47 protein-coding genes, 1 tRNA gene and 1 other RNA gene (1 of these 49 running past the window's edge) are annotated in these 57,671 nt (G+C 41.8%); 27 read left to right on the forward strand and 22 right to left on the reverse strand.

Annotation, left to right across the window (positions count from 1 at the left end; translation table 11 throughout):
• Nucleotides 1-22 precede the first annotated feature (22 nt).
• The 3 genes from B3S92_RS00605 to B3S92_RS00615 all read right to left on the reverse strand — a co-directional run bounded on the left by B3S92_RS00605 (nucleotide 23) and on the right by B3S92_RS00615 (nucleotide 3,106).
• Complete coding sequence (locus B3S92_RS00605; protein WP_296201841.1) at nucleotides 23-598, reverse strand: VOC family protein; 576 nt, start codon at nucleotides 596-598, stop codon at nucleotides 23-25.
• Between the two features lie 57 nt (nucleotides 599-655).
• Nucleotides 656-1,945: a fumarylacetoacetase gene (fahA, locus tag B3S92_RS00610; protein WP_414706965.1), complete on the reverse strand. Its 1,290-nt coding sequence runs from the start codon at nucleotides 1,943-1,945 to the stop codon at nucleotides 656-658.
• A gap of 216 nt (nucleotides 1,946-2,161) precedes the next feature.
• Entirely contained in the window at nucleotides 2,162-3,106 is a 945-nt protein-coding gene (locus B3S92_RS00615) for a LysR family transcriptional regulator (protein ID WP_296201843.1), read from the reverse strand.
• 234 nt (nucleotides 3,107-3,340) lie between these two features.
• On the opposite strand from B3S92_RS00615, the gene hppD reads away from it, so the two are divergent.
• From hppD to nhaC, 4 genes are all read left to right on the forward strand, one after another.
• Nucleotides 3,341-4,459 carry a 4-hydroxyphenylpyruvate dioxygenase gene (hppD, locus tag B3S92_RS00620; RefSeq protein WP_296201845.1) on the forward strand — a complete coding sequence of 373 codons (1,119 nt, stop codon included), beginning with the start codon at nucleotides 3,341-3,343 and terminating at the stop codon, nucleotides 4,457-4,459.
• Between the two features lie 209 nt (nucleotides 4,460-4,668).
• Nucleotides 4,669-5,508 (forward strand): phenylalanine 4-monooxygenase, encoded by an 840-nt coding sequence (gene phhA, locus B3S92_RS00625; RefSeq protein WP_296201848.1) that lies wholly within the window; start codon nucleotides 4,669-4,671, stop codon nucleotides 5,506-5,508.
• Nucleotides 5,509-5,678: 170 nt separating this feature from the next.
• Nucleotides 5,679-6,020, forward strand: coding sequence for a 4a-hydroxytetrahydrobiopterin dehydratase (locus B3S92_RS00630; protein WP_296201850.1), 342 nt, complete (start codon nucleotides 5,679-5,681; stop codon nucleotides 6,018-6,020).
• Between the two features lie 63 nt (nucleotides 6,021-6,083).
• Nucleotides 6,084-7,469 (forward strand): Na+/H+ antiporter NhaC, encoded by a 1,386-nt coding sequence (gene nhaC / locus B3S92_RS00635; protein ID WP_296201852.1) that lies wholly within the window; start codon nucleotides 6,084-6,086, stop codon nucleotides 7,467-7,469.
• 112 nt (nucleotides 7,470-7,581) lie between these two features.
• Here the strand turns inward: nhaC and B3S92_RS00640 are convergent, their stop codons facing one another.
• From B3S92_RS00640 to B3S92_RS00665, 6 genes are all read right to left on the reverse strand, one after another.
• Nucleotides 7,582-8,361 carry a hypothetical protein gene (locus tag B3S92_RS00640; RefSeq protein WP_296201854.1) on the reverse strand — a complete coding sequence of 260 codons (780 nt, stop codon included), beginning with the start codon at nucleotides 8,359-8,361 and terminating at the stop codon, nucleotides 7,582-7,584.
• A gap of 129 nt (nucleotides 8,362-8,490) precedes the next feature.
• Entirely contained in the window at nucleotides 8,491-9,294 is an 804-nt protein-coding gene (locus B3S92_RS00645) for a MipA/OmpV family protein (protein ID WP_296201855.1), read from the reverse strand.
• Nucleotides 9,295-9,353: 59 nt separating this feature from the next.
• The gene (locus tag B3S92_RS00650) at nucleotides 9,354-10,100 is read right to left on the reverse strand and encodes a rhomboid family intramembrane serine protease (RefSeq protein ID WP_296201856.1); all 747 of its coding nucleotides are present in this window, start codon (nucleotides 10,098-10,100) and stop codon (nucleotides 9,354-9,356) included.
• Between the two features lie 200 nt (nucleotides 10,101-10,300).
• Nucleotides 10,301-11,512: an alpha-hydroxy acid oxidase gene (locus B3S92_RS00655; RefSeq protein ID WP_296202122.1), complete on the reverse strand. Its 1,212-nt coding sequence runs from the start codon at nucleotides 11,510-11,512 to the stop codon at nucleotides 10,301-10,303.
• 63 nt (nucleotides 11,513-11,575) lie between these two features.
• Nucleotides 11,576-13,348 (reverse strand): L-lactate permease, encoded by a 1,773-nt coding sequence (locus B3S92_RS00660; RefSeq protein ID WP_296201857.1) that lies wholly within the window; start codon nucleotides 13,346-13,348, stop codon nucleotides 11,576-11,578.
• A 295-nt stretch (nucleotides 13,349-13,643) separates the two neighbouring features.
• Entirely contained in the window at nucleotides 13,644-13,946 is a 303-nt protein-coding gene (locus B3S92_RS00665; RefSeq protein ID WP_296201859.1) for a glutaredoxin family protein, read from the reverse strand.
• Between the two features lie 173 nt (nucleotides 13,947-14,119).
• Here B3S92_RS00665 and mtgA point away from each other — a divergent pair, with 173 nt between their 5' ends.
• From mtgA to B3S92_RS00685, 4 genes are all read left to right on the forward strand, one after another.
• Complete coding sequence (gene mtgA / locus B3S92_RS00670; protein WP_296201861.1) at nucleotides 14,120-14,797, forward strand: monofunctional biosynthetic peptidoglycan transglycosylase; 678 nt, start codon at nucleotides 14,120-14,122, stop codon at nucleotides 14,795-14,797.
• Nucleotides 14,798-14,924: 127 nt separating this feature from the next.
• Nucleotides 14,925-17,147 (forward strand): polyphosphate kinase 1, encoded by a 2,223-nt coding sequence (gene ppk1, locus B3S92_RS00675; RefSeq protein ID WP_296201862.1) that lies wholly within the window; start codon nucleotides 14,925-14,927, stop codon nucleotides 17,145-17,147.
• Nucleotides 17,148-17,439: 292 nt separating this feature from the next.
• Nucleotides 17,440-17,616, forward strand: coding sequence for a hypothetical protein (locus B3S92_RS00680; protein WP_296201863.1), 177 nt, complete (start codon nucleotides 17,440-17,442; stop codon nucleotides 17,614-17,616).
• 114 nt (nucleotides 17,617-17,730) lie between these two features.
• The gene (locus tag B3S92_RS00685; RefSeq protein WP_296201865.1) at nucleotides 17,731-18,069 is read left to right on the forward strand and encodes a hypothetical protein; all 339 of its coding nucleotides are present in this window, start codon (nucleotides 17,731-17,733) and stop codon (nucleotides 18,067-18,069) included.
• A gap of 161 nt (nucleotides 18,070-18,230) precedes the next feature.
• On the opposite strand, the gene B3S92_RS00690 is transcribed toward B3S92_RS00685, so the two are convergent.
• Nucleotides 18,231-18,962: a tRNA-(ms[2]io[6]A)-hydroxylase gene (locus B3S92_RS00690; RefSeq protein ID WP_296201866.1), complete on the reverse strand. Its 732-nt coding sequence runs from the start codon at nucleotides 18,960-18,962 to the stop codon at nucleotides 18,231-18,233.
• 625 nt (nucleotides 18,963-19,587) lie between these two features.
• On the opposite strand from B3S92_RS00690, the gene B3S92_RS00695 reads away from it, so the two are divergent.
• The 10 genes from B3S92_RS00695 (at nucleotide 19,588) to ispD (ending at nucleotide 32,632) form a co-directional block, all read left to right on the forward strand.
• Complete coding sequence (locus B3S92_RS00695; RefSeq protein WP_296201867.1) at nucleotides 19,588-21,789, forward strand: malate synthase G; 2,202 nt, start codon at nucleotides 19,588-19,590, stop codon at nucleotides 21,787-21,789.
• A gap of 643 nt (nucleotides 21,790-22,432) precedes the next feature.
• Nucleotides 22,433-23,527 carry a porin gene (locus B3S92_RS00700; protein WP_296201868.1) on the forward strand — a complete coding sequence of 365 codons (1,095 nt, stop codon included), beginning with the start codon at nucleotides 22,433-22,435 and terminating at the stop codon, nucleotides 23,525-23,527.
• Between the two features lie 328 nt (nucleotides 23,528-23,855).
• On the forward strand, nucleotides 23,856-25,484 hold the full coding sequence (locus tag B3S92_RS00705) for a CTP synthase (protein WP_077450925.1): 1,629 nt from the start codon (nucleotides 23,856-23,858) through the stop codon (nucleotides 25,482-25,484).
• A 240-nt stretch (nucleotides 25,485-25,724) separates the two neighbouring features.
• Complete coding sequence (gene kdsA / locus B3S92_RS00710) at nucleotides 25,725-26,585, forward strand: 3-deoxy-8-phosphooctulonate synthase (protein ID WP_296201869.1); 861 nt, start codon at nucleotides 25,725-25,727, stop codon at nucleotides 26,583-26,585.
• Between the two features lie 75 nt (nucleotides 26,586-26,660).
• Nucleotides 26,661-26,909, forward strand: a complete 249-nt coding sequence (locus B3S92_RS00715; protein ID WP_296201870.1) for a heavy-metal-associated domain-containing protein — start codon at nucleotides 26,661-26,663, stop codon at nucleotides 26,907-26,909.
• Between the two features lie 65 nt (nucleotides 26,910-26,974).
• Nucleotides 26,975-27,199 (forward strand): copper ion binding protein, encoded by a 225-nt coding sequence (locus B3S92_RS00720; protein ID WP_296201871.1) that lies wholly within the window; start codon nucleotides 26,975-26,977, stop codon nucleotides 27,197-27,199.
• A gap of 219 nt (nucleotides 27,200-27,418) precedes the next feature.
• On the forward strand, nucleotides 27,419-29,752 hold the full coding sequence (locus B3S92_RS00725) for a heavy metal translocating P-type ATPase (protein WP_296201872.1): 2,334 nt from the start codon (nucleotides 27,419-27,421) through the stop codon (nucleotides 29,750-29,752).
• A gap of 244 nt (nucleotides 29,753-29,996) precedes the next feature.
• Complete coding sequence (eno, locus tag B3S92_RS00730; RefSeq protein ID WP_296201873.1) at nucleotides 29,997-31,313, forward strand: phosphopyruvate hydratase; 1,317 nt, start codon at nucleotides 29,997-29,999, stop codon at nucleotides 31,311-31,313.
• Between the two features lie 189 nt (nucleotides 31,314-31,502).
• Nucleotides 31,503-31,856 carry an FtsB family cell division protein gene (locus B3S92_RS00735; protein WP_296201875.1) on the forward strand — a complete coding sequence of 118 codons (354 nt, stop codon included), beginning with the start codon at nucleotides 31,503-31,505 and terminating at the stop codon, nucleotides 31,854-31,856.
• 47 nt (nucleotides 31,857-31,903) lie between these two features.
• Nucleotides 31,904-32,632 (forward strand): 2-C-methyl-D-erythritol 4-phosphate cytidylyltransferase, encoded by a 729-nt coding sequence (gene ispD, locus B3S92_RS00740; RefSeq protein ID WP_296201877.1) that lies wholly within the window; start codon nucleotides 31,904-31,906, stop codon nucleotides 32,630-32,632.
• Nucleotides 32,633-32,831: 199 nt separating this feature from the next.
• Here the strand turns inward: ispD and B3S92_RS00745 are convergent.
• From B3S92_RS00745 to pyrC, 3 genes are all read right to left on the reverse strand, one after another.
• A tRNA-Glu gene (locus B3S92_RS00745) sits at nucleotides 32,832-32,907 on the reverse strand.
• Between the two features lie 175 nt (nucleotides 32,908-33,082).
• Nucleotides 33,083-33,736, reverse strand: coding sequence for a ribonuclease T (gene rnt / locus B3S92_RS00750; protein ID WP_296202123.1), 654 nt, complete (start codon nucleotides 33,734-33,736; stop codon nucleotides 33,083-33,085).
• Between the two features lie 262 nt (nucleotides 33,737-33,998).
• On the reverse strand, nucleotides 33,999-35,105 hold the full coding sequence (gene pyrC, locus B3S92_RS00755; RefSeq protein WP_296201880.1) for a dihydroorotase: 1,107 nt from the start codon (nucleotides 35,103-35,105) through the stop codon (nucleotides 33,999-34,001).
• 501 nt (nucleotides 35,106-35,606) lie between these two features.
• Here pyrC and B3S92_RS00760 point away from each other — a divergent pair.
• A complete protein-coding gene (locus tag B3S92_RS00760) occupies nucleotides 35,607-36,839 on the forward strand; it encodes an argininosuccinate synthase (protein ID WP_296201882.1) in 1,233 nt (410 codons plus the stop codon).
• A gap of 136 nt (nucleotides 36,840-36,975) precedes the next feature.
• Here the strand turns inward: B3S92_RS00760 and accC are convergent, their stop codons facing one another.
• The 3 genes from accC to B3S92_RS00775 all read right to left on the reverse strand — a co-directional run bounded on the left by accC (nucleotide 36,976) and on the right by B3S92_RS00775 (nucleotide 40,344).
• Entirely contained in the window at nucleotides 36,976-38,325 is a 1,350-nt protein-coding gene (accC, locus tag B3S92_RS00765; protein WP_296201884.1) for an acetyl-CoA carboxylase biotin carboxylase subunit, read from the reverse strand.
• 15 nt (nucleotides 38,326-38,340) lie between these two features.
• Complete coding sequence (accB, locus tag B3S92_RS00770; protein ID WP_296201886.1) at nucleotides 38,341-38,760, reverse strand: acetyl-CoA carboxylase biotin carboxyl carrier protein; 420 nt, start codon at nucleotides 38,758-38,760, stop codon at nucleotides 38,341-38,343.
• Between the two features lie 204 nt (nucleotides 38,761-38,964).
• On the reverse strand, nucleotides 38,965-40,344 hold the full coding sequence (locus tag B3S92_RS00775; protein ID WP_296201887.1) for an MATE family efflux transporter: 1,380 nt from the start codon (nucleotides 40,342-40,344) through the stop codon (nucleotides 38,965-38,967).
• A 408-nt stretch (nucleotides 40,345-40,752) separates the two neighbouring features.
• Between B3S92_RS00775 and hemW the strand changes: the two genes are divergently transcribed.
• The 4 genes from hemW to B3S92_RS00795 all read left to right on the forward strand — a co-directional run bounded on the left by hemW (nucleotide 40,753) and on the right by B3S92_RS00795 (nucleotide 45,639).
• The gene (gene hemW, locus B3S92_RS00780; protein ID WP_296201889.1) at nucleotides 40,753-42,003 is read left to right on the forward strand and encodes a radical SAM family heme chaperone HemW; all 1,251 of its coding nucleotides are present in this window, start codon (nucleotides 40,753-40,755) and stop codon (nucleotides 42,001-42,003) included.
• An 82-nt stretch (nucleotides 42,004-42,085) separates the two neighbouring features.
• Complete coding sequence (glpK, locus tag B3S92_RS00785; protein WP_296201891.1) at nucleotides 42,086-43,675, forward strand: glycerol kinase GlpK; 1,590 nt, start codon at nucleotides 42,086-42,088, stop codon at nucleotides 43,673-43,675.
• Between the two features lie 120 nt (nucleotides 43,676-43,795).
• On the forward strand, nucleotides 43,796-44,839 hold the full coding sequence (locus B3S92_RS00790; RefSeq protein ID WP_296201893.1) for an endonuclease/exonuclease/phosphatase family protein: 1,044 nt from the start codon (nucleotides 43,796-43,798) through the stop codon (nucleotides 44,837-44,839).
• 113 nt (nucleotides 44,840-44,952) lie between these two features.
• On the forward strand, nucleotides 44,953-45,639 hold the full coding sequence (locus B3S92_RS00795) for a TetR/AcrR family transcriptional regulator (protein WP_296201894.1): 687 nt from the start codon (nucleotides 44,953-44,955) through the stop codon (nucleotides 45,637-45,639).
• A 77-nt stretch (nucleotides 45,640-45,716) separates the two neighbouring features.
• Here B3S92_RS00795 and B3S92_RS00800 read toward each other — a convergent pair whose 3' ends face one another.
• Nucleotides 45,717-47,684, reverse strand: a complete 1,968-nt coding sequence (locus B3S92_RS00800) for a TonB-dependent receptor plug domain-containing protein (protein ID WP_296201896.1) — start codon at nucleotides 47,682-47,684, stop codon at nucleotides 45,717-45,719.
• 336 nt (nucleotides 47,685-48,020) lie between these two features.
• On the opposite strand from B3S92_RS00800, the gene B3S92_RS00805 reads away from it, so the two are divergent.
• On the forward strand, nucleotides 48,021-49,715 hold the full coding sequence (locus B3S92_RS00805; protein ID WP_296201898.1) for a mechanosensitive ion channel family protein: 1,695 nt from the start codon (nucleotides 48,021-48,023) through the stop codon (nucleotides 49,713-49,715).
• A 143-nt stretch (nucleotides 49,716-49,858) separates the two neighbouring features.
• Here the strand turns inward: B3S92_RS00805 and B3S92_RS00810 are convergent, their stop codons facing one another.
• The 4 genes from B3S92_RS00810 to B3S92_RS00825 form a co-directional block, all read right to left on the reverse strand.
• The gene (locus B3S92_RS00810) at nucleotides 49,859-50,587 is read right to left on the reverse strand and encodes a Smr/MutS family protein (protein ID WP_296201899.1); all 729 of its coding nucleotides are present in this window, start codon (nucleotides 50,585-50,587) and stop codon (nucleotides 49,859-49,861) included.
• A 51-nt stretch (nucleotides 50,588-50,638) separates the two neighbouring features.
• The gene (trpC, locus tag B3S92_RS00815; protein WP_296201901.1) at nucleotides 50,639-51,484 is read right to left on the reverse strand and encodes an indole-3-glycerol phosphate synthase TrpC; all 846 of its coding nucleotides are present in this window, start codon (nucleotides 51,482-51,484) and stop codon (nucleotides 50,639-50,641) included.
• A gap of 45 nt (nucleotides 51,485-51,529) precedes the next feature.
• Nucleotides 51,530-52,633 (reverse strand): anthranilate phosphoribosyltransferase, encoded by a 1,104-nt coding sequence (trpD, locus tag B3S92_RS00820; protein ID WP_296201903.1) that lies wholly within the window; start codon nucleotides 52,631-52,633, stop codon nucleotides 51,530-51,532.
• An 85-nt stretch (nucleotides 52,634-52,718) separates the two neighbouring features.
• Nucleotides 52,719-53,348, reverse strand: a complete 630-nt coding sequence (locus B3S92_RS00825; RefSeq protein WP_296201904.1) for an anthranilate synthase component II — start codon at nucleotides 53,346-53,348, stop codon at nucleotides 52,719-52,721.
• Between the two features lie 640 nt (nucleotides 53,349-53,988).
• On the opposite strand from B3S92_RS00825, the gene glnA reads away from it, so the two are divergent.
• Nucleotides 53,989-55,398 (forward strand): type I glutamate--ammonia ligase, encoded by a 1,410-nt coding sequence (glnA, locus tag B3S92_RS00830; protein WP_296201905.1) that lies wholly within the window; start codon nucleotides 53,989-53,991, stop codon nucleotides 55,396-55,398.
• Between the two features lie 131 nt (nucleotides 55,399-55,529).
• On the opposite strand, the gene B3S92_RS00835 is transcribed toward glnA, so the two are convergent.
• Nucleotides 55,530-56,255 carry an SIMPL domain-containing protein gene (locus B3S92_RS00835; RefSeq protein WP_296201906.1) on the reverse strand — a complete coding sequence of 242 codons (726 nt, stop codon included), beginning with the start codon at nucleotides 56,253-56,255 and terminating at the stop codon, nucleotides 55,530-55,532.
• A 297-nt stretch (nucleotides 56,256-56,552) separates the two neighbouring features.
• Here B3S92_RS00835 and ffs point away from each other — a divergent pair.
• Together ffs and B3S92_RS00845 are read left to right on the forward strand one after the other, a co-directional pair.
• An RNA gene (ffs, locus tag B3S92_RS00840) (signal recognition particle sRNA small type) lies at nucleotides 56,553-56,649 on the forward strand.
• 262 nt (nucleotides 56,650-56,911) lie between these two features.
• Nucleotides 56,912-57,671, forward strand: the 5' portion of a protein-coding gene (locus tag B3S92_RS00845; protein WP_296201907.1) for a CinA family nicotinamide mononucleotide deamidase-related protein. 419 nt of this gene lie beyond the right edge of the window; 760 of the gene's 1,179 nt are visible here — the first part of the coding sequence; it begins with the start codon at nucleotides 56,912-56,914; its stop codon lies off the right edge, out of view.

Below are 57,671 nucleotides of genomic sequence, written 5' to 3' on the forward strand. Positions count from 1 at the left end.
AACTAACTAACTAACTAACTTATTACTCACCCACAGGAGTGACTTGTTTTACTTCAGCCAACTCCTCACTGTGTAAAAACTGGGTATGGGTTGGTGCCCGTTTTGTGCGCGACCATTCTTGTAGCATATCGACTTTCATCTCTTCTGTAATCAAAGAGATTTTTTGCTCAGAGGTTGGGTCATCATAGGTAAGCTCTAAACGATGTCCGTTGGGGTCAAAGAAGTAAATTGAGTGGAATATACCATGGTTAGTAACGCCCACCACCTCAATACCATTGGCTTCTAGTTGAGCTTTCGCAGACAGTAAAGCCTGCTCGTCTTTAACTTTAAGCGCCAAATGCTGAACCCAGTCTGGGGTATTGGGGTCAGCGCCCATCTCCGGTTGATTCGGCAGTTCAAAAAAGGCCAATACGTTACCGTTGCCTGCGTCCAAAAAAACGTGCATATAAGGATCGTAGGCTTTGGTTGAAGGGACATAATCTTCTGCAAAAGCTAATACAAAATCCATATTTAAATTCTTTTGGTACCATTCAACGGTTTCTTTGGCATCCTTACAGCGATAGGCCACATGGTGAATCTTTTCTATGGTAAAGCTCATATCAAAATCCTTTTGATGTCGTCACTTTATTATTTAAAGACTAACTTTGTCAGAATATTAATTGCTAAAGTTAAAATGTAATGCCGGCAAAACCTTACCGCGCACTTCACCAAAGCCCACTCGGAGCCCGTCTTTTTCACTGTAACCTTTCATAATCACAGTGTCACCATCTTCAATAAAGGTACGGGTCTCGCCACTTTTTAATGTCACAGGTTTGGTTGCGTTCCAAGCAATCTCAAGCATAGAGCCATAAGATTCTGGCGTTGGCCCTGAAATGGTTCCAGAGCCCATAAGGTCACCGACTTGTACCGCACAGCCAGTGATGGTGTGGTGCGTAAGCTGCTGCGCCATAGACCAATACATATATTTAAAATTGGTTTCACAAACTACGGTAGCTTCCTCTGATTTGTCTGTCATCAGCTCCACTGACAAGTTTATGTCATAGGTATTGTCCGTTTTATTTTCACGCAGATAGGCAAGAGGCTGTGGCTCTTGGACAGGAACAGAAGTTTTGAAAGGCTCTAAGGCATCGAGTGTCACAATCCAGGGTGAGATAGAGGACGCAAAAGTTTTGGCATTAAATGGACCTAAAGGCACATATTCCCATTTTTGGATATCACGGGCAGACCAGTCATTTAATAGCACCATGCCAAAGATATGCTCCCAAGCGTCATCAATAGAGATGGGCTGACCGATGTGGTTGGGTTTACCGACCACAAAAGCCGTCTCTAATTCAAAATCCAAACGCTTACAAGCAGAGAATATGGGGCGCTCATCTGGATTGGGTTTCAGCTGACCTGAAGGGCGAATCACATCTTGGCCACTGACTATGACTGTGCTGGCACGACCATTGTAGCCGACAGGAAGCTCAGTCCAGTTCGGTAGTAGGGCATTGTTGGGATCACGGAACATGGTACCAACGTTGGTGGCATGCTCTTTTGATGAATAGAAGTCAGTGTAACCCGGCACCTGTAGCGGAAGATGAAGCGTAATGTCTGCTTGATTAAATAGGGCCTTATGACGTAATGCCTCATTATCACGTAGGGTTTCATTATCGGCAGACAATAGCTTTTGTACGGTACTGCGGGTGGCCGTCCAATTTTCTCGGCCTGACTCGATAAAGCTATTTAAAGTGGGTTTGTCAAAATATGGTCCACCAGCCAACTGTAACAAGCCGACTTCTTCTAGGACACAGAGGTCGAGTACTTGATCGCCAATAGCGATACCAGCACGGCGTTTGCCTTCTTTGGTTTCGCTAAATATCCCATAAGGCAGGTTATGAATAGAAAAGTCGCTGTTGTCAGCCACTTTTATAAATGAGGTCAATGTTCTATCAATTGATGACATAGAAAAATCCTTTTTCTAATGGGGTGAAGTCATAAAATATGAAAATGAGAGTAAGGTTATTAGAGTCTTATAAGATGAAAATTCATTACGATATGGATAATCTGTTATAAATAATGTAATTTATTGCCCATTACTTTGCAAGTTATAAATTTTAATATCACCATTTAGCAAGCTATTCATTGAGCTGTTGTTCGGTCTTACGAAATGACTTTTTTGTTAAGAGGGTAATAAATGCAGCTGTGATAACTCAGTGAAATAATCTTCAAAATAACGTTGTAGGAAATCTTTGAATGTCATACTGGCAGGGGACAATGCGCGTGATGAGCGTTGGTAAATATAAAACTTGCGCAGTTTGACAGGTTCGGAAAGGGGTTTAAGCACCAACTTATTGGCACTGACCCAATCAATAACTTCTGGCATGTAAGGCAGACATAGTGTCACTCCAAAGCCTTGGCGTGTCATCTCAAGCGCCGTGGACATAAAGTTTACTTTGTAAGGCGCGTTTTTGATTTGAAGGGCAATATCCTCGGTAAGCTCTAATGTGACATGATCAATGAAGGGTCCATTAAGGGTAATCAGTGGCTCACCTAATAAATCACTCCAAGTTACCTCAGCAAAATTGGCCAAACGATGCTCCTCGGGCACAACGACACAAAACGGTAGCTCATACAATAAATCAGCACTTAAATTATCGTCCTCTTCTACCTCGGCCAACTCAACACCCACTCCTAAATCTACCTCAATATTCTCGATATGCTGTAGAACGTGCTCAGCAGAGCAATCCAATAAGGTCACATTGATATTAGGATATTGTTTGGCAAATTGGGCAATGACCGCAGGCATGGAGGAGGCAGCGAACTGAGATACCGCAAGCTTAACCTTACCTTGAGCCAAGCTGGTAAGGCTAGAAGCTTCATTCTCAAATAAGGTCATTTCATTTAGCACACGCCGTGCTTGAGGCAGTAAGTGGTAGCCAACCACAGATAGAGACAATTGTCTGGTGGTTCGATCAAATAATAATACCTCTAAATTACTTTCAAGCTCTTTTATCAGCCCGCTAACTGCAGACTGGGTCAAATGCATTTTGTCGCTGGCACGGGTAAAACTGCCGGTTTCAGCGACATTAATAAAGGCGTTTAATTGACGCAATGTTATATTCATAGGATAACCTTATAAATAAATCATAAAATACGATTAGTCTTATAAATAAACCTATTCTAATATAAATATTAGGTCAACTATTGTTGATAAATGTATTAGCTGACAATCTACTTTTTTAAGGGCTGTTCAGCAAAATAGTTTTCTAAGGATAGAACAGCACCCAGAGGTCTGGGTATTTAAGTAAAGGCCAACCTAGACTGGGCGTGCTCCACACAACATTAAGGATGATTTGACATGGCAGATTTATTTGACAACCCAATGGGCTTATGTGGCTTCGATTTCGTCGAGTTTGCATCACCCGAGCCAAAACTGGTAGAAGAGTTGTTTCAAAAACTCGGCTTTACCCACGTCGCCAACCACCGATCAAAAGATGTTGCCTTATATCGTCAAGGGGACATCAATCTTATTTTAAACCGAGAGCCTCAAAGCCATGCTAGCTACTTTGTAGAAGAGCATGGTCCTGGTGCATGTAGTATGGGCTTTCGCGTAGCTGATTCTCGCAAAGCGTACAAACGTGCGATTCAGATGGGCGCTCAGCCTGTTGAAGTTCCCACCGGGGTTATGGAATTAAAATTACCAGCCATCAAAGGCATTGGTGGCTCTTTAATCTATTTGATTGACCGCTTCGAGGAAGGCAGCTCAATTTATGATATTGATTTTGAGTTCTTACCCGGAGTGGACAAGCATCCAAAAGGGTTTGGTTTTAAGCTTATCGATCACTTAACCCACAACGTTTATCGCGGACGTATGGCATATTGGGCCAATTTCTATGAGCGTATCTTTAACTTCCGTGAAATCCGTTATTTTGATATTAAAGGGGAATATACCGGCCTAACCAGTAAGGCCATGACCGCACCAGATGGCAAAATTCGTATCCCTCTAAATGAGGAAGCCCGTCAAGGCGGTGGTCAGATTGAAGAGTACTTGATGCACTTTAACGGTGAAGGCATTCAGCACATTGCGCTGCTAAGTGACAACCTATTGGACAGTATCGACAGGCTCAAAGAGGCGGGTATTCCATTGATGACTGCTCCAAATGAAACCTATTATGAGATGCTTAGTGAGCGTCTTCCAGGTCATGGCGAAGATGTGAAGCAGTTACAAACGCGAGGCATCTTGTTAGACGGTACCACAGAAGACGGTAAACCAAGACTGCTGCTTCAAATCTTCTCAGAAACCATCTTAGGTAGCCCGGTATTTTTCGAGTTCATCCAGCGCAAAGGCGATTATGAAGAAGGATTTGGCGAGGGTAACTTTAAGGCATTATTTGAATCTATCGAGCGGGATCAGTTACGCCGTGGAGCCATTGAAGTTGAGGGCTCAGATGATGATGCAGATATGGCTGCAGTTTAAGAGCTGAAGTCTAATAAAGGTTAGGGTTAAGTCTTAGCGTGCTTATCATCAAAATCAAATGATAGAGTAGTAAGGGATGTATAAAACGAGGCAATCTAGCCCATATCAACCTAACCCCTATCCAAGTGTTATTTGAGTCGATGTAACTTACCCTTAAACTGATCGCTAATTAGACAATTAATAGCATAAATAATAGAAGGAAAGCTGGCATGGAACGCACTGCTTCACCTATCCAAACTTCCCTGATGCACAATCAGCATTCGGTATCCTCGGTACCGATCAAAGAGCCTTATGTGTCTCATAGTCCTGATAGCAATGGGCTTATCCATTACAGTCAGCAAGAAAATGAGATGTGGCACGCTTTGTTATCTCGTCAAGAAAAGCAGATTCCAGACCGAGCTTGCTTAGAATACCTTGAGGGACTAGAGAAACTTAACCTACCCAAAAATAATATCCCTCAGTTGAGTGATATTGACGAGGTGCTACAAAGTACAACAGGTTGGCGAACAGCGGCTGTCCCGGCTTTAATTAGTTTCGGTAAGTTCTTTAAACTGTTGGCCAATAAGCAATTTCCTGTGGCAACCTTCATCCGCCGCTTAGAGGATATGGATTATATTCAAGAGCCTGATATTTTTCATGAGATTGTCGGGCACTGTCCGCTACTGACGCATCCTGCTTTTGCGGCCTTTAATGAGGCTTATGGCAAATTAGGCCTTGAGGCAAGTAAAGAAGAGCGAGTATTTTTAGCCCGTATGTATTGGTTCACCATTGAGTTTGGCTTGGTGGGTCGAAATCTAGAAGAGCGTCGTATCTATGGCGGCGGTATATTGAGCTCTCCGTCTGAGACGGTTTATGCCTTAAGCGGTAAACCTGAATATCGAGAATTTGATTTAATAGATGTACTACGAACCCCTTATCGTATTGATCATATTCAACCTATTTATTATGTGATTGATGACTTAGACAGTTTGTTTGATATTGCAAACAGTGATGTGATGAGCTATGTGAAAAAAGCTATGTCGCTGGGCTTGTTTGATCCTACTTATTAATTGTGGTTGGTTATTAATTGAAGCTGACTCGGATCCATTACTAATGAGGCTTGGTGGACATGATTCATATCAATAAAACACCAATCATAGCCCTATTTTAAGACTTAACATATTTAAAGTTCAATTTAATTTAATTCAACATAACTAAAAACCATTAAAAGGACTCTACTATGACAACCTTATATCAATCAAGCTGCGAAGCGTGCCGCATTGGTGCTCCAAAGGTGACTCAAGAGGAAGCCAATGAGCTAATGACTCAAATTCCTGAGTGGTCATTGGTCGAGGTCGAGGGTATTAAACAGCTACATCGTGTTTATAAGTTCAAAAACTTTATGGCAGCCATGAATTTTGCCAATGATTTGGCTGAAATTAGTGAGGCTGAAGGCCATCATCCTGGTATTTTAGTAGAGTGGGGCAAGGCAACGGTCAGCTGGTGGTCACATAGCATCAAAGGGCTGCATCGCAATGATTTTGTTATGGCAGCAAAAACAGATGAACTGTTTACTAAATAGCCACTCAAACTTCTCTTTAAATAAAAATGGATTTCTAAGACAACGGCAACATAAGGATATGTTATGCCTCCACAAATATTAACTCAGGTTTCGCCAAAACTGGCATTTATGCTCTCCACGCTGATAATCTTAATTATGGGCGTGACCATGATCGGTTTTGGCTGGGTCCCTCATTTATCACTGATACTTGCCATCTGTTTTCTACTAGCAGTGGGTCTGTTTAAAGGCCTAAGTTTTGATGACATGCAGATGCAAATGGCAACCGGTATCATGCGCGGTATTGGGGCTATTTATCTGTTCTTCTTTATTGGATTAATGGTCGCAGCATTGATGATGTCAGGTGCGATTCCAACCCTGATGTATTTTGGTTTTGAGCTAATTTTACCTGAGTTTTATTATATCTCGGCGTTTGTTTTAACTTCGATTATTGGGATTGCACTGGGCAGTAGCTTGACTACGGTGGCCACTCTAGGGGTGGCTTTTATTGGGATGAGCCATGCGTTTGATGCCAATGTGGCAATTGCGGCGGGTGCGGTGGTATCGGGTGCTTTTTTTGGCGATAAGATGTCGCCCTTGTCTGATACGTGTACTATTGCAGCTTCAGTCGTAGGCATCGATTTATTTGAGCATATTCGTAATATGGTGTATACCACTGTGCCTGCTTGGCTAATTACTGCGCTTTTATTTTGGTTTATGTCGGGTGACACTTCTGCTTCTGACTTAAGTCAAGTAACCGCTTTGCAAGCGCAGCTTATTGAAAGTGGGTTAGTGCATGGTTATGCAGTCTTACCTTTTGTGGTATTAATAGCACTGGCTTTAATGCGAGTGAATGCCATCTATACCATTATTTGTACGATTATCGCCGCCCTTATTGTGACTTATATACACAGCTCACCCACTATTGGCGAGCTAGGAGATTACTTCTTTGGCGGTTACCACCCAGCTGAAAATTTAGAGCTTGGTGAAGTAGGGGGTATGCTATCTCGGGGTGGCGTAAATAGTATGTTCTTTACTCAGACCATCGTTATCTTGGCATTGAGTTTGGGCGGATTATTGACGGCATTGGGCATTTTGCCGGCACTATTATCTGGTATCAAAGACAGCCTAACTAGCTCGGGCCGAGCCATTGCTGCCGCGGCTATGTCTGCGTTAAGCATTAACATCCTCATTGGTGAGCAGTATTTAAGCCTACTGTTATCAGGAACAGCCTTTAGACCGGTTTTTGAGCGATTAAACTTACACCCAAAAAACCTATCACGTACCTTAGAAGATGCAGGCACCGTCATTAACCCTTTAGTGCCTTGGAGTGTCTGTGGTGTGTTTATTAGCCAAGCGTTGGGTGTACCAGTGCTCGATTATTTGCCTTATGCCTTCTTCTGTTATTTGTCATTCTTTTTGACTATTTTATTCGGTTATACCGGTATTACTATCACCAAAACCACAGATTAAGTGTAATAGTTGCTACAGGTGAGATAACCTCATAACCAACCAAAAAAAACCTCAATTTTAAATTGAGGTTTTTTTATAAAGGCATATTTGCAGTCAAACTAATGAAGACACTTTATTGTTCTTGGCTGGGCTCTATGGCATCAGAGATAGGGTTGAGTGGACCTTTTAACAGCTCAGGCTCATCTTTTGGCGTGATGATGTCCTCAATATTTGAATTAGCGAGAAGATCACGAATATTTACTTTGGTTTTTAAAATCAGTTGTTCTTCTTCAGTCAGACCATAGTTGACCTGAACCTTATGTAAGATGTTGATGATTTTTTTATTGCGTTTTAACCAGCGATTAATATCTAGGTAGAGCACATTATCTTTTGGTTTGACGATATTAATTTTATGCAAAATCATGCCTAATGGATCTTTTTTTAGAACGCTGTGGTAAAACCAAATCAAAAGCTTAATACCATAACGCTTAAAGACAGAATCACAATGTAGCTTTAATACATCGGTATTGGTTAACTGACCAAACACAAAACGCTGTACATCCCGGTCGATTTGAACATGTACCAACTCAAAGTTACTGGCGACTTCAACGTAGATACCCTTGATATCAATGGTACAAAACAGTCTAAACCAGTCCTCGTGAAGCTCAACTCTAAGCTCTAAAATGGCGGCCACATTGTCTGTGACAAACTTTTTTAGAGCCCCATTTACTTGCTCTTGGCTAACCGGCAATGAGAACTCATCATCGATAGAGTTGGCCGCTTTACCATAAGCAGACTTTACTTTGGTAGTGACATACGACCAAACCTCTGAGATGCTAAACTTCATGCCCTCATCGAAGTCTTCAAAAGACTTATCAGGAGCGCTGCTGATAGTTTGTTGAGTTTGTTGCACGTAAATTCCTCTTAATTTAAGCCAAAATGTTAAAAGTAGTACAAGAAATAAGCATCTCTATGGTCAGTGAGTGAGCTGATATATTAAGTACGTGCAGCGATTATACCTGCAAATATACCTGCGAAAATATTAGAATTGGTATAGAACGCCCAAGGTAGTCTTGTAATCAACTCGATCATCTACCATTGGGCTATCGCGCTGCTCATCGGCTAAAAAGTTAACAGATTGACCTAAGAATAAGTCCCAATCTTTATTAATGGCATAAGTACCGTTGACACTGATATAAGGACTGATACTTGAGTCTGGTTTATAGCGGTCTAAACTGGTTTTGTCGGCTTCTTTTTGACTTATACCGTAATAATATTCGTTATAATTACTGTCTACCCACTCAAGTCCAGCACTAGGATAGATGGTCCATTTACCTGGGGTTAATTTTGCCAGATAGCTCAGTCGAGCCACGGTACCATCACTGCGTCCAGCGACGTCAGTTGAGAGCTGTGCTTTAAAGCCACCGATAGGGGTAGTGCGCATATAGCTTGCCCCCACTAATCCTGACCATTTTCTTTCGTCAAGCTGGGCTAAGTCGCCTTTAGCATCATCAGGGTCAAAGCTTGGACCGCCTGGTTGTACAAATGCCAAAACTTCATTACTGCCATCATTTACTAAGTAGGTCCCTATTTGGTTACCACGGGCATAATATTTGCCATTATCAAAAAATATGCTAGGTAATACAGAGACGTCATTGTCATCTAAGTCGTACGCGCTGTTGTTCCATCTAAGGTTAACCCCTAACTGTACACCTAGCTTTTCATTTTCGCTGGTCGATACTGTGGGAGCCGTTTCAGCTTGAGCTGAGGCTGAAGCTAGCGTAAGTACCCCGAAAGATAGGGTAAGAGCCGCTGTGTTCAGAAGTTTGTTGGTCAAGATTTTCATTGGGATACTCTTATTTTGATTAGGGGCTGTAGCGAAAAAGAGGAGCTAAATTCAATTAACTATAGCCCTATCTGTAGATGTAAGTCTAGCCATAACTTATAAAATATAAGCGCAATAATAGCAAAAATTAACCAAGGTAAGGCTTTAAAAAAAAGTTTATTATTGTGTGTAGAATAGCGATAGCCCAGCATGATACCAACAGCTAGCACAGCACCGGTTAGTGCCCCACCAATATGTCCTGCATTGTCGATACCAGGGACAGCAAAGCCGTACATCAAGTTGATACCCATGATGATGGCCAAGCTTTTTAGTTGGGGATTGCCGCCTTTTGCGGGGAAGTTGAGTAGGGTTTTCTTTAATAACTCAACCATTAGCAGAGCCATGCCGATGCCCATAATGCCACCAGAGGCACCCGCTGAAATACCTGGGGCTCCGTCATTGTGGAAAATTTGCCACCAAGTGACATAGTTGTTCAATAGATTTCCGCCCACAACCGAGAGCAAGAATAACAGCAGGAACTTAACTGAGCCAAAGGTCACCTCGGCCACTTGACCGAAGTAATACATCGCAAAACAGTTGAATAATAAATGCATTAAGCCTATGTGCAAGAAGCCACTGCTAACCAAACGCCATGGCTCATAGCCTATGCTATAAGGCAGTGCGTTGGCTCCCCACTTTAGGAGCGACTCTAAGCTGGGCTCGTTAATATCGACCCCTGAGGCTATTTGGAACACAAACAACCCCACAAAGCTTAATAATAATAAGACGGTGACCGGAGCACGGCTGAATAAAGTAGAGATAGGCATAATATCTTTTTATAATATAAGGTGCGGCTATTTTAGCATAGCTAAAGGCACAGTATGCCCATCACAGCGTTATATCAAACCTTTAAAAAGTGCTTTGATAAAAAAGTTTGAAAATACCTATTTAGCAACAGTATCAGTTAGCAACAGTGTCAGTCATAATAAGATTTGCCTTAGGAAAGATTTATCCTAAGGCACCTCGGCTAACCCCAACGAATAGGGGCCACTTGCGGAATAGAAGTTTTCAGATATTCATAAGTCCCTTTGACTAAAATGTCATCGGTGACATTATTGATATTGGTATGACCACAGAATGCCATGGTGATGTCGCACTCATTATAAAGGATCTCTAACGCACGGCGTACCCCATCTTCCCCATAAGCACCGAGTCCATATAAGAATGAGCGTCCAATCATGGTACCTTTGGCGCCTAAAGCAATGGCTTTAAGCACATCTTGCCCTGAGCGGATACCGCTGTCTAACCAGATTTCAATATCGCTTTTTTCAGCTTGTACCGCTTGAACAATATCAGATAGACAGGCAATAGAGGAAGGCGCTCCATCAAGCTGGCGACCCCCATGGTTAGAGATTACCATGGCATCCGCACCACTGCGGGCAGCCAATATCGCATCTTCAGGTTCCATAATACCTTTGATGATAAGTTTGCCGCCCCACATGTCTTTAATACGGGCCACATCATCCCAGCTTAGGCTGGGGTCAAACTGTTCCGCTGTCCATGACGATAAAGAAGATAAATCGCCTACACCCTTGGCATGACCGACAATATTACCAAAGGTGCGACGTTTGGCACCCAGCATATTAAAGCACCATTCAGGCTTGGTCATTAGGTTTAGGATATTGGCCAGTGTTGGCTTAGGCGGCGCTGAAAGACCGTTTTTGATGTCTTTATGACGCTGACCTAGCACTTGTAAATCTGCGGTTAAAATTAGAGCAGAGCAGTTGGCTTCTTTAGCACGGCGGATTAGATTGGCCATGAAATCTTTATCGCGCATGACGTACAGCTGAAACCAGAAGGGGTGATTGGTGTATTCAGCCACATCTTCAATAGAGTTGATACTCATGGTCGATAGTGAAAAAGGGATGCCAAAGTCCTTAGCAGCTTTGGCTGAATGCATTTCACCATTGGCCCACATCATGCCGGTAAAACCAGTAGGGGCAATGGCAATCGGCATTTTGACCTCTTCACCGATCATGGTCGTGGCAAGACTACGGTTGTCCATATCTACCAAAACCCGTTGACGCAGTTTAATACGATCAAAGTCGGTTTCATTATTGCGGTAAGTGGTCTGTGTCCATGACCCAGAGTCAACATAATCATAGAACATACGAGGCACTTTACGCTCAGCTATTTTGCGTAAATCTTCAATTTCAGTGATTTTTGATAAATCTTTCATGGTAATACACTCATCTGATGGGGGCATCGAGCGATGCCCTAAGGCTAATGGGAATTGCGTAAGTTAAATACTTGAGCTTTTAGAAGCAGTCGATTTACTGGTAACAGACATCACTGTCAAGAACAGGATTGGCCATATGACAGCTAACAACCACCAAATGACACCGCCGAAGATAACCGCCATGCCTAAAAATCCAGCTTGGACCACATAGTAGGTCATGGCCACTAAGGTTTTACGGATGACGTAGCCTTCTTTATTGACTAACCCCACTACTGCACAGGCAGCCACCACGTTATGTACTGAAATCATATTGCCAGCAGCACCGCCGATGGCCTGTAAAGCCACAACTTGAGCAGCAAGGTCAGTGTTTAGTCCGATTTGACTGGCTGTCGACCATTGAAAGTAGGAGAACATCATATTACTAATAGTGTTAGACCCAGCTATGAAGGCACCCATTGCCCCAATCCAAGGTGAAACCAATGGCCACGTATCATGAAAAGCTGCTGCCGCACTTTGTGCTAATAAGATAGGCATAGCTGGTAACTCGGTGGCAACCTCAATACTTGACCCAGAGTTAATAAATACTTGCACCATCGGGACAGACAATAATAAAGCAGGTGCCGCGGCAACCATGGTTTTCGCTGAGACTGACCAACTACGTTTCACTTGCCCTTTATTCATGCCATAAATCCCCATACACAATAAAGAGGTAATGATTAAAATAGTGCCTGGTGAATAAAGCAATTGCACTTTACTAGAGATTTCAGTGCCAAATAGGTTGCTAAAGACAATCGTAGTAGAATCGCCTGTTAAAAACGCCTGTAGAGGCTCAATGACACGGGTGATAATCAATAGACCAATTACGATAGCATAAGGAGAAAAGGCTCTTAAAACCGAGAACTTTGGGGCCACACTGTTATCAAAATCTTCTTGTGCTAAAGTGCCTAACCAATCTTGGTCCCAGCTTTCTCTAGGGCCAAAGTCGAAAATCTCTTTGGGCATTAAAAAACCGCGCTTGGCTGCTGGAACGATAATGAGTAAGCCAATAAAGCCGCCGACCAGTGAGGGGAATTCAGGCCCTAGATATTTGGCTACTAAGTAGTAGGGAAGGGTAAAACAAATACCAGCAAAAAGAGCAAATGGCCATACTTTCAACCCTTCAACGAATGATTTTTTCTCACCGAAGAAGCGGGTTAAAAAAGCACTTAAAATGAGAGGGATTAGCACCCCGATTAAGGCGTGAAACAGACCGACATTAGCGGTAATTTGTAATAAATAATCTGAGATAGATAAGGGTTGAATAGAATCAGCTAAGTCCTGTTTGTTATCTATGCCTGACCAAACCCCAAGTAATAAAGGTGTACCCACTGCACCGAAAGAAACTGGGGTGGATTGGATGATCAACACCACCATAACAGCCGCCATTGCTGGGAAACCTAACGCTAATAATAAAGGCGCGCCAACTGCTGAAGGGGTGCCGTAACCTGATGAGCCCTCAACTAAAGAGCAGAACAACCAAGCTACTATAATGGCTTGGACTCGTCGATCAGGCGTGATATCCATGAAGCCACGGCGGATAGCTAACATAGCGCCACTTTCTTTTAACGTATTGAGTAGCAAAATAGCCGAAAAAACGATAAATAAAATCGTCAGAGCAACAATAATCCCATTGGTGGTCGCAGCTGCTACTTGTGCAGCGCCGGCATGCCATACAAATAATGCCAACAAGGCGGTGACTAAATAAGAGGCAGTCATCGCATACTTAGCAGGTAGGCGTAGCACCACTAATAGTATGAAGACGGTTAAAATAGGCATTAGTGCCAAAAAAGTAAACATAAAACATCCTTGTTTAACTTATGAGTATTTATTGGGAGTAGCAGTCATTGTATTAATAATCTATAAGCACCTATTTGGTCCAAATCAAATGCTAATAGCTTAAAGCTAATCATTTAAAAATATATGTGAGATTTGGATTTTTAATATAGTGTTCTTAGTTAAAACGGCTTAGATTCATGCTTTTAAACTTAGAAATCACTCAAAGCATGACTCATGGTATTAAAAGGACTAAGCATTCTATTTATAATCATTGCTCAAGTAAACAATTGTTTTATTCATTGTAAGAATTTTCTTATCACTGGCACGCCATGAGATCAACAACAGAAAAAGGGTAATTTATTTGTTGGGTCGGGGTCAGTACAACCGGAATAGTGGTGGCAAACTGCATCATAAAGTCTTCGTCAAAGTCAGCGATATCGACTTTTTCAATAACCGTGGCCGTTACACTAGAAAATAGCCTAAGCGTATTTTCAGCTTCATCACACAAGTGGCAGCCTACCGTGCCTAATAAAAACCAAGTTTTTTCAGCCTTATCAGAGTCCAGCTGCAGCTGAGCTTGTTGCATAATTAGCTGACGGGTAGTGGTAATATCAGTCAAAATGTTATCCTATGCGGCTCTTTCAATTAGTTTTCGCTGTTTGGTGGTCTTTACTTTATGTCGCTTAAGTTGATTAAGCGCTTAGTAGAGAGCTTCAGAAAAGACCGCTACCAGTCAGCGTTAACTTAGTTTATCATTGTTTTAATTTTAACCGTTAGCCGAGTCAAAAAATTATGACGGCAGTTTTTACTATTTTTAAGCGTATCTTTTGGGCACTAATGATGTTGGCGGTGGCTTTCTATATCGCTGTCGCTGGTCTGTTGATGGTATGGAAGACCCAGCCTATTAACAACAGTATGTTCATGGTGGCCCACCGTTTGGGTGGGGGTGATGTGGTCCAAACTTGGGTTGAGTATGACAACATTGCTAAGTCTGCTAAGCAAGCAGCTATTGTTAGTGAAGACTCCCGTTTTGTGAGTCATCATGGCTTTGATATGGACGGCATTGAAGCGGCGATGAAAAAGAATGAAAGTACGGGGACGGTCGCGGCTGGTGGGTCGACCATTACCCAGCAGTTGGCAAAAAACCTATTTTTGACTTCACATCGCTCTTACGTTCGTAAAGGACTTGAGGCCAGTATCACAGTGATGATTGAAGGGATGTGGGATAAGAAGCGTATCTTGACCGCTTATCTGAACGTGGCTGAGTTTGGCAATGGTATCTATGGTATTGAGGAGGCTGCTAAATATTATTTCAATAAGCCTGCTAGCAAGCTTAATCGAGATGAATCGGCCTTACTAATTAGTATGCTAACCAATCCTAAATATTACGAAAAAAACATGAGTAATAAGCGACTGCGAAATAAGCAGCGAATTATTATGCGCCGTATGCATCAGGCGGTATTGCCTTAATGCCTTTGTCAGATTTGCGTAGTAAAGTATAAAAGAAAGTCTTTTTTTAATCCAAATCACTACGCACAAAATGATTACCTATCATTCACAGATATCACAGAGATAAACAAAGGAGGCGAGTTGCATTATGACCACTACCACAGCCAATAAGCACAATGAGACAAAAGACAAGTCACAACAGACGGATGCTGATAAAGCAGTAAGTAACTCAGTGGTTGAGTTAACCACCTTGGACTGGGAACGTTATGAAGATGGCACTTACTCACCAAACAGCTATATCAACCGTGAACTTTCTTGGCTCCAGTTTCATTTAAGAGTTCTGGCTCAAGCTACCAATCCTAGTCATCCTTTGTTAGAGCGTTTGTTCTTCTTGATTATTTTCTCTTCAAACATGGATGAGTTTTTTGAAATCCGAGTTGCAGGACTTATGCAGCAACTCAATCACGGCAATATCTCGCATAAGCCAGATAAAATGCGTCCCAGTGAAGTACTACAAGAAATATCAGATGTGGCTCATGACGCCATTGAAGAGCAATATCGTATTTTAAATGAAGAGATCTTGCCTGCCTTGGCGGAAGAAGATATCCGCTATTTGAAGCGCGATGAGCTAACCCCAAAGCAAGCGCAGTGGATGAAAGAGTATTTTATTGAGCAGGTGATGCCGGTATTAACCCCGATTAGCATTGATCCGGCACACCCATTCCCGCGGCTGGTGAACAAAAGCCTAAACTTTATGGTGAGCTTGGAGGGTAAAGATGCCTTTGGTCGAGATATTAATCTAGCCGTCGTTCCCGCACCTCGCAGCCTACCCCGCGTTATTCGTTTACCTGATGAGTTAACCGGTGGCAAAGAGCACCACATTATGTTGTCGGCGGTGATTCATGAGCATGTGGGTAAATTATTCCCAGGCATGAGCGTCACCGGATGTAACCAGTTCCGCCTCACTCGAAATGCTGATCTTAAGCTGTCTGACGATGTAGAAGACATCGCTAAAGCGTTAGAAGGGGAGTTAGATAACCGCCGTTTTGGGGACAAGGTTCGCCTAGAGGTGACCACCAATTGTCCTAAAGAAATCAGTGATTATTTGCTTAATGAATTTGGGCTTCATGAAAAGCAGTTATATCGAGTTAATGGACCAGTAAACTTAACCCGTTTGCTGTTTGATTTTGATATTCCTAAGTTACGCTTTCAGCCATTTTCACACATCATGCCAAAGCCTTTTAGACGAGAGTCTTTTGACAAAGGTGAGAGCATGTTTACTGCCATTCGCCGTGGCGATGTGTTGGTACATCATCCCTTTGAATCATTTAACCCTGTGGTCAATATGATCTGGCAGGCGGCAAATGATCCTAAAGTTTTGGCAATTAAACAAACCCTATACCGTTCAGGGAAAAATTCTGAGATTGTGAAAGCCTTAGCTGCGGCCGCCAGAAATGGTAAGGAAGTAACCGCTATTATTGAGCTGCGCGCCCGTTTTGATGAAGCATCGAATATTGAAGTGGCCAATATGCTACAAGAAGCAGGTGCTGTCGTGGTCTATGGTATCGTCGGTTATAAGACTCATGCCAAGTTAATGCTGATTGTGCGCCGTGAGGACAATAAGATTCGCCGTTATGTGCATCTAGGGACGGGTAACTATCACGAAGGTAATGCGAAAGCCTATACCGACTACGGTTTATTTACTGCAGATCCTGATATCTCAGAAGATGTGCACAAGATTTTTCAAGAGCTTACTGGCATGGGAAAAGCAGCCAATGTTAATAAGCTGCTACATGCGCCCTTTACCTTGCATACTCAGTTAATGTCATTTATTGATGATGAGATTGCCAATGCCAAAGCCGGCAAAAAAGCCCACATTATCGTCAAATGTAACGCTTTAACTGAGCGTAATTTGATTGACAAGTTATATGATGCGTCACAAGCAGGGGTGAAGATTGAGCTTATTTTACGTTCTATGAGCTGTATCCGTCCACAGGTGAAAGGCTTGTCTGAAAACATCACCGTGCGTTCTGTTGTGGGCCGCTTCTTAGAGCATACCCGAGTGTATTATTTCTATAATGGCGGGGAGGAGCGTCTGTACTGTGGCAGTGCGGACTGGATGAGTCGTAACTTGTTCCACCGTGTTGAGGTGGCCTTCCCAGTAGAAGACCGTAAGTTATTTAAGCGGGTCTACCAAGATGGCTTAATTAGCTATCTAAAAGATAATGTACAAGCTTGGGAGTTAAAAGGGGATGGCAGTTGGCAGCGGATTCAGCCTAAACCAGGTGAAACTCCGTTTATTGCCCAAGATTATCTGCTACAAAAAATTAATAATGTCTCGGATATCGTGGCCCACCCAGCACAACAGTAATAGTATTATTCTTTAATATAACTACTTGGCTAATAATAAAAAAAGCAACTTTGGTTAACAAAGTTGCTTTTTTTTCAACATAATTAAACACAAAGCTACGTGTTTCCAGTAGTTAACTAACCATTAATCCCTATATGATAATAAGCATAACCAATAAGTTATAACTATAAAGGCTTTGAGTAAGACCTGAACTATAAGGGTTGAACTCTACAATCTAGTAGTCAGGTTAATAGTTAGGTTAAAAAATAATCAGGTTAAAACTTAAAGTAGTCCCATTCACAAGGAATATATTATGAGTAACGATAATAATAAAACGGATATCGAACAAGCAGTTGAAGAAGTTAACCCAAGTGAAGTTAGTGAAAACCTAGACCCTAACAATGCTGAAAGTGATGAGTCAAACTCAGCTAATTTATCAGATGAGCAAGAAACGCCGTTCATCGATGATAAGTTGCGTACAGATAAGTAGCTGGCTAAGGTTTTAGCAGTTCTTTGATGAATCATTTTCATTAAAGCTAGGCGACAGACAATTAACCAAACTTCGTAAATACTTTAAACCCATAACTATAATAAAGAGAAAAATATGTCTATTAATCAAACCATAAAAGTAGTTGATGATAATAATCGTAATCTGAATGACGAAGCACAAGTAAAAGATGAGCGTAGATTACAAGCTGATCCTAAACAAGCCCCTTCTATTGATCAGAATGTAGATACTGAGACCAGTGACAAAGGTAATCTAGAGCCTGGTGATTATGAAGGCAGAAAACATAAACCTGATATTGATGGGCCACAACAAGCTTCGCAAGAAACTGATGATGTCTATGAGGATGGGCGCGAAAAGGATGCTAAATTACCGCCCGCAGGTAAAAACGTTGGTGATTTAAATGCCTTTGATTTAGCTCGCCACGATAACGACTAGTGTGACGAGAGTAAGCGGCATAGATTAAAATAAATGCCATTTATTAAAACTCTCATTAATAAAGAAAGATCCACTAACTAAGTTAGTGGGTCTTTCTTTTATTTGATAAGCTTATAGGTTGGAGTTTGAAGCTTGCTAATTAATAGGGGAGGCTCAACATTTTAAACGGGGATACCACTATGAAATCTTAACTCGGTATCTGGGCTATTGATCAGCTCTGCCTCAACCTGCTTAAAAAAAGCAATACGTTGATCAACATTCATGGTGTCCTCATCGGTATTGATACTGCCATTAGTGGCTTTTGATAAGGCTTCAAGATCCACACTTGCCCCGTCTTTAGGCTCTAATGAGCGAGCGAGGGTAATATAGTCTTCATAATGACGGCTTTCAGACTTGAGCAGATAGCGATAATATTTTGCTAAACGCTCATCATCGACCACTTCACTTAAGGCGGCAAAGCGTTCACAAGATCGAGCCTCAATAAAGGCCCCGATAATTAGAATATCAATCATCGCAGCGGGTTCATAAGTGCGTTTGTGTTTTAACATACCTTTGGCATAGCGGCTGGCGGGTAAATGTCGCCACTTTTGGCCACGCTCTTCCATAATTCCCACTACTTGCTCGTAATGTAGCATTTCTTCTCGAATCAGCTGTGCCAACTTCATTTGTAGATCTTGATGAAACTCATAACGGAATATTAAGTTCATCGCGGTGCCTGCGGCTTTTTTCTCACAGTTGGCATGATCTTGAATAATAGTCGGCAAATCATTGACGGCCGCTTCAAGCCAAGCTTTAGGGGTAGGGGTCCCCAAGAAATCATGTATGTGAGAGATATCCGTTTTGGCAGGAGCAGTCACGGTGTTGTTTTGGTCATTAAGAAGATCGTCACTCATAATAGCAGCTCATTTATACCTTTGACTAAGCCAGACAGCAGGTGCAAATCAATAAGGTTATATTTTATTCAGGTTGATAGTGTATTCGGATTACAAGGTGTTTGGGTTAAAGGGTATTCAGATTAAAGGGCATAAAGTTAAAAAAGACTATTGTAACAAATTAGAGGTAACATATTAGGCTTAGCTATCCTTTTAGCATTTAGAAGCTTACTTTATGGCTTTAAAATTTAAGCGAATAAGGCCCTATTTAGGGCTATAAAAATCTTTTGTTACAGCTATTAACGGCTAATCAATGACACAGAACTGGCAAGTTTTTTCCAAAAATATTAAGTAATGCATTGATAATAAAGGGTTTAAATAGGACTATCAAGGCAGTAAAGACTAAACATTTATTTAAAAAATGGTAGTTTCTTGTTTATTTATCTCAATGATAGTAGTATGAAGAAAGACGGCCTCCTAGTGGGTCGTCAATCAGTATAAGAGTGTATTTCAGCTATGGGTATAGCACTAATTTGTTTCAATAAAATTAATAATAACTAGCCTAAAGATGCTTGTGCATAGGATAGGCTTATAGGAAACACTGAAGACACTGATTAATTCATTCACCAACAAAGGATCATATGGTATGAGTAACTCTGTTAATAACAATGAAAATCGCGTTCAAAAAGGCATCTTAGCCATTGATAGCCAACTTTATAATTTTATTGAAAATGATGTGCTACCCCGTGTTGGTGTGGAATCAGACGCTTATTGGTCTAACTTTGAAGAAATTGTTAAGAAGTTCACGCCACGCAACAAAGAGCTTTTGGCCAAGCGTGATGAGCTACAAGCCAAGATTGACCAGTGGCACTTAGACAACCCAACCAAAGATGGCGAAATCGACTATCCAAAATACAAAGAATTCTTAACTGAAATTGGCTACCTATTACCAGAAGGCGATGACTTCGAAGTTTCAACAGAGAATGTTGATCCTGAAATCGCTAGTATCCCTGGTCCACAGTTAGTAGTACCTGTACGTAACGCTCGCTACGCACTTAACGCAGCCAATGCTCGTTGGGGCAGCTTCTATGATGCCTTATATGGTACTGACGTAATCGATACCGCTGATGGTAAAGACAAAGGCAGCAGCTATAACCCAAAACGTGGTGAAGCGGTTGTGGCTTATGCCAAAGCTTTCTTAGATGAGAACTTTGCACTGTCGCAAGGCAGCTATACAGACGTTACTGGCTTTAGCGTTGACGGCGGCGAATTAAAAATTGCTCAAGGCGATAGTACCACTACATTAGCCAATACCGCTCAGTTTGTAGGCTATGTGGGTGAAGAGAGCAATCCAAAAGGTATCTTATTAAAGAACAATAACTTACACGTTGAAATCCAAATCGATGCCAGCCATCCAGTGGGCGAAACTGACCCAGCTCATATTAAAGACGTGTTATTAGAATCAGCGATTACTGCTATTCAAGACTGTGAAGACTCAGTAGCGGCTGTAGATGCTGAAGAAAAAGTAGAAGCTTACCGTAACTGGTTTGGTTTAATGAACGGTGACCTAACTGAGACCTTCTATAAAGGCGGCAAAGAGTTAACCCGTAAACTAAATCCAGATCGTGAATACACTACGCCAGACGGTGGCAAACTAGTATTACCAGGTCGTGCGGTATTGTTAATCCGTAACGTGGGTCACTTAATGCAAAACCCAGCGGTATTGGTAGATCTAGGTGAAGGTCAAGAAGAAATCTTCGAAGGCATCATGGACGCCTTGGTAACGCCACTATTAACCATCAATGATATTAAAGGCAACAATGAGCGTTCAAACTCTCGTGAAGGTTCAATGTACATCGTTAAGCCGAAGATGCATGGTCCTGAAGAAGTTAAGTTCGCTAACGAATTATTCGCAGCGGTTGAAGATGCGCTAGGATTGCCACGTAACACTCTAAAAATGGGTGTAATGGATGAAGAGCGTCGCACTACTGTGAACCTAAAAGAGTGTATCCGCCAAGCTAAAGAGCGTGTGATATTCATTAACACCGGCTTCTTAGACCGTACAGGGGATGAGATGCACACCAGTATGAATGCCGGTCCTTTCGTACGTAAAGGCGACATGAAGTCACAAGCTTGGTTACCTGCTTATGAGCAGTGGAACGTAGATGTGGGTATCGAGACAGGTTTAATTGGCCGTGCTCAAATCGGTAAAGGCATGTGGGCGAAGCCTGATGAAATGAAAGAAATGGTTGAGACTAAGTCTAACCATCCTCAAGCCGGTGCTACGACTGCTTGGGTACCTTCACCAACAGGGGCAACGCTACACAGTATCCATTACCATCAAAACAACGTAAAAGAGATCCAAGAGAAGTTCAAAGGCCGTGAGCGTGCTAGCCTAGATGATATCTTGACTATTCCATTAGCTAAAGACACTAACTGGAGTGAAGAAGAGAAACGTCAAGAGCTTGATAACAACGCTCAAGGTATCTTAGGTTACGTTGTACGCTGGGTTGATCAAGGTGTAGGTTGTTCAAAAGTACCTGACATCAATAACGTTGGCCTAATGGAAGACCGTGCAACGCTACGTATCTCAAGTCAGCACATCGCTAACTGGTTGCACCATGGTATCGTAACTGAAGAGCAGGTTATGGAGTCTATGAAGCGTATGGCTAAAGTTGTTGATGAGCAAAACTTAGGTGATTCAAACTATATGCCTATGGCTGAAAACTTCGACAACTCGATCGCTTTCAAAGCCGCTTGTGACTTAGTATTTAAAGGTCGTGAGCAGCCAAGTGGTTACACTGAGCCATTGCTACACGCTGCCCGCTTAGAGCTAAAAGCGCGCTAAGCTGACTGGTGAATAAAATAGGCTTTATATAGCTTAGTCTTTATATATCCGTCCTAATTTCCCTTTGGCGTATTTGATATACGCCTTAGGGTTTTTTATTGCCTGTAGCAAAGTGCTGTGACCTATTAACCTAGGACTAAAATATAGCTCTGGAACTTAAGGGTGAATAACAGCCATTTAGCTAGCCGAAAATGCAAGCAAATAGCAAATATAAGCCCAAAATGTATCTAAGACTGGTTATCAATAGCGGCTAAATAATTTTTTTAGTACTAATTTTTTTAAGAAAATCAGTGTTTTAAATAAAATCTAGGGGGTTACAGCAAATAAAAACATTGAAATAAATGTTGCAAATTATTTCAAAGTTGATATCCTTAGATTGAAAGTATGAGTTTGGTTAGTGATGTAACAGAACTATAAATATAGTTTTATCTTGTATCGTTATAATATGAAACGAATAGATAAATTCAGTTACTCATTTAACAGATATGTCACATAATGTTGCCATAATCATATTTAAGTCAGTTCTAACTAAGTTTGTCTCTTTTTTTAGGTACAAGTAAAGTTTAGATCTTTTATGGAAGAAACTGGGCGTTAGCTTGTTAGGGCAGCCCATAACTAAAATTGTAAAGTGGAGATTTACCCCATGAAAAAACTACTTTTAGCATCAGCTGTTGCTGCTCTATCTGTATCTGCGGCTAACGCTGCTCCAACTGTATACGGCAAAATCTTTATGACTGCTGATTACGTTGATGAAGAACTTAAAAACATTAACCATGATGAAAATGGTGTTGAGATTAGCTCACAAGGTTCACGCGTAGGTTTCAAAGGTTCAGAGCCATTATCTGCTAATACTGACGTGGTATATCAATTAGAGTATGGTATTGATGTAGACGGTGATGACCATGAAACTTTCAAAAACCGTGACACTTTCCTAGGTCTTAAAAACAACACCTTTGGTGAGTTCCGTGCCGGTAAAAACCAATCAACTACTGACTACATCAACAACGTAGTAGTAAACGAAGGTTTTTGGGATAACTTAGGTTCTACTAAACTAGCTGACGAGAAAGAAGTAGCAGCCTTAACAATGGCAGACAGTAGCCGTATCAACAACTCTATCGTTTGGATGGCGCCCAAGTTTGAAGGTGTACCAGTACAGTTTGCTGCTATGTACGCTAACGATGATGATTACGCTGGTGAAAAAAATAGCGGTTGGGGTGCTTCATTATTGTTTGACCAAGGTGCTGGTTATACCTTCGGTCTTGCTTATGAAGATGATTTAAACCTTCGTAGTGAAGTAGAAACTGTTGCTGGTGGCAAAGTATTTAACGGTGGTGATTTAATCCGTGGTACCGCTACTTTAGACCTAGCTACTTTCAACTCAGGTTTCCCTGTGACGCTAGGCGCTTTATATCAAGAAGCTGACTATGATAATGGCGACAAAAAAGAAAAAGGCTATGTAATTAGTGCTCAAATGGGTCTAACTAATTTTGCTAAGCCTGCAACTATTTACACTCAGTACAACAACACTTCTAACCTAAACGGTGTAGATGGTTTTGACTCAAGTCAAATCGTTGTGGGTGGTAAGTACTACTATCAGAAAAACATGATTGCCCATGCTTATATCGGTCAAAACGATGCTGATAATGTTGTGAAAATTGATAAATTTGGCAATCGTTCAGCAAACCTTGGCGATGGTAAAGTGTTCGCAGTTGGTGGCGGTCTAGAATACAAATTCTAATCTAAATTAGAATCTTATTCTCAAAAAGCTCATCCCTTCGGGGATGAGTTTTTTTATGGGTCAAAACTTTAAATTAGCAATGAGTGCTAAAACCATACCTATTTTCATGCGTCTACACAGCAAGAAACTGTTACACTATGCCCCTGACGACTGTTGTGTATTACTATAGTCAGGCTCAAATCTGAAGGTTTTTGATGAGTGTATCAATATATCCTGCCTATCTAATTGCAATCTTAAAGTTAATACAAAGTCAACCCTGTAAATTCTCCCTCAAATTTAGTAAAATCTCTTTTTACCAACTTGCGACTGTCGCATTAAGACTGAAACTATGACTAAATTTATATTTGTGACCGGTGGGGTTGTGTCCTCACTAGGTAAAGGTATTACCGCAGCCTCTTTAGCGGCCGTATTAGAAGCACGTGGCCTAAAAGTTACCATGACCAAAATGGATCCGTACATCAACGTTGATCCAGGTACCATGAGTCCCTTCCAACACGGCGAGGTGTTCGTTACTGAGGATGGTGCTGAAACGGATTTAGACCTAGGGTATTACGAGCGCTTTTTACGCCACTCAAAAATGAGTAAAACCAACAACTTTACCAGTGGCCGTATCTATCAAACTGTATTGAATAAAGAACGCCGTGGTGACTATTTGGGCGGCACAGTACAAGTTATTCCGCACATCACTGATGAGATCAAACACCGTATTCACGCTAGTGGTGAAGGTCACGATATCGCTATTATCGAAATTGGCGGTACTGTGGGTGACATTGAGTCACTACCGTTTATGGAAGCGGTTCGTCAGATGCAAGTTGAGCTGGGCCGAAATCGTGCCATGCTTATGCATCTAACTTTAGTGCCTTATATTTCAAGTGCGGGCGAAACTAAAACTAAGCCTACTCAGCATTCAGTAAAAGAGCTGCGCTCAATTGGCTTACAGCCAGACGTTTTGATCTGTCGCTCTGAGCATGCCATTGGTGAGGACAACCGACGCAAGATTGCGCTATTTACCAATGTAGAAGAGCGTGCGGTTATCTTATGTGAAGATGCTGATAGTATTTATCAGATTCCACGTACGCTACATGAGCAAGATTTAGACGATATTATCCTAGAGCGCTTTGGTATCGAAGCACCAGAAGCCGATCTATCAGATTGGGATAAAGTGGTTGATCGTCTGTTGAATGCTGAAGGTAAAGTAACCGTAGCTATCGTAGGTAAATACGTAGAGCTACCCGATGCTTATAAATCAATTAACGAAGCTTTATTGCATGCCGGTATTACTCATAAGACTAAGGTTGAGATTGATTACGTTGATGCTGAAGCATTAGAGACTGACGACAGTTTAGTTCAGCAACTAGAGCAGGCCGACGCTATCTTAGTACCTGGTGGATTTGGTGAGCGCGGTAAATTAGGTAAGATGCGTGCCATCACTTATGCGCGTGAAAACAATATCCCATTCTTAGGTATCTGTTTGGGTATGCAATTGGCAGTTATCGAATTTGCGACCAACAAGTTAGGTCTAAGAGCGGACTCAACTGAGTTTGATCGTCAAGCCGAAGAGCCTATTATTGGTCTAATCACTGAGTGGTTGGATGAAAAAGGCGAGTTACAAGTTCGCAATGATGACTCAGACTTAGGCGGTACTATGCGTTTAGGTAGTCAGAAGGCAGAATTGGTGGAAGGCTCCAAGCTACATCAAATCTATGGCTCTAAGATCATCACTGAGCGTCACCGTCATCGTTATGAGATGAATAACCGCTATATTGAGCCATTAGAAGAAGCAGGTATGAGCATCTCAGGTTATTCTGCCAAACAGCATTTGGTTGAGTCAGTAGAGATTGCCGATCATCCTTGGTTTATTGGGGTGCAATTCCACCCTGAGTTCACCAGTTCTCCACGAACTGGTCATCCTTTATTCGCAAGCTTTATTGAAGCGGCAATAAAAAACCAAAAGTAAGCTGATAGCAATTAGTGAATGACAAGCAAACGGGTTATTGTTTTGATAATCCGTTCTATAAAAAGAGGTTGGGCTATCCTAACCTCTTTTTTGTTTCTTAAGCTAAGTTTGGTGTTTTGTACATAAGGTTTGTATTTGACTTAGCTTGTACTACAATCAATATATCGCCTTCTATAGTTAGTAAGTTCATACTTAGACCGTTTAGATTTAGAATTTATAGATAATAAAAAAGAGACTTTTATGACTGCATTAACTCAAGCACAATCACAAATTCAATTAAATGATATTACCATCGCCAACGATAAGCCTTTTGTACTATTTGGCGGCATGAACGTTTTAGAGTCAAAAGAATTGGCTTTTGAAATTGCCGAGGGTTACATCGATATCTGTAACCGATTGGGCATTGGTTATGTCTTTAAGGCAAGCTTTGATAAAGCCAACCGCTCTAGCCTAAATTCATACCGTGGCCCTGGTTTAGAAAAAGGCGTAGATTGGTTGGGTCAAATCAAAGAAAAATATAATGTGCCAATCATTACCGATGTTCACGAGCCATACCAAGCTGAGCCAGTGGCAGAAGTAGCCGATATCATTCAGCTCCCTGCTTTTTTAAGCCGCCAAACAGATTTAGTTCAAGCTATGGCGAGAACTGGGGCCATTATTAATGTCAAAAAAGCACAGTTTTTAGCCCCGCATGAGATGCGCCATATTATCAATAAGTGCTTAGAGGCAGGTAATGATAAAATTATCCTTTGTGAGCGTGGGACTTCCTTTGGTTACAATAACCTAGTGGTAGATATGCTTGGCTTTGATACTATGAAAAAGATGGATGTCCCCGTATTCTTCGATGTGACGCACAGCTTACAGCAGCCTGGTGCGCGCAGTGACAGTGCTGGTGGTCGCCGTGAGCAGATTACCACCTTGGCTCGTGCGGGCATGGCAACAGGTCTGGCAGGATTATTTTTAGAAGCTCATCCAGAGCCAGAATTAGCAAAATGTGATGGTCCTTGTGCGTTAAGAATGAGCCAATTAGAACCGTTCTTAAAGCAGTTAAAACAGATTGATGATTTGGTAAAAGGCTTTAGCGTATTAGATACTCACTAATCTAATAGGCTGATATTAAGTTAATCCTATAATTAATTACCTAAAGAACTTATAAATAAATCAGAGGGGGGCAGTATGGCGATTCAACAGGTCCAATTTAGTATCAAAAACATAGATGATGCTGAAGGTATTCAAGGGGTTATTACGGCCTTAAAAAATATCGACGGTGTTCAAGCAGCCGAGCTGTCCCCGGAGACTGACACAGGTATTGTGCAGTTTGAAGATACCAAAACCTCTATCCATGCCATTAAGGCGGCTGTCAGTATGGTAGATTATGTTACTCAGCCTTTCCCTGTGGATGCTCCCGCCAATCCAAAAAACTAGTCAGCATCAAGTAGAATATAAATTAAATATAAGCCAAAACTATAAAAAATGATAAGGAGTAGGTAATGAGTACAGAGACTCGCGTAATTAACATCGACGGTATGACTTGCGGCGGCTGCGTAAAAAGCGTAGACAGCGCTTTAACACAGCTTGAGGGAGTGCAGTCAGTAGAAGTAGATCTAGAAGGCAATAAAGCTTCAGTGACTTATGATTCCTCAGCAGTAGCCGTTGATGCTATAGTAGAAGCCATTGAAGAGGCAGGCTTTGATGCGGTAGTTGCAGGCGAATAAGCCAAAAGGGTTAATAATTTTGTTTTATTAGCTCGATAAGCCAGCTTTGTGCTGGCTTTTTTGTTTTCAAGCTTTTTATTTTATAGATCAAAACTCTGATAGTTTAAAACGCCTAGCAAACAGTTAATCCTTACATCCATTGATTATACGGTGCTTCCTGTCTAGAATTCTTCGCGAGTTATTTCTTTTTATTTCCACTTAGTTAACCTTGGTGTTGTCATGTCCACTTCGCAAGCTACAAATAACCATAATAACAATCAAAATAATGCTAAAAACAAACCGCCAATTTCTACTGAAAACTTGGCCAAGGCCCAGTTTCAAGTTGAAGGCATGTCGTGTCAAGCATGTGCCACTCGTATCGAAAAGGTTTTAAATAAAAAACCAGCCATTGCTTCAGCAAGCGTTAGTTTTGCTGGTGAGACTTTGAACGTCTCCTATGATGCCAGTCAATCCAATGCTGAGCAGATTAGCGAGTGGGTCAGTAAGACAGGATTTACTGCAGTGCCTATGAGGGATAACCAAATCCCTCAGGCGGCCGATAAGTCTATGGATTGGCGCTTGGTGCTGATCTGGATTTGTATGATTCCTTTTTTGATCGGTATGGCTGGCATGATGCTCGGTCAAGGGATGAGCTGGATGCCGGCATTATGGATCCAGTTTCTATTGGCCACGTTTGTTCAGCTAGGATTGGCCGGTCCTTTTTACCGTAGTGCTTGGGCTTCTATCAAAGGTGGTCTGGCCAATATGGATGTATTGGTGGTTATTGGGACGGTAACCATTTGGGCTTATTCTACCTATATTTGGTTAGAGAGCTTAGGCGTTAACCTATTAGATAACAGTAGTTTCGCCTTAAGTTGGTCAGACATCACTAGCCATAGTGCGGCTCATGTTCCGGTGTACTTTGAGGCCGGAGTGATGATTATTGCTTTTGTTAAGCTGGGCAAATACTTAGAGCAGCGTACCAAGAAGCACAGTCTAAATAGCATTAATATGCTACTAGAGCTGACACCCACCACAGTGGAGAGATTGGTTACTGGTAAACCGCAGCAAGCAATACAGCCTGAGACCAGCGATGCAGAATTAAGCTTTGAGCAGGTAAATTTAAATGAAGTGCAACAAGGGGATGTATTGCGCGCTAAGCAAGGGTCACGAGTGGCAACAGACGGCATTGTCATCTCAGGGGAAGGCTGGTGTGATGAAAGTCATTTAACTGGAGAGTCGGTTCCTGTTACCAAAAATAAAGGCGATAAAGTGCTGGCTGGTGCCATGGTTGAAAACGGTAGCCTCAACTATCAAGTTACCGCAAAAGGCAGTGATACTCAGTTAAGTGATATGGTAAAGGCCCTGAGTGAGGCTCAAGGTAGTAAAGCGGATTTGGCACGTCTAGCGGATAAAGTAGCGGCGGTATTCGTGCCGGTGGTGGTCCTGATTGCCTTGGTCACGTTTGGGTTGACCTTATCTATTACTGGGGCAATGGACAAAGCTATTTTGCATGCGGTCTCAGTACTGGTTATTGCTTGCCCTTGCGCGCTAGGACTGGCTACTCCGGCGGCTATTATGGCCGGCATGGGCGTGGCAGCTCGTCATGGAGTATGGTTCAAAGACGCTCAAAGCTTAGAGATGGCCGGTAGTGTAGATACGGTTGTCTTTGATAAGACGGGTACTTTGACCAAAGGTAAGCCGCATATTGTTGATGCCATGATGGTCAACAAGACAATTAAAGCAGATGATGTGTTGCAGTTGGCCGCCAGTGTCGAAGCCCATGTCAGCCATCCTTTAGCAACGGCTGTGGTAAATGCTGCTCAAGTTAAAGACATACCTCTGCTGGTAGCTGATAAGGTAGATGTGGTATCTGGACTTGGGGTAAAAGCTGTCGTAGAAGGCTTTGGTGAGGTAAAAGTAGGCACTGCTGAATTTGTGGGCTTAAAACTATCCAAAACATTACCCAAGGTATGGCAAATAGCCAGTACCATTGCAGTCAGTGTCGAGGGAATGCCGCTGGGTATGTTTGCTTTGGCTGATGAGTTAAAAGAAGAAAGTCCTCAAGCTGTTAAAGCCTTGAAGCAAGATGGCTTAGAAGTAGTACTGTTAAGTGGTGACAAACCATCAGTGGTGCAGCAGGTTGCCGATGATTTAGATATCCAAGTGGCACATGGTCATTTTAAACCTCGTGATAAAGCGCAGTGGATTGAGGCGCACCAAGCAGTGGGTCATAAAGTGGCCATGGTAGGGGATGGGGTGAATGATGCGCCGGCAATGGCTACGGCTTATGCCAGCTTTGCTATGCTAGAGGGGACAGAGGTCGCCAAGCACAGTGCCTCAGCCAGATTAATGGGTGACTCGATTATGCAGGTGCACTCAGGGGTAGATATTGCCAAGGCCACCGTGCGTAATATTAAGCAAAACCTATTTTTTGCCTTTGTTTATAACTGTTTGGGCATTCCTTTGGCGGCTTTTGGCTTATTAAACCCGATGATTGCTGCTGCGGCCATGGCATTAAGCTCAATTTCGGTATTAATGAACGCCCTTCGCTTGACCCGTCATAAGGTTTAAGTTGTAGCAATAATTGCTGGGGCTTATGTTTTTGGTAAATGCTCATCAATAAGCCCTTTTATTTGTAGATAATTGCTTGGTAATCGATTTGAAACATCCTAGAATTTGGGAATTTGTGCTATCATTACCCAAATTATTTTTCACAAAAAAATACGTTAAGAACTCACTTGAGTAACCCGCATTGCTTTGGGTAACCTGCTCGAAATTTATTCTTATTACTTAATTAAAGAGGCTTGTAGACGCTATGTACGCAGAAACTTTTACTAACGCAACTGAAATTCAAGACATTCGTGCTCGTGAGATTTTAGACTCACGTGGTAATCCAACTATTGAAGCCGATGTTATTTTAGCAGACGGTTCTATGGGCCGTGCAGCTGCACCAAGTGGCGCCTCTACTGGTTCACGTGAAGCTTTAGAGCTACGTGATGGTGATAAGTCTCGTTACTTAGGGAAAGGGGTTATCAAAGCCGTTTCTAACGTAAACAGTCAAATCAGAAGCGCTTTACTAGAAAGTGATGCCACAGATCAGCAAGCCATTGACAACCGTCTGATCGAGCTTGATGGTACTGATAATAAAGACAACTTGGGTGCTAACGCTATGTTAGCTGTGTCATTAGCCACTGCTAAAGCTGCTGCTATCTCACAAAACATCCCATTACACCAGTACATCGCAAACTTACGTGGTCAAACTTCATTGACTATGCCAGTGCCAATGATGAACATCTTAAATGGTGGTGAGCACGCAGATAACACTGTAGATATTCAAGAATTCATGATTGAGCCAACAGGTTTCAGCAGCTTCTCAGAAGCGCTTCGTGCCGGTGTTGAGATTTTCCATAGCTTAAAGTCAGTGCTTAAAGCTCAAGGTCTAAACACAGCTGTGGGTGATGAAGGTGGCTTTGCGCCAAACTTACGCAGTAACGAAGAAGCGATTACTGTTATTCTACAAGCCATTGAGCAAACAGGTTATAAAGCTGGTAAAGACATTCACTTGGCTCTAGACTGTGCGGCCAGTGAGTTTTACAAAAATGGTCAGTACATTTTAGCGGGCGAAGGCAACAAAACTTTTGATAGTCAAAGCTTCTCTGATTACCTAGTAAGACTAACTGAACAGTACCCAATCATCTCTATCGAAGATGGTCTAGATGAGTCAGATTGGGATGGCTGGGCTTATTTAACCAGTAAATTAGGCGACAAAGTACAGTTGGTAGGCGATGACTTATTCGTAACCAACCCAGCTATTTTACAAGAAGGTATTGATAAGAAGATTGCTAACGCTATCTTGATCAAGTTCAACCAAATCGGTACATTATCTGAAACTTTAGACGCTATCTATTTAGCGAAAGAAAATGGCTATGCTACGGTTATCTCACACCGCTCTGGTGAGACAGAAGACAGCACTATTGCTGACTTAGCGGTAGGTACGGCAGCGGGTCAAATCAAGACAGGTTCTTTATGTCGTTCGGACCGTGTGGCTAAGTACAACCAACTATTACGCATCGAACAGCAAGTTCGTGCCAGCTACCGTGGTCGTGAAGAATTCATCGGCTTACGTGGCTAATAAGACCCCTAGTTTTTATTAAACTAGTTGTCGAAAGTTAATAGTAGATTGGGTGGCTGTCCTAAGGATACCACTCAATCTTGCTATTATAGACGGCACAAATACTGCTATACTTTTGTAGCAAGCTGTATTTTATTCTCAGCCATTATTATATTCATGCTCACTCTTTAATTTATCCTAAGTCCTCTTATGAAATATTTTAGCCAATTTATGTTGTTTTTAATTGCTGTTGCGGTACTGCTAGGCTTGCAATATCAGTATTGGCTAGGTAAAAGTGGGCGCGCAGGATTAGAGAAGCTGCATTCAGAAATTGAAATTCAGCAGCAGATGAATGATCAGAAGATGGATGAGAATAAAGTATTGCGCGCTGATGTGAATGATTTAAAAAATGGGTTAGAGGCCGTAGAAGAGCATGCCCGTCTAGATCTGGGATTAATTAAGCCAGGCGAGACTTTTGTGCAATTGTCGACTGCACCTACTACTCATAGCAATCAGCCCACACCGCCTGTTAATCCAGAGGATGCAATAGAAAGTATTCCTTAGTGTTTAACGTCTACAATTTTAGTTTATAAATTCAAAAGTGATTTATTTTGACCGAAACTACCTCTGACTCAGTTAGCATAGAGTCCACCTCACCCCAAGTATTTAGCCTCATTGTCGCTGCTGGCAAGGGCAGTCGCTTTGGGTCTGACATTCCCAAACAGTATACAGCAGTGCATGGCAAGACAATCTTACAGCAAAGCGTTGCCGCTTTAGCATCTAGTAGTTATATCAAGCAGTTGCTTTTGGTTATTGCAAAGGACGATGACGTTGCCAAAAACCTAGACTTTAGCCTGCCGGTAACTTTTACTTATGGCGGTGCTGAGCGTTGGCAGTCGGTTCAGGCTGGGGTAGAGGCAGTATTCGCTGCTGGGGCGAAAGATGAGGATTTAATCCTGATTCATGATGCGGCTCGCCCTTGTGTATTGGCAAAACACATTGATTTGGTGATACAGGCGGCAATGCAGCACCCTTATGGGGCAATCTTAGGGGTTCCGGTAGCAGATACCTTAAAGAAAGTGAGCGTAGAAGGCGATATTCAAGCCACTGTTGATCGAAGTAGCCTATGGCAGGCTCAGACCCCTCAAGTGTTCCGAGCCGCCAAATTACGCCAAGTTTTGCGCTATGTGGCAGATGAGGGATTGATGATTACTGATGAGGCCAGCGCTTTTGAAGCCATGGGCCATAGCATTAAGATTGTGCCCGGTAACAATCAAAACTTAAAGCTGACTTATGCCGAGGACTTAACTTTAATCGAGAGTATTCTTAGCAGTCGTTAACAGGGTGGTATGATAATTAGTCAGCAAAGCTAGTTGTGCAAGGGGCAGTTTAAGAAGTTGAATAACTCACTGCTAATAATCAGCTGCCAAATAATAAAGTTATAAAATTAACGCATAAAAAAAAGCCAAACTCAAAGAGTTTGGCTTTTTTCGCAAGCAAAGATCAATCGGATAATGCTCACTTAGATAACACAAATAGTGGTATCCCGTAGGGGATTCGAACCCCTGTTACCGCCGTGAAAGGGCGGGGTCCTAGGCCTCTAGACGAACGGGACACAGACCACTTCGACCGCTTTCACCGTTAATGTCGAAGTGGTGCGTATTCTAATGATTAACCTAGGAGGTGTCAACCCTTTTTTTTAAAAAATATGAAAATATTGCAAATAAAATTCAAAATCTTAATTTATAGGCTGTTTTCACCTTATTTAATGGATTTAAAGCCTAGTTTTTCTAATCTTTAGACTCTACTTCTTCTTCTGCATTATCTACTAGATTGTGCATAGCATTTTCTAGCATTGGATAATTATTTAAGATGTGACAAAAAAGCTCCGCAGTCTTTTGGGTATCGTAAAGGGCTGAGTGAGCCTCTGTGCCGCTAAATTCAATACCTGCCGCTTTACAGGCTCTGGCCAACACAGTTTGACCAAACGCAAGCGCAGAGAGGGTAACCGTGTCTAACACGGAAAACTGATGAAATGGGTTGTGATTTTTACTATTGGTACGCTCAATAGCGGCATTTAAGAAGGAGAGGTCAAAGTGGGCATTGTGGCCAACTAAGATACACTTCATGCAGTCGTTGTCTTTACGAACCGCTTTTAGCTCTTTGAAGATACGACGCAGAGCTGGTTTTTCTTCTTCAGCAATGGCCTTACGCATTGGGTTATTGGGATCAATACCGGTAAAGTCTAAGGCGCGTTGCTCAAGATTCGCTCCCTCGAAAGGATTAAGGTGAGCATTCAGAGGCTCACCAGGGATAAATTTACCCTGCTCATCCATAATAATAGGAATACAAGCCAACTCCAGCAGAGCATCCGTTTTGGCATCGAAACCGGCAGTCTCAACATCCACCACGACAGGCAGAAATTTACGGAAACGATCCACCATTTTTAGTACAGGCTGCTGAGCAAAGCCATTGCCGTTACTGCTCTGTTCTGCATTAGTAACATCTGAACTGCTTTCATTAGAGGAGGTATTGCTACAAACTCTGGGTTCGCTACTACTGTCATTTTGGTAGTCTTCGTCAGTTATATTAGAGTGAGTCATAAATCGAAATCGCATTAATAGTGTCAAATAAAGGAAGGGCTTAGAGCTAATCTAAGCCGCAAAATCGAAGTTTATAAATTGGTCGTTTTAAGCGTGATAAGCGTTAATCTTGTTTAATAGACCATGGCAAACTCTCGCCTGCCATTAATGGGGTTAGCGTTTGCTGATCCATATAGGAATAGCTATTGGGGACTTGCATCGGCTCATTAACTAGAGTTATGCGCTCTTCATTCACTGGCAAACCATAAAACTGGGCGCCAAACTGACTGGCAAAGCCTTCCAAGCGATCAATCTTACCGACGCTATCAAAAGCTGTGGCGTATAAAGGTAGCGCAATAGAAGCAGAATAACAGCCAGCACAGCCACAAGCATTTTCTTTAGTATGGGTGGCATGAGGGGCAGAGTCAGTGCCTAAGAAAAACTTAGGATTGCCACTGGTGGCCACATCGAGTAGGACTTGCTGATGCTGTTGACGCTTCAGAATAGGCAGGCAGTAAAAGTGTGGTTTTACCCCGCCTACCAGCAAATGGTTGCGGTTAAATAGCAGATGCTGCGGGGTGATAGTTGCGGCCACGCGCTCACCTTGCGATAAGACGAAGTCGGCAGCATCGCCCGTAGTGATGTGCTCTACCACAATCTTCAACTCTGGGAACTGAGTCACTAAGCTATTTAAAGTGGTGTCCACAAACTGTTTTTCTCGGTCAAAAATATCGACATGAGAGTCAGTAACTTCACCATGGATAAGCAGTGGTAATCCATGTTTTTGCATCGCTTCAAACACATCGTTACGAGCATTAAGATTGGTTACGCCATCGTCTGAGTTGGTGGTTGCCCCGGCAGGATATAACTTAACCGCTTGGACAATCCCTGATTCCGCCGCTTGTTGAATGTCTTCTACGCTAGTGGTATCAGTCAGGTATAGGGTCATTCGAGGGTCAAAAGATTGCTTATAGCGCTCCTCAATGTCTGCTTGCTGTAAAGCTTGTAGTATACGTTCCCGATAGGCCTGAGCGTCACTGGCATTTTTGACTGGAGGAACTAGGTTTGGCATACAGATGGCACGCTTGAAGCTTTGAGCGGCGTGAGGCACAGTGGTCTTTAACGATTCTGCATCTCGTAAATGAAGGTGCCAGTCATCTGGGCGAGCAATAGTGATTTGACGTGGTGTGCTGTGAGCAGTTTCTGAAGTTGAAGAGGTATTAAGAGTCATAACTAAAAGCCATTGTTATTGAAGTTATTGGATACGGATAGAAAAAGCGTATAGCAGTAATGGATTTGTCGTAACTTATTTTTTTAACTTAATAGGTCTAAAATTATAGGGCTAGTGCATAAAAATAGTATTAAATAAGTAGCTATGTAATGATAACAGGTTTTAGCAATAAATTCGGCTATTGGCTAAGTTAAGCAGCAGGTTTTTGCCAATTAAGGGTAGGGTAGTTTTGGTCTATAAAAGCATTAAAAGCAGTAATATAGGCCTGCTTAGCTTTAGTTGCTTCTATAAATAGTGTAAACTGAAATTAATGAGTGCATTTATTTATAGAGCTATAAATAAAAGATTGGCACTCATTTTTAGGTAATCTTTTTAGGAAAGGATATAGGGCAGTGGTTTGGCGAAAGGCCCACTAATTCCACCCCATATTCAAACTACTTAAGGCCCACACTTATATAGTATAATTTCTAAAGTTCACACTCACTCGATAAAGGATGCACCATGTCGATCGAAAAAGATAAAATCAATAAAATTGTTTTGGCATATTCAGGCGGTCTTGACACCTCAATTATTGCTAAATGGTTGCAAGATACTTATGACGCTGAAGTAATCACTTTCACTGCAGACATTGGTCAGGGTGAAGAAGTTGAGCCAGCTCGCGCTAAAGCAGAGGCCATGGGTATCCAACATATCCACATCGAAGACTTACGTGCAGAGTTCGCTCGTGATTACGTTTTCCCAATGTTCCGTGCCAACGCAGTTTATGAGGGTGAGTATTTATTAGGGACTTCTATCGCGCGTCCTTTAATCGCCAAACGTTTGGTAGAAATCGCTAAAGAGCACAACGCTGATGCCATTAGTCATGGTGCTACTGGTAAAGGTAATGACCAAGTTAGATTTGAGCTAGGTGCCATTGCTTTGGCCCCAGAAGTGAAAACCATTGCTCCTTGGAGAGAGTGGGATTTATCAAGTCGTGAAAGCTTAATGCAATATGCTGAAGAGCATAATATTCCTATCGACTTTGCGGCCAATAAGAAAAAATCACCTTATTCTATGGATGCCAACCTACTGCACATCTCGTATGAAGGCGATATCTTAGAAGATCCATACGCAGAAGCTGAAGACGATATGTGGCGCTGGTCAGTAAGCCCAGAAGAAGCCCCAGATACGCCAGAATACATCGAGTTAGAGTATGAAAAAGGCGATATCGTAGCGGTTAACGGTGAAAAGCTAGAGCCTTATGAGGTGATGATTAAACTAAATGAGCTAGGCGGCAAGCATGGTATTGGTCGTCTAGACATCGTTGAAAACCGTTACGTAGGCATGAAGTCTCGTGGTTGTTACGAAACTCCAGCCGGTACAATTATGCTAAAAGCGCACCGTGGTATGGAGTCACTAACTCTAGACCGTGAAGCCGCTCACCTAAAAGATGAACTAATGCCTCGTTATGCAAAAATTATCTATAACGGTTATTGGTTCAGCCCAGAGCGTCAAATGCTACAAGCTCTAATCGACAAGTCACAAGAATATGTGACTGGTACCGTTCGCATTAAGCTATACAAAGGTAACGTTAGCGTTGTTGGCCGTAAATCTCCTTACTCACTATTTGATGAGAAGATTGCAACCTTTGAAGATGATGCCGGTGCTTATGATCAAAAAGACGCAGAAGGCTTTATCCGTCTAAATGGTCTACGTCTGTCTATCGAAGCCAGCCGTGGTCGCGACTTGTCTTAATTGACAGGTTAGCTAACAGTTAACACCAAAAAGGCAGAAGTGATATCTCACTTCTGCCTTTTTTATTGCGATAAGATTTTGCTAAAATATAAGAGAAACTACTATTAACTAGAAGCGTTATTCTTTTTTCCCTTTTTTATTTGGACTTTTTTGGTAGTAAGCACGATTCTAAATAATGGATGTTTTGCGCTTGAGAGACGAACTTAGGGTCTTTTAGAATAAGATCACGATGCAAAGGAATGTTGGTTTTCACGCCTTCAATAATCAGCTCATCAAGGGCATGTAAGGTCTTAGCAATGGCCTGCTCACGGGTCTGACCGTGACAAATAAGTTTACCAATTAATGAGTCATAGTAGGAGGGAATCTCATAGCCTGGGTACAGGTGAGACTCAAATCGCACTCCAGCTCCGCCGGGCATAAAGTATTGAGTGACTTTACCCGGAGAGGGAGCAAAGGTTTGGGGATCTTCCGCATTAATACGACATTCAATAGCATGGCCATGTACGCTGATATCGCTTTGACGGTAAGATAAACCGTAGCCTGCAGCAATACGTAATTGCTCGACCACAACATCAATCCCTGTGACCATTTCAGTAATCGGATGCTCGACTTGAATACGGGTATTCATCTCAATAAAGAAAAACTCACCATCTTCAAATAAGAATTCAAAAGTACCCGCACCGCGATAGCCAATATTTTCACAAGCTTTAACACAGGCTTGTAAGATAGGCTCACGGATATCATCAGGAATATCAGGCGCTGGGGCTTCTTCTAATACTTTTTGGTGACGACGCTGCAATGAGCAGTCACGGTCATATAGATGAATCGCATTGCCGTTGCCATCGCCTAAGATTTGCACCTCAATGTGGCGTGGGTTTTGTAGATAACGCTCCATATAAACGCTGTCATCCCCAAACCAAAGCTCGGCTTCTTGCTTAGCCGCTTGCACTTGTTCATTGAGCTGATCAAAGCGCTCAACGATACGCATACCACGACCGCCACCGCCAGCTGCGGCTTTAATTAATAGGGGGAAGCCAATATTTTTTGCTTGTTCTTCAGCATTATGTAAGGTAACAGTACCGACTGAACCTGGCACAGTAGGCACACCGGCTTGTTTCATCGCATTGATGGCAGAAACTTTATTACCCATTAATCGAATATGATCAGGATGGGGGCCCACAAAGGTTATGCCAGCTTCTTCAATGTTCTCAGCAAATTCGGCATTTTCTGCTAAAAAGCCATAACCTGGATGAATCGCATCGCTTCCAGTAATTTCAGCGGCAGTAATGATAGCCGCTGTATTTAGATAGCTTTGACTGGCATTAGGCTTACCAATACAGACGGCTTCATCCACAAAACGCAGATGCATTAAGTCTTCATCCGCCGTAGAGTAGACACCAACAGTTTCAATGCCCAGCTGCTTGCAGGCACGCACGATGCGTAAAGCAATTTCACCACGGTTGGCGATAAGCAGTTTTTTTATCATCTAGGGGCCTATCTCTTAGCTTCTATAACGGATAACGGGTTGGCCAAACTGTACCACATCGCCATTTTCTACCAAAATAGCATCAATAATACCGCTTTGAGTGGCCTCTAATGGGTTCATAATTTTCATAGCCTCAATAATACCCAGGGTATCACCGGCCTGAACTTTTTGACCAGGGGTTACAAAGGGAGGATCATTTGGGCTAGGAGCCGCATAAAAAACGCCCACCATTGGTGAGGTTTCCACGCTGCCAGTGTGTACTGCTTCAGACTGGGGCTCTGAGATATAAGCCGGGCTAGCGGCCATCATTGATGGCATAGGGGTGTTGTAATGTCGAGTTAGACTGACACTATCTTCCCCGGTTTTAATCTCAAGATTAACCAGGTCTTTTTCTTCCATTAGCTCAATGAGCGTACGAATTTTTTCAATGTCCATACGGTTACCTACAGGTATTCTTATAATATTAAGCATATTGTAACAAATTTTGTCGCGTCTGATGAGTGACAAATGATGTATTTAAGTTTCAATAGCCCATTTAGGTCAAATATACATTAATCTACTGCTAAAATTTGTACAAAACTTACCAAAATAATCCAGCGAGAGCTCAGCTGAAATTATCTCAAACCCTATAATAGCCAATTATCGGGTAGGTCTAGCTTGGATATCTAATACTTGTCGTTGACGATATATCAGACGTAGGGTCAATAACACAGAGGATAGAGTCAAGCCGGTAACCAAAGCAATCCAAAACCCTTGCGCGCCGGTATTGGTAAATCGTACCAGATAGGTGCCTAACGGCAAGGCTATTAGCCAATAGCAGAACAAAGTAATCCACATGGGTACTTGTGTGTCTTGCATTCCTCTTAATATCCCAGCGATATTTACCTGCCAGCCATCTACCAGTTGATAAGCAATGGCAAATAATAATAAGAACATGGCTTGCTTTTTAACTGCAGGGTTATTGGTAAATAGGTCAGCTAGGTTTTCTCTAAATAACCAAATGCCGAGCATACTACATAAAGCAATACACACCGTCCATATCAGTCCGGTACGCTGAACCTGTTGCAATGCCAGCCAGTTTTTCTCACCATAACGATTGGACACCATAATGGTTAATGCCATCGCCACAGACATAGGAATCATGAACAGCTGTGAGGTGACGGCCATAGCCACCTGATGTGATGCCACGGCAATGGCTCCCAAAGGGCTAATAACAATAGAGGCTAAACTAAACAAGCTGGCTTCAAAGAAGATGGAAACACCAATAGGGACTCCTAAGCGCAGCAGTTTACCAATTTGTTGGCGATCAGGCTTAGCAAAGCTATAAAAGAAGCGGGTTTCATTAAAGCTTTTATGTTTAGATTTAAGCAAATATAAAGACAGTAAAATCACGTTTGACCATAACACACAGGCTGTTGCTAAACCGCAGCCGGCACCGCCCAATTCAGGTAAACCAAAGAGCCCATGAATAAAGATATAGTTAATCGGGATGTTAATAAACAAACCAATTAAGCTGATGACTGTTACTGGCTCTGGACGTCCCAATGCTTCGCAATAACTTCTTAAAACCGCATAACAGGCAATGGCCGGAAAACCCCAAGCCACAAATCTTAAGTATTGGGCTGCTTTGGGCTGAATGTCATCAGGAACGCCCATTGCCCCCAGCACATTAGGGGTTAATGACACCACGACTAAGCCCAAGATGCCAATTAAAATAGCGGCCCATAGGGACTGCTGAGTAATATGAGGCACATTGTGTGGAGTCTTTTGGCCTATTTGCTCCCCGATTAATGGGGTAGTGGCAATTAAGATGCCTGTCGCCAATAAGAATAACGGCAACCAAATACCGGAGCCGATAGACACAGCGGCCAAGTCTAAAGCAGAGACACCGCCCGCCATAATGGCGTCTACCACACCTAAAGCGGCTTGGCAAAACTGAGTAATGAGGATGGGAAGCACCAAAGTGCCTAGGCGTAAGCTGTGTTGTTTAAACTCAGTGAAGGATAAATTAGACAACATAAGTAAACTTCTAAAGTTAGGTTTGTTTGAAACTGCTTTGATAATAGGAGTCAGGGCTTAAGTAGAGATTTTGATATTGATATAAATAAATAACCTGCCATAGGGCAGGTTAGGGGGCTTTTTACCTTCAGATAGACCTTTAATTAACTTTACGACTGTTGCCTTGAAATTTACAAGCTTTAGGCTAGGTTATTAAGGGTCAGGTACGCGGTTATCAAGATATCAACTTAATTGCTCTATCATCCCATTAGTGAACACGTATAATAAGCGTATTGATAAACTATTAGCTTCGCTCTTACGGTTTGCTTTGTTCTTGCCCTCTAGGGCCAATATAGAATCAAAGAGCTTCAATTAAAATAAAAGCGTGACTATAACACTATCTGCCAACGAGTATAAGACCCAATCTTTATGTCGCAATTAATAAATGTTTCAAAAATTCCCTTAGCCCTTTATATTCACATTCCTTGGTGTGTGAAGAAATGTCCTTATTGTGACTTTAACTCACACACACTGCCAGTTGACGACAGCTCATTGTCTAATCAAATAGCCCCTCAAGCTGCTACAACAGATAATAATAAAGCATTGGCCGATGATCATTTTGCTGTTTATGTAGAAGCTTTAATTGAAGATATAAGCTCACAGCTGCCACTAATTCAAGGTCGAGAAATCACCTCTATTTTTATTGGTGGTGGCACGCCCTCGCTATTACCTATTAAACAGTACCAGCGTTTGTTTGATCATCTAAAATCAGTTTTACCCTTAGCCAGTGATTTGGAAGTCACTATGGAGGCCAATCCAGGCACTTTAGAACACGCTCCGTTCGAAGAGTATCTCAAGGTTGGGATTAATCGACTTTCCATGGGAGTGCAAAGCTTTTCAGACAGTAAGCTTGAGTCTTTAGGACGCATTCACAATGCCAATCAAGCTCAGCTGGCCACTCAAGCGGCTAAGAGGGCTGGGTTTAAACGAGTGAATATCGATTTAATGCACGGCCTCCCCAATCAAAGCCTTGCAGAGGCCTTATATGACATTGAGCAGGCTCATCAAGCGGGTGCCACCCATATCTCTTGGTATCAGCTGACAATTGAACCCAACACCGTGTTTTATAGAAATACACCAGTACTGCCCGATGACAATGATTTAGCCGATATCGAAGAGCAGGGCAGTGACTTATTGACCCAACTGGGCTATAAAAACTATGAGGTATCCGCTTGGGTTAGTGAGCAGGATACTCAGTGCCGTCACAATGTGAATTATTGGCAGTTTGGAGATTACTTAGCCATTGGGGCAGGCGCGCATGGCAAAATTACTTTGGTTGAAGAGGGTGTTTATCCAGAGTTTGAGCGGGGTATTTATCGCTTTAGTAAAACTCGATTGCCAAAGGACTATATGAATTATGAAGGGTTTCCTAAGATGGTTGGTTTCTCACCCATTGCTGATGAAGACTTGAGTGGCGAGTTTATGATGAATGCTTTACGCTTAAGCTCGGGGGTACCATTAGCACTGTATAATGATAGGACCGGATTATCAGCGGCAGAAATCACCCCCATTATTGAGCGTTTACAGCAACAAGGGTTATTGGTAAATAAGGCGGATTTAATTCAGCCCACTTCTTTAGGTAGACGCTATTTAAACCAAGTATTACAGGCGTTTTTATAGCGTTTTAGCCTTTTCATAGGGCTTAGCCACCTCGTATTTTAAAGTAATTATTTTGAATTTGTATTATCAGGGAGACTGCATCATGGCAGGTTATATATTAGCGTTGGATCAGGGCACCACCTCAAGTCGTGCCATTATTTATGATGACAGAGCCCGTCCAATACAGATTTCACAAAAGCCGACTGTTTTATCGACCCCGAAGGCAGGCTATGTTGAACAAGACGCAATGCAGATTTGGCATACTCAAATAAGCTGTGCTCATGATGCGATTAACCAGGCTGGCTTGTTAGCGACAGATATCACCAGTCTTGCCATAACCAATCAACGCGAGACTATTGTGGTATGGGACAAGCGTACGGGTAAGCCATTAGCCCCTGCTATTATTTGGCAAGACAGACGATCTGAGAGTTGGTGCGAAAACTTACGACAGCATAAAGTAGACGGCTCCGAGATGAGTATGCAGCAGCATGTACAATCAATCACTGGGCTACGTATAGACCCCTACTTTAGTGCCAGTAAGATTGTCTGGCTACTGGACAATCATCCCAACTTAAAAGACAGAGCACAGCGCGGTGAAGTGGCTGTGGGTACCATCGACAGTTGGCTCATGTTTAAGTTGACAGGGGGCGAGCACGTGATAGACATCACCAATGCATCACGTACTCTAATGTATGATATCAATAAGCTAGAGTGGTCAGAGGATCTGCTAGCTAAGTTTGATATCTGCAAAAAAATACTGCCCAAAGTTATTGCTTCTGATGGCGACTTTGGTAAGACCAAAAAAGGTTTGTTTGCGAAACAAATTCCGATTCAAGCGGTGTTGGGAGATCAGCAAGCTGCGCTATTTGGTCAAGGCTGCGTCTCTACAGGTATGGCAAAAAACACCTATGGTACGGGCTGCTTCATGCTTATGAACATTGGACATGAAGTGCAGCTAAGCCAACACCAGCTATTGACTACCATAGGCTGGCAACGCCGTCAAAATAGTCCCCAATTATTGGGCGGGGCAGCTGAGCATACCTCGTTATCAAAATTGGTTAAATCCGGCCAGCGCATTCTAACGCCTTCTAAGCGTGAAGTAACTTACGCCCTTGAAGGCAGTGTATTTATGGCAGGCGCTATTGTGCAGTGGCTGCGGGACAATATGGGGCTGTTTAATAAATCCCGAGACATTGAAAGCCTAGCCAAAGAGGTGGAGTCAAGTGAGCAAGTAGTACTGGTGCCCGCCTTTACCGGACTCGGAGCGCCTTATTGGCGCTCAGACATTACGGCTAGTATTTCAGGTATGACCCGAGGCAGTACCAAAGCTCACATTGCTCGAGCTGCTTTAGAGTCAATAGCTTTTCAGACTTATGATGTTTTAACTGCGATGCAAAAAGACAGTCCTAGCCCATTGACGGAGCTTAGAGTAGATGGTGGAGCGGCCAATAATGACTTGTTAATGCAGTTTCAGGCAGATATGTTAGGGGTGCCTGTGCTACGACCAAAAGATACTGAAATTACTGCCAAGGGTGCTGCTTTATTAGCTGGGATTACTTCTGGCTTATATGATGAAGCAACCATTGATGACAGCTGGGATTTAGATAAGCGCTTCGAGCCCTTAATGCCTGAAGAAGAGCGCGAGGAGCATTTAGACAAATGGCATCAAGCCATAACTAAAACCTTACAGTAGATTACTTACACTAGTTAGAAGGACATCAGTTAGAAAGCCATCGTTAGTAGCTGTAGATTGTTGATGAAACTGAGCCAACTAAACTGACCCATTGTGAGTCAAAAGAAAAGGACAATCGTAATGAGCCAAAACAACAAATTCCATAAAAATAAAGACCAAGAAATGGACAAGATATTTTATATAGCCACCAGTAATTTATTGAACTTTGCTCTTCCTAATCGCAGCTATTATGACAACATGCAGCCCTATACCAATGAGCAATATAACCGTAAATTAAATGGATTATATGAGCTGTTGAAGAACGCTAAGTCGGACATTTATGCTTTCCAAGAGGTGTGGGATGAAAAGGCACTGCAAGATTTAGCTCTTAAGTTGGGATTTGAGCCTTCACAAGTATTGGCCCCTATGGCCAGTAATGATCCTGCCAGCACACTGACTTTGGGGCAGGGAGCTCAGGATACTCCCGCTTTAGCCATTATCACTAAGCATAAAGTCTTGGAGTGGCAATTACTAACAGATTTTCCAGAGTTGGCAGTAGTAGATATTCCGGATGAAGGCCCTTACAGACGTTTTAATCGTCCTCCTCTGGTCGCGACTCTAGAGGTTTATGGTCAACCTATCACAGTTATTACTACGCATTTAAAAAGTAAGCGACCTCATTATTTGAGAGATGCACAAGGCAATCGTTTAGAAGATTATGATGATCCACTACTGCGGGTACGCGCCAAGCTTAGAAGCTTATGTATGCGAGCTGCTGAAGCGGCAGCTTTAAGACTGTTTATGATTGATATCTTACATAAGACCCGTCACCCGCTTATTTTGTTAGGAGATATGAATGATGTCACAGACAGTGTGACTACTCAGTTATTAGCAGAAACCAGTGAGGTAATCTATGATAAAGCAATGCGAGATGTGGCGTTGTTTGATGCCGCCCAGGTGCAGACCAGCTATGGCTGGATGAAGGATGTGGCCTATACTCATCTGTACCAAGGTATGCCGGAAGTTATCGATCAGCTTTTTGTCTCTGAAGAGTTTCTAGTCGATGGTAAATTTTCACTGGGGGAGGTGGAGCGGGTAGACTATTTTAATGACCATCTTAAGCAAGACTATGAAGATCGATTCTCTGATCACGGCATTGTCCGCGCGAAGATTAAGTTAAAATAAATATAATAGAATTAACGCACTAGTCAATAACCACGAGCGCAGAATGGTGTTACAATAAAACAAATAATGTAGAGATTAGGCCTTCCTAACGATTACTAATGAAGAGGCTTCCTATGAAAGAAGGATGTAATGATCTAATTAATGACGTCCTTGTTGACTCAGAATTAGCAAAAAAGATTGTACCCAATAAGTTTAAGCACACGAGTAAACAAGGTAGAATTCGGCGCCAAAAGTTACTGATGGCAGCTAAGAAGCTTAGTGAAAGGCATAATATTCAAGATATTACTTTGGTGGATATCTGTGAAGAGGCGGATATTCCCAGAGCATCTGCGTACCATTTTTTTCCAAATGTAGAGGCCATCTTCTTAGCGCTACGTTTCTTGAATTATATAGATACTTTGCAGGCATTAGAAAAAATCGAAGTTTCTAGTTTTGATCGGTGGCAAGATTATATTACTGAGCTATTACAGCAGTCAGTAAAACTATTTAACAATGATGTGACTAAGACTAAGCTGATGTATGGTATAAATAGTCCCGACTTCGACAGTAGCGATTATGAAGATCAGGTGGATCATAGTATGGTGGGTATGCTTTTTGAAAAATTGTCTAGCCACTACAATATGGAAAGCTTTAAAGATATTGAGGAAAAGATTTTGATCGCTTACCATATGATTCATAGTATATTTTCTTTATCTTTTAAGCAGTATGATGAGATTACCAAAGAGATGAGCGAAGAAGCCGTTACGGCTGCTATTGCCTATTTACGCTGTTATCTACCAGAAGAGTTGCCTCTTAAATAAAAGTATCTGATTAATCAAAAAAACCACCCTATTGGGTGGTTTTTTTAATGACTAATATTTTATAAGTTAACTATTTTCTACTTCCAGGTATAGGTTAGTGACCCAAAATAGTTTGTGCCATCTGTAGCATATTCATTACCAAACTGGTTAGATAATGTATAGTCTTCATCAGTAATATTATCAATTCTTAAGCCAGCAGATAAGTTTGGTGTAAAATGATAATTACCAGCTAAATTAAGCAAAGTATAATCGTCTAGTTTCACTTTTGCACCGTCAGAGTTGCGTTCATCGTTATACTTGGCCTCTAAACGAACATCGAACTTAGGTTGTTGATAACCCACATACAATAAAGCACTATTTTCAGGACGATGGTCTAGCTGTTTACCATAGGTATTTGAACCTTTAGTGTCATCTTCAGCTTTAAGGTAATCATAGCCTAAACCAAATAAAAATGAATCATAAATCCAATCAGAAGTTAAGCTGACTCCCTTGATTTTAGCTTTACCAATATTTCGACCACCTGTAATCAAGTCTTCAGCGTCCGTATGGTAACCAGTTAAGCGAGTGGCTTGTAAGTTATTGGCAAATTCAAAGAATAGCTCAGTTGTCTCAGTGGTTTCAGGTCTTAAATCTGGGCTTGAGGCACCAGGCCAATACAGGTCATTAAAGGTAGGTGCTCTAAACCCAGTTGCATGGTTGGCGCCCACTCGAAATCCCTTAGCAGGCTTGATAGCAAAGCCTAAGTTATAAGTATGTTTATTACCATATTGAGAGTAGTCGTCAATACGGTAATTGGCTTGGAGATCGTAATAAGCATCTGTTAACTGGTAACCCATAAAAGCACTTTTTACCTTTCTGTCACTGGGTTTGTAAGGGGTAACCATAGGTGGCTGCGGATAATTTGAAAAATCCAGTACATCTGATGCGTCTAGCTCCTGTGACAACCATTCAACACCGACAATAGCTGTTCCAGGTTGAGCATTTACCCTAGTTTCTAAGCGTGCTTGTTTTTGTGTAGTATCAAACTTACTACCTAGTTTATAGTTAATAGAGTTTGAATCATGAGTAGTGGTTTTATCAAAAGTTTGCCCATAACTTAAAGTGGTAGAGGTCAATTCAGTCTGGTAATTAAGATGGCCATTAACACTACCATTCTTTTGGTCTGCATAAGCATTTGGGAAGGCATTTCCTGCAGAATCAATATCTGTTGTAGAGTCAGAATAAAGCGCAGTAATACCAGCACTTAAATCACTAGAAAGGTTATGTTTAATAGCTAAGCTAGCATTGGTTGACTCAAACCCATCATTATCAGGATAGAAGTCATAAGAGTTAGTATTTTTTATAGCATTAAACCCATCAGTTTCAGTGCGGCTTACTCCTAAGCTTAAAGAGCTAGTATCATTTCCATATTGAGCTGTGGCACCCAAATTATAATGGCTATTTGAGCCTATACCTGCTGTAATTGAACCTGTTGCACCAGTTACATCTGAGCCATCTTTAGTAAAAATTTGAATGATACCGCCCATAGCATCAGCACCATAAATACTAGAACCTGATGCTCCATAAACTACTTCAATTCTGTCAATTTGATCAGCAGGTAATAAACTTACAGAAGGTTGACCTGTGCTAATTGAACCATATCGAACCCCATCAATCAGAACTAAAACCTGTTTACTATCAAAACCACGCATGTAAAAGTTACTAGTTGAGCCCATGCCACCACTATTAATAACGTTAATACCCGCTTGGTTTTTAATAACATCTAAAACGGTCTGGCCCTGATACCGTTTTAACTCTTCACTATCAATTACGCGAGTTTGAGCAATGGTGTTGTTAACAGCAGTCGGAGTACGTGTTGCAGTAACCGTGATCTTTGGGAAATAAGCAATAGGCATATTATCTTGTGTAGCCAGCTCGGTTTCGGCAGCTACGGCAGGGACACAGGCCAAAGCAGAAGCCATTAAAGCCCAAGTGCCTTTATTTAAATGTGATTTCCTAGAATCCTGAATAAGGCTTTTGTACAAAGTGCTATAAGAAGTTGTCATGACTAAACCCAATTAGTAAACAAAAGTTACATTAAAGAAAGAGTACCGCTATTATCCCTGATTTTTACAATAATTAAATAACAAATAGACGAGAATTACTCATGTCTTAATTAATAACATTCAACTTAAGCTTTATTGTTATATAAAGTTAGACAAATTAGGGCCAAAACTTGATAGAGTCCAGTTAATATACAGTTTCCATAAGTTCTACATATTATTAGCAGTAGCAGGCATGATAAAATCAGGCTTCAAAAAAATTGTCTATTTATTTATCGAGGCTGTGAAAGTAACGAAGTCATCAAGCTTCCCCAACATCCCAGCATTAGGCTATAAAAAATGTTTTTTTCTAATCTTAAATCTCTTCAAATTGACCAAAATGAACAAGCCCTAAGCTCTCATGCTTGGGTGAAAATAATTTTTGGTTTACTCCTAGCTGTAGCGTTGACCTTGACGGGTACTGCTCAGGCGGCAGATGAGGAGTCGGCGTTAACAAATGGCGGCTCACAAGCCAGTGAGGAAGAAGTAATTGACCCATTTGGTCGTCAAACACCGCGTAGTACGGTGCAAGGATTTATTAAGGCATTGGCTGAGAATAACTCTTCTTTAGCAACAAATTACCTAAGTCTGAATGCCGGAGAGAACTCTGTTGAGTCTGTGCGTCAGCTTAAGTTAGCGCTTGATACCGGAGGACGACTGGATGCCGAGCTACAAATTGACAATACCCCTTCAGGAAATTTAGCGGACCAACTGCCATCAAACCTTGAGAAAGTAGGGACGATTACAGCGCCTGATCAAGTAATTGATATTTTGTTAGTAAGAAAGGTAAGCGAGCAAGGAGGGCAATACTGGCAAGTATCCAGCGAAACACTGCAGGCTATTAGAAACTCCAATATAGCCGCTAAACCGTCTCTTATTGATAAATACACCCTAAAGCCTCTGCAAGATAAAATGATTGGGGGGTACAATCTGGCAGATATTTTTGCAGTGTTTTTATTGGCACTGATATGTGTCGCTGCCTCTTATGTATTTTTTGCAGTACTTTATTTCATCTTTAAAGCTTACTACCCTAAGGTGCGTAATAAGCCTTTGCCAATAGACATTAAGTTTGTTTTACCATTGGCGTTGGTAATGACCTCTCTGATTTTATATGAAGTTATGGTCTATGCTGGGGTTTCGGTAACCGTAAGGGAGCCTGTCAACCGTATTAAAGATATCGTGGGCTGGTTTGCTTCAACTTGGCTACTGTTAAGAGTGGTTGATGCTATATTCAGCCGTGCAGAGCGCCAGAGCTATAAGAAAAATCAGACCGAGCGGGTATCGATATTAAGCCTACTGCATAAGATTATTAAAACGTTGCTCCTTATTTTGGCATCGATTTTTATCTTCGGAAACCTAGGGTTTGATTTAACCACAGGTATTGCGGCACTGGGGGTCGGTGGTTTGGCATTGGCTTTAGGTGCGCAAAAGATGATTGAAAACTTAGTGGGTAGTGTGGTCGTGGTTGCAGACCAGCCCGTACGAGTTGGAGATTATTGTAAATTTGGGGAATTAGAAGGCACAGTCGTTGATATTGGTATTCGCTCGACGAGACTGCGTACCCTAAATAGAACCATCGTCACTGTACCCAATGGTGAGTTCTCCTCAATGTCCATTGAAAACTTCGCTTCTCGGGACATGTTCCACTTTTTACACAATATATATATTAAGCGCAATGTCGATGCGACAACTTTAGAGAACTTCTTAAAAGAGATGGAAGAGTTCTTGGTGAATCATGAGCTTACCAACTCAGAGTGGACTCAAGTTAGAATTGCGGAGCTACGCCAAGACAGTATGGTCATTGAGTTCCGTGCTTATATTTATGCTTCAGGCGCTGACGAGTTCTATGATAAGCAAACTCAGCTATTAATTGAGATCTTAAAAGAGATTGAGAAATATCCAATAGAACATGCTTTAGCTACTCAAAGAATGATTGTGGAATCTCCTGATCAAGACAATGCTGCTTCACTCTTTCAAGTAGAAGATGAAGATTGATGGTCTTGAATTGTTTCAAGTTTTAAGTTAACTGCATTAAAAGCAAAAGCCACTAGATTCACTAGTGGCTTTTGTTTTTAAATAAGGTTAAGTTTTAAGTTCTATACCGCAGTTATTAGCGGATAGTTATTAGTTTAAAGCTATTAGCTATCAGTCTTATTTTTCTTTAATAAAACCAAAACGGCACCATTACCCCCATCTTTTGGAGGAGCGGAAACGAAGCCTAATACTTCAGGAAGCTGGCGTAACCAGCCATTAACACAGGTCTTAAGCACAGCATCTGAGCCTTTACCATGCACAATTTTCACCACAGTTTCATTGTTGCTACGTGCCTGAGTGATTAAAGTGGTAACCGCTTCACGGGCCTCGTCAATAGTTGCGCCGTGGATATCAACCGCATCGTACCAACGCAGTTTACCTTGCTTAAGCTGGTTGAAGACTTTATTTTGCAAGGTAGAGGTCTTATACATTAGATAAGACTCACCGCTGACAGGATTTAATAAAGCCTGCATATCTGACAGACCCGCCCCTAATTGTTCTGTTTCAGTACCTTGTGCAGCAGCACGTTTAGAAAGAGTGGCTGCATCTGGTTTGGTAGCTTTAGGTTTGGCCACATCAGACAAGGTGTTGTTGTCTTTAATTGGCTGAACCCCTGCCATGGCTTGTAGGAATAACACTTTGTCATCATCTACATGCTCACTACCTAACTGTTTTACCGTTTTCTCAACTTGTTTTTTGGTAGGCAAAGTAACGGGATCCGTTGGCTTTTCATTTTCAGGGTCGCTTGGTGAGGTGGCACGACCTTTACTTAATTCGCTTTTTAGCTCTTTAAGTTGATCTTGCATTTCTTTAGAAAATAGAGAGTTTGACATAAATAATTACCGCTTAAATTTAATGAGTTTAAATAATGACTCTTGTAGGAATTATAGTGAGTTTAGCAAAGAGGCCAAGGTTTCACCGGGATTATCTGTTTTCATAAACTGTTCCCCAATTAGAAAGCTGCTAATCTGATTGCTTAACATAAGCTGCATATCTTCGCTGCTATGGATACCACTTTCCGTTACTAAAAGCTGAGGGCGAGTAGATTGGTTATCAACATAGGCTTTCAATCTAATCGAAGTTTGCAGATCGGTAGTAAAGGTATTTAAGTCGCGGTTGTTAATTCCATAGATATTATGCTCAGAGTCAGGCAACTGTAAAGCGCGCTCAAGCTCCTGCTGAGTATGAACTTCAATCAACACATCCATGCCTAAATCGCACGCCACTTTATGGAGCTCATGCAACTTTTCATCTTCCAAACAAGCCACAATTAACAAAATACAGTCTGCACCAAGTAAGTAAGACTGATAGATCTGATAATTATCTATCATAAAGTCTTTACGTAATACTGGTAACTTGCAAGCTGCTTTGGCCTGTTGCAAATAATCATTGTGACCTTGGAAGTATTGTTCATCAGTCAGTACAGACAGACATGCCGCGCCCGCTTGCTCATATTGCTGAGCGATTAGGGCAGGGTCGAAGTTCTTTGAAATAATGCCCTTTGATGGAGAGGCTTTTTTTACCTCAGCAATAATCCCTGGTATGCCCGCTTCTTGTTTGGCCAATAATGCTTTGGCAAAGCCGCGACGAGGTGCATTGCCCTGTTGCATTAAGGTTTCTGCTTCACGTTTAATACTGTCAAAATCTTTTTTAGCTTTGGCAGCAGCCACTTCTGAGTGCTTGGTGGCAACGATTTTTTTTAGGATTGAAGGAATGGCATCTTGGGTCATAATTTGCTCGTATAGTACACTTAAAATTAGTATGTGGTTGATAGCTTAGAAAGTTTGAGTATAGGCTGCCAATTCTTTCATCTTTTGTAAGGCTTTACCGCTACGGATAATGTTTTGTGCCTGATTAACCCCATTAGGGAAGTTGCTGGCAAGACCGGCGACATAAATAGCAGCCCCAGCATTTAGAGCAATCATATCACGCGCTTTTTCTACTTTATTTTGGTTAATTTCAAAGTCATTGCTGTCTTCGCCAGACAGTGCTGCTTGAATTAACTGTAAGCTTTGCTTGGAGGAGCTAACATCTAAGCCCACTAAAGTCTGTGAGTCAATACCTGCATCCTCTGGGAAGATATCATAAACCGTTACTTCTCCATCTTTTAACTCAGCTACTTTAGTACTGGTCGCCAAGCTGATTTCATCTAGGCGGTCTTTTGAGCCGACCACCATCACATGTTCAGCGCCTAAGTTTTTAAATACATGGGCCAAAGGCTCACACATATTATCGGTAAATACCCCAACCACTAAATTTTTCACACCAGCTGGGTTGGTTAATGGGCCTAGAATATTGAAGATAGTACGCACTTTTAGTGCTCGGCGCACTGGAATGGCATGCTTCATCGCAGTATGGTGATTGGGTGCAAATAAAAAACCGATGCCTTGCTCTTCAATACATTGAGAGGTCTGCTCTGGAGAAATATTAAGGTTTACCCCTGCTTGTTCAAGTAGGTCTGAGCTCCCAGATTTAGAAGAGACACCACGGTTACCGTGTTTAGCGACCGTGGCTCCGGCTGCTGCTGCCACAAAAGCTGAGGCAGTAGAGACGTTAAATAAATTACTGCCATCGCCACCGGTACCCACAATATCAACCAGATTATGACAGTTTTTAGGCTCGATTGTATGAGCAAAATCTAACATTACACTGGCTGAGGCAGTGATCTCATCAATCGACTCACTCTTCATGTTTAGGCCTGTTAAAAGAGCTCCCATCATGGCATCAGGACAGCGTCCGTCCATAATAATGGTCATGATTTGACGCATTTCCTGCTGAGTTAAATCGATTCTTCGCAAGATGCGAGCTAAGGCAGTGGTTAAAATGTCATGAATTTGGTCATCAGATAAGTGAGCTGTGGTTAACGGAGTATTTGGCATAATTTTTAATACGACTTAAGTTAATGGAAAGGTTTAATTATTAAAATTATTGGTTTTTTTATTATACACACTAAGACTAAAGTTGTTAGTGGCTTAATAGATCATGTTGGTTTAAAAAGTTTTCAAATAATTTCAATCCGGCGTGACTTAATATGGATTCGGGATGAAATTGAACCCCCTCAATAGGGAGCTGCTTATGACGGATACCCATAATTTCATCGGCTGCATTTTTATCATAGGTAAGGTGAGAATCCTCTTTATTTGAACCACTGGATGTCCAAGCACTAATTAAAAGGGTATCGGGCAAAGAGTTCTTATCGATAATTAAAGAATGATAGCGAGTAAATTCTGTGGGATTATCTAAGCCTTCGAACACGCCTTGTCGGTCATGAAAGACTTGGGAAGTGCGACCGTGCATGATTTGCGGTGCTCTAATAATATCAGCACCAAAACATTGAGCAATGGCCTGATGACCTAGACAGACACCGAGTAGGGGGAGCTTGCCGGCAAAATGTTCGATGCATTGTAGCGTAATCCCTGCTTCATCGGGAGTTCCCGGACCTGGACCGAGGACAATGGCTGCTGGATTAAGCCTCTCAACATCAGCCAAACTGACTTTATCATTTTTAGCGACCCTAACCTCTGCGCCAAGTTGTTGCAGATATTGCACTATATTATAGGTAAAGCTATCGTAGTTATCTAAAAGCAAAATCATAAAGAGTTATCACAACAATTAAGGTCGAATTAGTTAAGGTTGAAGGAATAAAGAAATAAAATAATAAAATGATAAAGACAGATTATACCTATCCCAAGTCAGATACGGAACCGAAGCTATTATAGCTAGCGATAAGTGAGAGTTAGCAATAAGTAAGTCTTAGGAAAAACTTTTACTAAAATGCCCCAAAATAAACAACAATTTGGCTATATATGCACAAAAATAGTGCGATAATATAAGGGTCATTGCACTATTTTTGACATTATTGGTCAGATAACACCTCGCTTAGCCGTATAAATGGCCTGAAAATGTATCATTTTTAAGTTATCAGTCTAATAATCATCAATAAATGCTAATATTTCAAAAAGAATTGTTTTAAGTTGGCACATCAGTTGCAACAATTAATATATCAAAGTAGCAATAGGTTACTTAAAGTCAAACTGAGCTTTTCTGACTTGAGTTTAAATTGTCATTAGAATTTTAAATTACTGTTACCTAAACTGTTTTTTGATAAAATGAGAATGCTATGCCAGCTTTTGAACCTAATAAGCCTAAGTGCCGCATAATAAATTCAAATTGAGTTCAGCTTAAATTACCCCACAAAAAAGTTCGTTGTGAACAATTAATGGAGAGACATATAATGTCAAACAAACTATTCGATCTAATCAAAGAGTCTAACGCCAAGTGGGTAGACTTTCGTTTTACTGATACGATCGGTAAAGAGCAGCACATCAGCTACCCGGCATCAAGCATCGACGAAGATGTTCTTGAAGACGGTAAAATGTTTGATGGCTCATCTGTTGCTGGCTGGAAAGGCATCGAAGCCTCTGACATGATTTTACGCCCAGATCCAGAAACAGCGTTTATCGATCCATTCTTTGATTCACCAACCGTTGTTGTGACTTGCGACATCATTGAACCAACTACTATGCAAGGCTATGATCGTGACCCACGTTCAATCGCTCGCCGTGCAGAAGAGTACTTAAAATCAACAGGTATCGGTGACACTGCATACTTTGGTCCAGAGCCAGAATTCTTCGTGTTTGATGACGTAAAATGGTCTGTGGATATGTCAGGTGCCCGCCATCGTATTACTGCTGAAGAAGCTGCTTGGTCAACAGATAATGATTATGAGTGGGGCAACATGGCTCACCGCCCACGCGTAAAAGGCGGTTACTTCCCAGTACCTCCAGTGGACAGTGCTCAAGACTTACGTTCAGTGATGTGTCAGCGTTTAGAAGACATCATGGGCCCAGACCGTGTTGAAGTTCACCACCACGAAGTAGCGTCATGTCAGTCTGAAATTGGTGTGTCATTCAACACTATGGTTCGTAAAGCAGACGAAGTACAGCAGTTCAAATATGTGGTACATAACGTTGCCCATCAGTTTGGCAAAACGGCTACCTTCATGCCAAAACCAATCGTAGGTGATAACGGTTCTGGTATGCACGTGCATATGTCAATCTCTAAAGATGGTGTGAACACTTTTGCTGGTGATGAGTATGCCGGTCTATCTGAATCAGCATTATACTTCATCGGTGGTATCATCAAACACGCTCGTGCATTGAACGCGATTGTTAACCCATCGACTAACAGCTACAAGCGTTTGGTACCTCATTACGAAGCGCCAATTATGCTAGCTTACTCTGCGCGCAACCGTTCAGCCTCTATCCGTATCCCATACGTGAGCTCGCCTAAAGGGGTTCGTGTTGAAGCTCGCTTCCCTGATCCAACCGCTAACCCATATTTAGCATTTGCAGCATTATTGATGGCCGGCCTTGACGGTATCCAAAACAAAATGCACCCAGGCGATGCAGCAGATAAGAACTTATATGACCTACCTCCAGAAGAAGAAGGTTCTATCCCAACCGTTGCTGAGAACTTAGAAGTGGCTCTACAAGCACTGAAAGATGACCACGAGTTCTTACTAAAAGGCGATGTGTTTACTAAAGACATGCTAGATGCCTTTATCGAACTTAAAACTGAAGAAGTACGTCGTCTAAACACCACTGTGCATCCAGTAGAGTTTGATATGTACTACAGCCTATAATCCTTAAAGGCTAGTTTTACAGAAATAAAAAACCCCAGCTTTTGAGCTGGGGTTTTTATTTGAGAGTTACTTATTATTATCTTTTATTACCTTTAAATTGAGGGTAATACAGCTATTTTATAAAACTACAGCTATTTCATAAATGGGATAAGTTCAATAGTCCCGCTCGCTGTCACACCCAATCTAGTGTTTCCGCCTTCAAACTCTTGGACAGGAACACTGCTTTTTGCAGCTGCATCACGCATCATCATCATGGGACGCGGTTGGTAGCCTCCACTAGAGTTAATAGAAACATTAACAACTTGATAGCCGCTCATGCCCCAAACCTCAGCCAATGATTGGGCCTGTTCTTTAAATTGTAGGGAAGCTTTCTTAATAAGCTCTTTTTCTAGTTGCTTTTGTTTTTTCTCAGAGACACCAAATTGAATGTTTTGTACCACTAAGTTCTCTTGTAGCTTGGCCACAAGCTCGCTGGTTTTAGCAAAGTCATTGCTTTTTAAGTCCACACTAACTGTGCCTGTCCAGCCCACAATCTTACCGTTATCATCATATTTAGGATAAGTATGCTGCTGCCCTGTAGTAGCTATCACTGTGGGGTAGCCCTTGGCAGTGCTCAAGGCTTGATTCATTGCTGTATTAAGCTCTGTCGCAAGCTTTTTTGGGGTGGTGGCTTGTGCTTGCTTATATAAAGTAGCGGTAACCTGATCGTTTTCAACTTCTTGGTTGGCTTCCACGTTAAAGCTGATTTGGTTATAGCCCGTAGGTTCAGCATTCGCTGCTTGAGCAAATAAGGCAGCACCGCCTAATAGGGAAAGCATGCCGGCTTTAGATAGAGATTTAGAAAATGATTTTGACATTATTGTATTCCTTATAAATTATTGTTGTTAGAACTTTAGTAGTCATAAGCTGCTCTGTGTAATCTTGAGAAAATATAATCAAAGAACAGCCAATTGAGCAAATAATATCAGGTTACATATTTACTGTAAGTGGAGACCCTGTGAATATTGTTACACAAATATGCTTTTTCTTTCATCGTTATCAGTCATTTTTGTTACTTACGCATATAGATAGAGCAAAAGTAGACAGAGCATAGTAAATCTTCGAATATACTTGAAAACATTGAAACTTTAGGTATAATACGTGCTTGGTGGCTCCATTGGTAGCCTCGCAACTTTGTACTATGAACCCCGCCAGGACCGGAAGGTAGCAACGGTAGTAGATACATAGTGTGCCGAGGATGTGCTAGTGGGGTCATCATTTTTTTTGCCTAGAATTTATAACAATATAGAAATCTCATTGCTATCAGTATGAAATAAGGGTCTGTCACGATAAAGTGTCAGGCCTTTTTTTGTGGGTGTTAGAAAATAATACCAGTTTAAAGAATAAACCCTCAGGAGACTAAGTTAGATAGAGTAACGAGGAGAGTCTACTGTTTGTAACCGTGAGTGTTTACAATAGAACAAATATCAAAGGATAGATATTAAAAATTGAATAAATAAAAACAGAGGTGATTATGAAAGCTGAAATTATAGCTATTGGTACAGAAATATTGCTTGGTCAGATTGTAAATACCAATGCTCAGTATATGGCTGAAGAATTGGCTGACCTAGGAATAGACGTTTATTTTCAGAGCGTCGTCGGGGACAATCGGGACCGAATTAAACAGGCCTTACAAATTGCCAGTGAGCGTTCCGATTTAGTGGTGTGTTGTGGCGGTTTAGGGCCAACAGAAGATGATTTAACCAAAGATGCTATTGCTGACTTTACCCAATCAAAACTAGTTATTGAAAAACAGGCTGAAGAAAAGATACTAGAGCTGTTTAAAGGCGGTAGCGACACTCTAATCACCTCCAATAAAAGACAGGCCAATACCATTGAGGGCAGTCATCTTCTCAAAAATGAAGTGGGCTTGGCAGTGGGCTTTGTGCACAAATATCAAGACACTTATTATGCCGTGCTACCAGGCCCCCCTAGAGAGATGAAAGTCATGTTTGAACAAGAGTTCAAGCCTTTGATTGATGGTCTATTGGGTGAACGAGAGAAGCTTTATTCTAAGTATTTAAAGTTTGGCAATATTGGCGAGTCTGCGGTAGAGGACACTCTCAAAGAGCTTATTATTAAGCAAGATAATGTCTCGATTGCGCCTTATGCGGGCATTGGAGAAATTACGATTCGATTGTCAGTGAAGGCAAATAGCCTTGAGCAAGCAGAGACTTATTTTGAAAAGGTCGCCAAACAAATACGTGATCTTTTAGGTGACTATTTATACAGTG

Source organism: Psychrobacter sp. UBA3962, assembly GCF_002385225.1.
Classification (GTDB): Bacteria; Pseudomonadota; Gammaproteobacteria; order Pseudomonadales; family Moraxellaceae; genus Psychrobacter.

Excerpts from the sequence above, each read along its gene's own strand:
- B3S92_RS00685 (WP_296201865.1), top strand. The coding sequence starts at position 17,731 with ATGTCTATTAATCAAACCATAAAAGTAGTTGATGATAATAATCGTAAT.
- eno (WP_296201873.1), top strand. The coding sequence starts at position 29,997 with ATGTACGCAGAAACTTTTACTAACGCAACTGAAATTCAAGACATTCGT.
- mtgA (WP_296201861.1), top strand. The coding sequence starts at position 14,120 with ATGACGGCAGTTTTTACTATTTTTAAGCGTATCTTTTGGGCACTAATG.
- B3S92_RS00720 (WP_296201871.1), top strand. The coding sequence starts at position 26,975 with ATGAGTACAGAGACTCGCGTAATTAACATCGACGGTATGACTTGCGGC.
- B3S92_RS00760 (WP_296201882.1), top strand. The coding sequence starts at position 35,607 with ATGTCGATCGAAAAAGATAAAATCAATAAAATTGTTTTGGCATATTCA.
- trpD (WP_296201903.1), bottom strand. The coding sequence starts at position 52,633 with ATGCCAAATACTCCGTTAACCACAGCTCACTTATCTGATGACCAAATT.
- B3S92_RS00835 (WP_296201906.1), bottom strand. The coding sequence starts at position 56,255 with ATGTCAAAATCATTTTCTAAATCTCTATCTAAAGCCGGCATGCTTTCC.
- B3S92_RS00705 (WP_077450925.1), top strand. The coding sequence starts at position 23,856 with ATGACTAAATTTATATTTGTGACCGGTGGGGTTGTGTCCTCACTAGGT.
- hppD (WP_296201845.1), top strand. The coding sequence starts at position 3,341 with ATGGCAGATTTATTTGACAACCCAATGGGCTTATGTGGCTTCGATTTC.
- trpC (WP_296201901.1), bottom strand. The coding sequence starts at position 51,484 with ATGACCCAAGATGCCATTCCTTCAATCCTAAAAAAAATCGTTGCCACC.
- B3S92_RS00800 (WP_296201896.1), bottom strand. The coding sequence starts at position 47,684 with ATGACAACTTCTTATAGCACTTTGTACAAAAGCCTTATTCAGGATTCT.
- B3S92_RS00695 (WP_296201867.1), top strand. The coding sequence starts at position 19,588 with ATGAGTAACTCTGTTAATAACAATGAAAATCGCGTTCAAAAAGGCATC.
- glpK (WP_296201891.1), top strand. The coding sequence starts at position 42,086 with ATGGCAGGTTATATATTAGCGTTGGATCAGGGCACCACCTCAAGTCGT.
- B3S92_RS00715 (WP_296201870.1), top strand. The coding sequence starts at position 26,661 with ATGGCGATTCAACAGGTCCAATTTAGTATCAAAAACATAGATGATGCT.
- B3S92_RS00790 (WP_296201893.1), top strand. The coding sequence starts at position 43,796 with ATGAGCCAAAACAACAAATTCCATAAAAATAAAGACCAAGAAATGGAC.
- B3S92_RS00680 (WP_296201863.1), top strand. The coding sequence starts at position 17,440 with ATGAGTAACGATAATAATAAAACGGATATCGAACAAGCAGTTGAAGAA.
- B3S92_RS00795 (WP_296201894.1), top strand. The coding sequence starts at position 44,953 with ATGAAAGAAGGATGTAATGATCTAATTAATGACGTCCTTGTTGACTCA.
- B3S92_RS00660 (WP_296201857.1), bottom strand. The coding sequence starts at position 13,348 with ATGTTTACTTTTTTGGCACTAATGCCTATTTTAACCGTCTTCATACTA.
- nhaC (WP_296201852.1), top strand. The coding sequence starts at position 6,084 with ATGCCTCCACAAATATTAACTCAGGTTTCGCCAAAACTGGCATTTATG.
- accC (WP_296201884.1), bottom strand. The coding sequence starts at position 38,325 with ATGATAAAAAAACTGCTTATCGCCAACCGTGGTGAAATTGCTTTACGC.
- kdsA (WP_296201869.1), top strand. The coding sequence starts at position 25,725 with ATGACTGCATTAACTCAAGCACAATCACAAATTCAATTAAATGATATT.
- B3S92_RS00650 (WP_296201856.1), bottom strand. The coding sequence starts at position 10,100 with ATGCCTATCTCTACTTTATTCAGCCGTGCTCCGGTCACCGTCTTATTA.
- B3S92_RS00605 (WP_296201841.1), bottom strand. The coding sequence starts at position 598 with ATGAGCTTTACCATAGAAAAGATTCACCATGTGGCCTATCGCTGTAAG.
- fahA (WP_414706965.1), bottom strand. The coding sequence starts at position 1,945 with ATGTCATCAATTGATAGAACATTGACCTCATTTATAAAAGTGGCTGAC.
- B3S92_RS00615 (WP_296201843.1), bottom strand. The coding sequence starts at position 3,106 with ATGAATATAACATTGCGTCAATTAAACGCCTTTATTAATGTCGCTGAA.
- pyrC (WP_296201880.1), bottom strand. The coding sequence starts at position 35,105 with ATGACTCTTAATACCTCTTCAACTTCAGAAACTGCTCACAGCACACCA.
- B3S92_RS00775 (WP_296201887.1), bottom strand. The coding sequence starts at position 40,344 with ATGTTGTCTAATTTATCCTTCACTGAGTTTAAACAACACAGCTTACGC.
- B3S92_RS00630 (WP_296201850.1), top strand. The coding sequence starts at position 5,679 with ATGACAACCTTATATCAATCAAGCTGCGAAGCGTGCCGCATTGGTGCT.
- B3S92_RS00655 (WP_296202122.1), bottom strand. The coding sequence starts at position 11,512 with ATGAAAGATTTATCAAAAATCACTGAAATTGAAGATTTACGCAAAATA.
- B3S92_RS00725 (WP_296201872.1), top strand. The coding sequence starts at position 27,419 with ATGTCCACTTCGCAAGCTACAAATAACCATAATAACAATCAAAATAAT.
- phhA (WP_296201848.1), top strand. The coding sequence starts at position 4,669 with ATGGAACGCACTGCTTCACCTATCCAAACTTCCCTGATGCACAATCAG.
- B3S92_RS00645 (WP_296201855.1), bottom strand. The coding sequence starts at position 9,294 with ATGAAAATCTTGACCAACAAACTTCTGAACACAGCGGCTCTTACCCTA.
- glnA (WP_296201905.1), top strand. The coding sequence starts at position 53,989 with ATGTCAAACAAACTATTCGATCTAATCAAAGAGTCTAACGCCAAGTGG.
- accB (WP_296201886.1), bottom strand. The coding sequence starts at position 38,760 with ATGGACATTGAAAAAATTCGTACGCTCATTGAGCTAATGGAAGAAAAA.
- B3S92_RS00825 (WP_296201904.1), bottom strand. The coding sequence starts at position 53,348 with ATGATTTTGCTTTTAGATAACTACGATAGCTTTACCTATAATATAGTG.
- ppk1 (WP_296201862.1), top strand. The coding sequence starts at position 14,925 with ATGACCACTACCACAGCCAATAAGCACAATGAGACAAAAGACAAGTCA.
- rnt (WP_296202123.1), bottom strand. The coding sequence starts at position 33,736 with ATGGTGGATCGTTTCCGTAAATTTCTGCCTGTCGTGGTGGATGTTGAG.
- hemW (WP_296201889.1), top strand. The coding sequence starts at position 40,753 with ATGTCGCAATTAATAAATGTTTCAAAAATTCCCTTAGCCCTTTATATT.
- B3S92_RS00735 (WP_296201875.1), top strand. The coding sequence starts at position 31,503 with ATGAAATATTTTAGCCAATTTATGTTGTTTTTAATTGCTGTTGCGGTA.
- B3S92_RS00690 (WP_296201866.1), bottom strand. The coding sequence starts at position 18,962 with ATGAGTGACGATCTTCTTAATGACCAAAACAACACCGTGACTGCTCCT.
- B3S92_RS00810 (WP_296201899.1), bottom strand. The coding sequence starts at position 50,587 with ATGTCAAACTCTCTATTTTCTAAAGAAATGCAAGATCAACTTAAAGAG.
- B3S92_RS00805 (WP_296201898.1), top strand. The coding sequence starts at position 48,021 with ATGTTTTTTTCTAATCTTAAATCTCTTCAAATTGACCAAAATGAACAA.
- B3S92_RS00700 (WP_296201868.1), top strand. The coding sequence starts at position 22,433 with ATGAAAAAACTACTTTTAGCATCAGCTGTTGCTGCTCTATCTGTATCT.